The organism is Pseudomonas brassicacearum, assembly GCF_918698105.1.
GTDB lineage: Bacteria > Pseudomonadota > Gammaproteobacteria > Pseudomonadales > Pseudomonadaceae > Aquipseudomonas > Aquipseudomonas brassicacearum_F.
The window spans coordinates 1-57,671 of record NZ_CAKKMI010000038.1 but is presented as its reverse complement, the minus strand read 5'-3'; the positions used below and the strand labels follow the sequence as shown (position 1 = coordinate 57,671).

35 protein-coding genes (1 of these 35 running past the window's edge) are annotated in these 57,671 nt (G+C 59.9%); 18 read left to right on the top strand and 17 right to left on the bottom strand.

What is annotated here, in order from left to right:
• Nucleotides 1-3,265 carry the 3' portion of an NEL-type E3 ubiquitin ligase domain-containing protein gene (locus LQ215_RS16370; protein ID WP_230151435.1) on the top strand. It extends 1,235 nt beyond the left edge of the window, so the window shows 3,265 of its 4,500 coding nt (coding positions 1,236-4,500); its start codon lies off the left edge, out of view; it ends in the stop codon at nucleotides 3,263-3,265.
• A gap of 68 nt (nucleotides 3,266-3,333) precedes the next feature.
• Here LQ215_RS16370 and LQ215_RS16365 read toward each other — a convergent pair whose 3' ends face one another.
• The 3 genes from LQ215_RS16365 to LQ215_RS16355 form a co-directional block, all read right to left on the bottom strand.
• Nucleotides 3,334-6,117, bottom strand: coding sequence for an RHS repeat-associated core domain-containing protein (locus LQ215_RS16365; protein ID WP_230151432.1), 2,784 nt, complete (start codon nucleotides 6,115-6,117; stop codon nucleotides 3,334-3,336).
• Entirely contained in the window at nucleotides 6,114-10,538 is a 4,425-nt protein-coding gene (locus tag LQ215_RS16360) for a SpvB/TcaC N-terminal domain-containing protein (RefSeq protein WP_230151430.1), read from the bottom strand. The genes LQ215_RS16365 and LQ215_RS16360 overlap by 4 nt, the downstream gene beginning before the upstream one ends.
• Before the next feature lie 191 nt (nucleotides 10,539-10,729).
• Nucleotides 10,730-12,253, bottom strand: a complete 1,524-nt coding sequence (locus LQ215_RS16355) for a fumarate hydratase (protein ID WP_039591419.1) — start codon at nucleotides 12,251-12,253, stop codon at nucleotides 10,730-10,732.
• A gap of 451 nt (nucleotides 12,254-12,704) precedes the next feature.
• Between LQ215_RS16355 and LQ215_RS16350 the strand changes: the two genes are divergently transcribed.
• Both LQ215_RS16350 and LQ215_RS16345 read left to right on the top strand, forming a co-directional pair.
• A complete protein-coding gene (locus LQ215_RS16350; RefSeq protein WP_230151428.1) occupies nucleotides 12,705-13,811 on the top strand; it encodes a GGDEF domain-containing protein in 1,107 nt (368 codons plus the stop codon).
• The gene (locus tag LQ215_RS16345; protein ID WP_230151426.1) at nucleotides 13,804-14,739 is read left to right on the top strand and encodes an iron-sulfur-binding ferredoxin reductase; all 936 of its coding nucleotides are present in this window, start codon (nucleotides 13,804-13,806) and stop codon (nucleotides 14,737-14,739) included. The genes LQ215_RS16350 and LQ215_RS16345 overlap by 8 nt, the downstream gene beginning before the upstream one ends.
• 436 nt (nucleotides 14,740-15,175) lie before the next feature.
• Here LQ215_RS16345 and pyk read toward each other — a convergent pair whose 3' ends face one another.
• Together pyk and LQ215_RS29520 are read right to left on the bottom strand one after the other, a co-directional pair.
• On the bottom strand, nucleotides 15,176-16,627 hold the full coding sequence (pyk, locus tag LQ215_RS16340; RefSeq protein WP_058546087.1) for a pyruvate kinase: 1,452 nt from the start codon (nucleotides 16,625-16,627) through the stop codon (nucleotides 15,176-15,178).
• A 55-nt stretch (nucleotides 16,628-16,682) separates the two neighbouring features.
• Nucleotides 16,683-16,814 carry a hypothetical protein gene (locus LQ215_RS29520; RefSeq protein ID WP_290369131.1) on the bottom strand — a complete coding sequence of 44 codons (132 nt, stop codon included), beginning with the start codon at nucleotides 16,812-16,814 and terminating at the stop codon, nucleotides 16,683-16,685.
• Between the two features lie 119 nt (nucleotides 16,815-16,933).
• Between LQ215_RS29520 and LQ215_RS16335 the strand changes: the two genes are divergently transcribed.
• The 3 genes from LQ215_RS16335 to LQ215_RS16320 all read left to right on the top strand — a co-directional run bounded on the left by LQ215_RS16335 (nucleotide 16,934) and on the right by LQ215_RS16320 (nucleotide 18,870).
• Nucleotides 16,934-17,305, top strand: coding sequence for a tetratricopeptide repeat protein (locus tag LQ215_RS16335; RefSeq protein ID WP_060740870.1), 372 nt, complete (start codon nucleotides 16,934-16,936; stop codon nucleotides 17,303-17,305).
• A gap of 284 nt (nucleotides 17,306-17,589) precedes the next feature.
• The gene (locus LQ215_RS16330; RefSeq protein WP_230151444.1) at nucleotides 17,590-17,949 is read left to right on the top strand and encodes a PilZ domain-containing protein; all 360 of its coding nucleotides are present in this window, start codon (nucleotides 17,590-17,592) and stop codon (nucleotides 17,947-17,949) included.
• Nucleotides 17,950-18,438: 489 nt separating this feature from the next.
• On the top strand, nucleotides 18,439-18,870 hold the full coding sequence (locus LQ215_RS16320; RefSeq protein WP_230151423.1) for a hypothetical protein: 432 nt from the start codon (nucleotides 18,439-18,441) through the stop codon (nucleotides 18,868-18,870).
• Between the two features lie 341 nt (nucleotides 18,871-19,211).
• Here the strand turns inward: LQ215_RS16320 and LQ215_RS16315 are convergent, their stop codons facing one another.
• Nucleotides 19,212-19,772: an RICIN domain-containing protein gene (locus LQ215_RS16315; protein WP_230151421.1), complete on the bottom strand. Its 561-nt coding sequence runs from the start codon at nucleotides 19,770-19,772 to the stop codon at nucleotides 19,212-19,214.
• A gap of 338 nt (nucleotides 19,773-20,110) precedes the next feature.
• On the opposite strand from LQ215_RS16315, the gene LQ215_RS16310 reads away from it, so the two are divergent.
• From LQ215_RS16310 to LQ215_RS16295, 4 genes are all read left to right on the top strand, one after another.
• On the top strand, nucleotides 20,111-23,239 hold the full coding sequence (locus LQ215_RS16310; RefSeq protein WP_230151419.1) for a hypothetical protein: 3,129 nt from the start codon (nucleotides 20,111-20,113) through the stop codon (nucleotides 23,237-23,239).
• A 132-nt stretch (nucleotides 23,240-23,371) separates the two neighbouring features.
• Nucleotides 23,372-26,959, top strand: coding sequence for a Tc toxin subunit A (locus tag LQ215_RS16305; RefSeq protein ID WP_230151417.1), 3,588 nt, complete (start codon nucleotides 23,372-23,374; stop codon nucleotides 26,957-26,959).
• A 68-nt stretch (nucleotides 26,960-27,027) separates the two neighbouring features.
• On the top strand, nucleotides 27,028-31,128 hold the full coding sequence (locus LQ215_RS16300; protein WP_230151415.1) for a neuraminidase-like domain-containing protein: 4,101 nt from the start codon (nucleotides 27,028-27,030) through the stop codon (nucleotides 31,126-31,128).
• Nucleotides 31,125-35,174: a hypothetical protein gene (locus tag LQ215_RS16295; RefSeq protein WP_230151412.1), complete on the top strand. Its 4,050-nt coding sequence runs from the start codon at nucleotides 31,125-31,127 to the stop codon at nucleotides 35,172-35,174. Before LQ215_RS16300 ends, LQ215_RS16295 begins: the two co-directional genes overlap by 4 nt.
• A 23-nt stretch (nucleotides 35,175-35,197) precedes the next feature.
• Here the strand turns inward: LQ215_RS16295 and LQ215_RS16290 are convergent, their stop codons facing one another.
• The 6 genes from LQ215_RS16290 to LQ215_RS16265 all read right to left on the bottom strand — a co-directional run bounded on the left by LQ215_RS16290 (nucleotide 35,198) and on the right by LQ215_RS16265 (nucleotide 42,135).
• Nucleotides 35,198-36,529: a DUF58 domain-containing protein gene (locus tag LQ215_RS16290; RefSeq protein ID WP_230151410.1), complete on the bottom strand. Its 1,332-nt coding sequence runs from the start codon at nucleotides 36,527-36,529 to the stop codon at nucleotides 35,198-35,200.
• Between the two features lie 217 nt (nucleotides 36,530-36,746).
• Nucleotides 36,747-37,751 carry an AAA family ATPase gene (locus LQ215_RS16285; RefSeq protein WP_003205102.1) on the bottom strand — a complete coding sequence of 335 codons (1,005 nt, stop codon included), beginning with the start codon at nucleotides 37,749-37,751 and terminating at the stop codon, nucleotides 36,747-36,749.
• Nucleotides 37,748-38,911, bottom strand: coding sequence for a DUF4350 domain-containing protein (locus tag LQ215_RS16280; protein ID WP_230151408.1), 1,164 nt, complete (start codon nucleotides 38,909-38,911; stop codon nucleotides 37,748-37,750). Before LQ215_RS16280 ends, LQ215_RS16285 begins: the two co-directional genes overlap by 4 nt.
• Nucleotides 38,908-40,452, bottom strand: coding sequence for a DUF4129 domain-containing protein (locus tag LQ215_RS16275; RefSeq protein ID WP_230151406.1), 1,545 nt, complete (start codon nucleotides 40,450-40,452; stop codon nucleotides 38,908-38,910). The genes LQ215_RS16280 and LQ215_RS16275 overlap by 4 nt, the downstream gene beginning before the upstream one ends.
• A complete protein-coding gene (locus tag LQ215_RS16270; RefSeq protein WP_230151403.1) occupies nucleotides 40,439-41,413 on the bottom strand; it encodes a stage II sporulation protein M in 975 nt (324 codons plus the stop codon). The genes LQ215_RS16275 and LQ215_RS16270 overlap by 14 nt, the downstream gene beginning before the upstream one ends.
• Complete coding sequence (locus LQ215_RS16265; protein WP_230151402.1) at nucleotides 41,410-42,135, bottom strand: RDD family protein; 726 nt, start codon at nucleotides 42,133-42,135, stop codon at nucleotides 41,410-41,412. Before LQ215_RS16265 ends, LQ215_RS16270 begins: the two co-directional genes overlap by 4 nt.
• 331 nt (nucleotides 42,136-42,466) lie before the next feature.
• Between LQ215_RS16265 and sbcB the strand changes: the two genes are divergently transcribed.
• A complete protein-coding gene (gene sbcB, locus LQ215_RS16260) occupies nucleotides 42,467-43,903 on the top strand; it encodes an exodeoxyribonuclease I (protein WP_230151399.1) in 1,437 nt (478 codons plus the stop codon).
• Nucleotides 43,904-43,985: 82 nt separating this feature from the next.
• Here sbcB and mvaT read toward each other — a convergent pair whose 3' ends face one another.
• Nucleotides 43,986-44,363: a histone-like nucleoid-structuring protein MvaT gene (gene mvaT / locus LQ215_RS16255; RefSeq protein ID WP_003205091.1), complete on the bottom strand. Its 378-nt coding sequence runs from the start codon at nucleotides 44,361-44,363 to the stop codon at nucleotides 43,986-43,988.
• A 306-nt stretch (nucleotides 44,364-44,669) separates the two neighbouring features.
• Between mvaT and purU the strand changes: the two genes are divergently transcribed.
• Both purU and LQ215_RS16245 read left to right on the top strand, forming a co-directional pair.
• Complete coding sequence (gene purU / locus LQ215_RS16250; RefSeq protein WP_230151397.1) at nucleotides 44,670-45,518, top strand: formyltetrahydrofolate deformylase; 849 nt, start codon at nucleotides 44,670-44,672, stop codon at nucleotides 45,516-45,518.
• A gap of 58 nt (nucleotides 45,519-45,576) precedes the next feature.
• On the top strand, nucleotides 45,577-45,750 hold the full coding sequence (locus tag LQ215_RS16245) for a hypothetical protein (RefSeq protein ID WP_230151395.1): 174 nt from the start codon (nucleotides 45,577-45,579) through the stop codon (nucleotides 45,748-45,750).
• A gap of 4 nt (nucleotides 45,751-45,754) precedes the next feature.
• On the opposite strand, the gene LQ215_RS16240 is transcribed toward LQ215_RS16245, so the two are convergent.
• The 3 genes from LQ215_RS16240 to LQ215_RS16230 all read right to left on the bottom strand — a co-directional run bounded on the left by LQ215_RS16240 (nucleotide 45,755) and on the right by LQ215_RS16230 (nucleotide 48,782).
• Nucleotides 45,755-46,750, bottom strand: coding sequence for a lysylphosphatidylglycerol synthase transmembrane domain-containing protein (locus tag LQ215_RS16240; RefSeq protein WP_230151392.1), 996 nt, complete (start codon nucleotides 46,748-46,750; stop codon nucleotides 45,755-45,757).
• Nucleotides 46,747-47,511, bottom strand: coding sequence for a DUF2334 domain-containing protein (locus LQ215_RS16235; RefSeq protein ID WP_230151442.1), 765 nt, complete (start codon nucleotides 47,509-47,511; stop codon nucleotides 46,747-46,749). Before LQ215_RS16235 ends, LQ215_RS16240 begins: the two co-directional genes overlap by 4 nt.
• Nucleotides 47,512-47,690: 179 nt before the next feature.
• A complete protein-coding gene (locus tag LQ215_RS16230; RefSeq protein WP_230151390.1) occupies nucleotides 47,691-48,782 on the bottom strand; it encodes a glycosyltransferase family 4 protein in 1,092 nt (363 codons plus the stop codon).
• A 361-nt stretch (nucleotides 48,783-49,143) separates the two neighbouring features.
• Between LQ215_RS16230 and LQ215_RS16225 the strand changes: the two genes are divergently transcribed.
• Nucleotides 49,144-50,631, top strand: coding sequence for a helicase HerA-like domain-containing protein (locus tag LQ215_RS16225; protein WP_230151388.1), 1,488 nt, complete (start codon nucleotides 49,144-49,146; stop codon nucleotides 50,629-50,631).
• 548 nt (nucleotides 50,632-51,179) lie between these two features.
• Here the strand turns inward: LQ215_RS16225 and LQ215_RS16220 are convergent.
• The gene (locus LQ215_RS16220; RefSeq protein WP_003205074.1) at nucleotides 51,180-51,635 is read right to left on the bottom strand and encodes a DUF721 domain-containing protein; all 456 of its coding nucleotides are present in this window, start codon (nucleotides 51,633-51,635) and stop codon (nucleotides 51,180-51,182) included.
• Nucleotides 51,636-51,943: 308 nt separating this feature from the next.
• On the opposite strand from LQ215_RS16220, the gene secA reads away from it, so the two are divergent.
• From secA to LQ215_RS16200, 4 genes are all read left to right on the top strand, one after another.
• Entirely contained in the window at nucleotides 51,944-54,679 is a 2,736-nt protein-coding gene (gene secA / locus LQ215_RS16215) for a preprotein translocase subunit SecA (RefSeq protein ID WP_230151386.1), read from the top strand.
• Nucleotides 54,680-54,802: 123 nt separating this feature from the next.
• The gene (argJ, locus tag LQ215_RS16210; protein WP_230151384.1) at nucleotides 54,803-56,020 is read left to right on the top strand and encodes a bifunctional glutamate N-acetyltransferase/amino-acid acetyltransferase ArgJ; all 1,218 of its coding nucleotides are present in this window, start codon (nucleotides 54,803-54,805) and stop codon (nucleotides 56,018-56,020) included.
• A 162-nt stretch (nucleotides 56,021-56,182) separates the two neighbouring features.
• Entirely contained in the window at nucleotides 56,183-56,815 is a 633-nt protein-coding gene (locus tag LQ215_RS16205) for a glutathione S-transferase family protein (protein ID WP_230151381.1), read from the top strand.
• Nucleotides 56,812-57,671: Nudix family hydrolase (locus tag LQ215_RS16200; protein ID WP_230151379.1), on the top strand; the 860-nt coding region annotated here is incomplete at its 3' end. The genes LQ215_RS16205 and LQ215_RS16200, both read left to right, overlap by 4 nt.

The window sequence follows — 57,671 nt, the reverse complement described above, 5'->3', positions numbered from 1 at the left end:
GGACAGTTTCATGCAGGTGGCCGAGACGGTGCTGGAAATGGCCGCCTTTACGGCCGCGTCGTTCGTGCCGGTGCTCGGCGAGGCAATGATGGCCTACACGGTCTATCAACTGCTCGATGAAACGTTTGAAGGCGTTGTCGACTGGTCGCAAGGCCGACGTGCTGAAGCTGCCGCACATCTGCTCGGGGTGGCCGAAAACATGGCGCTCATGGGGCTTTTCGCGGCAGGCGGCAAAGTGGTGGGGGCCGTGCGATCCACCCGGCCTTCGCCGTTTGTCGAGCAGATGAAGGTGGTCCGCAGCCGCGATGGACAGTCGCGTCTGTGGCACCCCGATCTTGCACCCTATGAGCAGTCGCTGGACCTGGAGACGAATGCCCGGCCTCAGGCCAATGGCCTTTATCTTCACCGGGGTCGAGAGGTGCTGTTGCTCGACGGCCGGCAGTTCGTGGTCGAGCAGACCCCGGGTTCAGGGCAGTATCGGATTCAACACGCTTCGCGTCCCGATGCGTATGCCCCCAGGCTTGCCCATAACGAGGTCGGCGCCTGGGTGCACGAGGCCGAGCGCCCGTTGAGCTGGCAAGGGGCAAAATTGATGCGACGCCTGGGGCACAGCGTCGAGTCTTTTTCGGACGAAACCCTGGAGCAGATCCGCATCGTCAGCGGTGTCGAAGAAGCAAGCCTGCGTCAACTCCACGTCGAACATGCCCGACCTCCAGTGCTACTCGTCGAAACCATCAAGCGCTTCCGGGCCGCGCAAGGCAGTCCAGTAGCCATCGAGCCGGTGGTCGGCGAGGCGGGCGGGGCTGGCGTCCAGGTCTTGTGCAGTGAATTTCCCCAGATACCCCGCGCCGTGGTGGACGAGCTGCTGATCGACGTCACCGATGCAGAGCGCCAGCAGATGAGCGAGCGAGGGTACTTGCCCTTGCGTCTGCGCCAGTCTGCGCGCCGGGCATTGGATGAATGGCGGATTGTCCAGGCCTACGAAGCGTTGTATTTACCCTCGAAGGGCAACCCTGATACGTGGCGGTTGGCGTTGCGCACCCTGGAGCGACTGCCTGGATGGCCGGCAGACGTGCGTATCGAAATTCGCGACGGGGCGCTTGAGGGACCGCTGCTCGACAGCGTCGGGCCGTCGTCATCGACCGTGCGCAAGGTACTTGTGCCGGTGGAGGAAGCGACGCCTTGGCTGTTTGGCGAGCAAGGTAACTCGGTGCACAGCGCCGACGATTTCTACACTGACATTCTGAGCGCCTTGACCGAGGCTGAACGTCAGGCGTTGGGTTATAGCCTGGGCGACGGGCCCTCGCTGAGGAACGCTGTCCAACAAGCGCCACTGGACCGGGCGACATTTCGCAAAATCCTGCTGGACGCTGCCGGGACGACGCAGGATCCGCCGATTGCCGCACGTTTGCTCGGGGAGCAACCGGGTTATGCGCGGCTTGATGAGCGATTGCTTGGAACCGGTGATGCGTTGAGCCTGGAGGCGCGGTTCAAGGTGTTGTATCCCGAAGCCGCGGAGCAGGCTTTTTCCGACTTCGTGGGCTCGTTTTCATCCGAGGCGCTGGCCATGGAAAATCTCACGACCCGTGAGATTGAATTCGAAGGGTTGAGCAAGGCGCTGGAGGATTGGGTCGCCATCGAGCGGGGCGATACGCTGCCAATCGATCAGCGCTACCACAAGGGGAAACTGGCCTCGACGCTCAAGCGATGCTGGCGAGCTGGCCTGGAGACGTTGCCCGAGGGTTATACGCTGGATTTGGATTACCACTGGTCGAGTGTTTTTCTCGACTATTTCCCAATGCTGGATGTCAGCTTCCCCCATGTGAGCTCACTGCAATGGCGCCACGGAGCGCTTGGTGGCGATATTGAGCGATTGCTCGGTTATTTTCCTAATCTCAAGGCGCTGGACCTGAGCCATAACAACTTGTCAGCGCCTCCGCGATTCAATCATGCCAATCTGCAACGTCTGGACCTCGCCGACAATCGACTGAGCCTCACCGTCCAGAATGTGGCTGAATTGGCTGAGCTGAGTCATCTGGAGGTGTTGCGGTTAGCCAATAACCCGACCTTGACGCTGCTTCCCGACGTCAGTTCCATGCCCGAGCTCAGCGTGCTGGATCTGCAGAACACCGGTATTGCCGACTGGCCGCCAGGCTTGATGTCGACAACGCGGCCGCGTGCCTTCGAGCTGAACCTGATGGATAACCCCATCATTCGCATACCGCAGGTAATACCTGGCTCCGAGCAGGCTCGGTTGATTGCGCGCACCCGTCTGAGCCGGGACCAATTACCAGACGATTGTCTAAAGCAGTTCCAGGACTATATGCGTTCGGTCGGCTATGACCCGGCACGCAGTTATCCGCCCAAGGGCGAATTGACCAGCCAGCATTGGCTCGAAGGTTTTGACGCTGAGCAACGGGCGGCCCGGCAACGGACATGGGATGAGTTGGAGCGCGAAGCCGGTGCCCAGGGTTTTTTCGAAGTGTTGGAGCAACTGACGGAAGCCGCCGATTACGTAGAGGAGGCTTATCGTCCTGCGTTGACGGAGCGAGTCTGGAGAGTGCTCGACGCCGTCCGCGCAGACGCGACATTGCGCGAGGAACTGTTTCGCATGGCGATCGATCCGGATTCATGTGCCGACGCCGGGGCGCAGTTGTTCAATGGAATGGGGATCAAGGTCCTGGTTCATGAAGCCTATCAGGCGGGTGATGCCAGGCAGGTCGAGGCCAAGCTGTTGGCGTTGGCCAAGGGCAGCTCCCGATTGGATCAGGTCAATGAAATTGCTCGCGCCACGATTCAGAGTCGATTGCAGGCGGGAGAGACTTTTATCGCCTTGGATGAGGATGGCGATATCACCGGGACCATTGATGAGGTGGAAGTCTACCTGGCGTTCCAGACCGGTTTGGCCGAGCGGCTTGAGCTGCCTTGGCAATCCAAGGGGATGTTGTTCCAGGCTCTGGCCGGCGTGGACGAAACGGCGCTGAACCAGGCTTACCACGCGGTCCTGGCGTTGGAAGCTGGCGAAGGGTTGGTGAACCAGATGATTGGACAACGGTTCTGGCGAAGCTATTTGAAGGCGCAATATCCACAGGACTTCGCGCTTAACTCGGCTAACTATAATCAGAAAGCCGAGGCGTTGTTGGATCAACTAACGGCTGGTTCGATTTCGCAATTGGATTACGAACGGGGCATGAACGCATTGGGCAGTGAACGTAGAATGTTGTTACGCAGGCTCACCTTAAAAGCGATCGAAGCAGCTAGATAACTGTTGATCCTGCGACGCAATACGCTTGACAAAATCGTCATGAGTTCTCCCCTAAGCCGTCACGCCATTCATCGATGAAACGGTTCACTGTCCCTTCGCCAGATTTCATAGGACATGCTGTCCAATTCTGTCACGACATCGAACGGTGCGTGGCTTCCTTGGGGGGGGGTCAAAATGTTAGTGCAATTGAAACAGGCCGGGAAAGGCCCTGCCTTTGTTTCGTTCTGAAGTTTTTGAGTGACGATAATAATGTTTTCCGGGTTTGTGTAACCGTATAGACTTTTTTGAAACGTAAGCGCAAGGTTTGCCCCAATGGTTTCGGCATGAGTTCCGGGCGCCCCAGCGGCTTGTGGGAGAAGATCGCCGCCTTTGGTTATATGTTCTTTTATTCGCGACTTAAATTCGTCCGTTAATATAGCGGCTTCTCTCTCTAAACCAGTCAGGTCGGTAGGCTCGCTGTTTTGCCCCCTATAGACCCGAACGGGGAAATCAGGATCGTTATAGGCGGTCTTGTGTTCCCCTTCTACGAATCTTATATATTTCTCAGGATCACCAAAATGGAAAATCCCCCCTGACGTCGAGGTCGCCGGTTCTCCCCGGGAGGTATGAGATTCAATTATTTCCATGCCATAGGCGTCGAGGTCTCCCTTTGGGCGTGGACGATTAAATAAATGAGTGATTTGGAGCCGTTGGGCAGGATCCTCGCTTGGGATTTCAACACCTGCGTGGGCAACCAATACTGTATTTACTTTTTTTTTGCTAAACGGGTTAGGGGCCTGGTTTTTATCTTTTTTCTTTTTTTCGACAGAGGGTTGGTCTCTTCTTTGGATAATCTCTTCAGTATCGCTACTGGTGCGTTCGTAGAGTTTTTTGGATTTATTGAGCCCCAGCTCGTCTTTATAGCTCAACGGGTTATTCCCCACCATCGCATACACATTCAACCCATCCACCGGCCCCGCCGGGTCCGGGTTGATCCAGCGCATCATCCACGGTGCGTAATAACGAAACCCGTAATAATAAAGCCCACTGGTATCGCGCTCCTTGCCGGAGTAACGAATGGTCTTGTAATTGGCCTGCACTTGAGAGTCTGCTGCCCACCACGCCGTGCCGCCAAAGGGGTAGTAACCTTCTTGGCTGATGAGCCGGGCGTCCTGGTCCAGTTCCGTGACCAACGAACCCAGATGATCTTCAAGGCTGTAGCGCAACTGGTTTTGTTCGATTTCAGCTGGCCGGCCTTTGGCCCAGTAAAGTCCGCGCACGTTGGCCGCCGGGCCTTGCAGCGTGCAGACGTGCAGTTCTTCGCTGTCATCCAGGGTGCGGATTTCCAGGCCCGGCAAATAACGCACGTCACGCACGTGGCTGATGGAAGCAGCGTGGGTGGTCTGCCGCTTGCGCATGCGAATGCCCTGAGCGTCGTAGCTGTAGTGCTCGGCGTCGTCTTCGCCGTCGTGGCGTTGTACCTGGGTCACCTTCTGCAGTTCATTGCGCCGGTTCCAGGTCAAGTGTCGTCCGGAGGCGGGCAGGCTTAGTTGATTGCCGCCGGCATCGAAGTCCAGATTGTCGCCGGGAGAGGCTTCCCCCTTGTGCCATTGCAGACAGCGATTGCTCGATGCGTCCATGGTCAGGCGCAGCGTATGCGCCTCCCCTGGTACGGCGCTGCCGTGGATCAATTTTTCCAGGTTGCCGCCGCGGTCATATTCGTAGTGTTGGGTGTAAGGGGTTCGCAAGGACAGGTCAGAGGGCGGGACAAGCCCCGGCAACCCTGGTTGCGTGCTCGCCCCGGACATCTCCAGTCCCGTGGCGCTTTCCAGGCGATAGAGACTGTCGTACAGAAAGGTACGAACGCCTTCGCTGCGCTGGTTGGCGTGGTAGCGCACGACATGGGTGTGATCGGTCATGGAGGTGACATTGCCCATGGGGTCGTAGAGGTAGCTCAAATGCTGGTGGACATCGCTGCCTTTCGTGGCTTTGAGCTCCGCCAGACGTCCGTTGACCGGGTCATAAGCAAAAGTCGTCTTAATGCCGTTACCGGCTGTGTACGCCTGGCGCTGGCCCCCGGCGGTGTATTGGAACTCATGAGCGATCAGCTCTGCAGTGGCGCTACCAGCCCATTGCAAGCGCAGGCTCTTGGGTTGTCCGGTCACATCGAGTTCGATGTGTTGCCTATGCCCCTTGGCATTTGTTTGTTCCAGTGCATCACCCACGGCGTCGTAGCGCCACCGTGTGTCGTAGCGGACAGGCTCCAACAAACGCTCGCGTCCGGTTTCATCGTCCGGCCAGTCGGGCAGCTCCAGTGTGTTCAGAAAGCGTTGCCCTTGCTCCAGGGGCAGGCCCGCCATCGAATAATCGTCGACGCAGACAAGCCCGGCCGTGTCGAAATGTTCTACCAGGCGCCCGCATCGATTGTGCAGGACGTCATCGGTTGAACGAGTGCCGTAGCGTAGGCGATCCACCGTGGCCCAGGCTTCGCCCTGGCCACGTTCCCGGATCTGCGTAGGTCGCAACTGCGAGTTGTATTCGGTTTGCTGTTCGCTGCCGCGCGAATCCCAGGCATGCAGGCGTTGGCCGGCCAGGCCGGGCAATTCGCAACGCTGCCCGGCATCGACGTTTTCAGTACGCAGCGGTGTGCCGGACAGACTGTAGATGCTGTGCAGGTTGACGGTTCCCGTGCCGTAGAAGCGCGGGTCCCATTGGTCGACGATGCGTCCGGCAACGTCATACGCCTGGGCCGTGACCAACGTTTGGGTTTCGTCGCGGGTCGACCCGCGCAGGTAATCCACCCGACGGACCGGCCCTGCTCGTCCGTCGAACACCGCCACGATCGGCGTTTTTGCATGAACCTGAGTGTTCATTGGACAGGTCCCGGATCCGTGTCGTTGTAATCGTGATCGCACTGGTACCACGGATGGTAGACATGCCAGGCTTCGTGTCCCTTGGCATTGATGACCTTGACCAACCGTCCAGGCGGATCGTAGAACTGCCGGTCGTGATAACCGTGTTCGCGCAACGAGGCGTCGTTGATGTAGCGCCAGGCATCGGCGAAATAAGGACGGTAGACCCGCGTCACCAAACCTTTGTTGTTGTACTCGACCCGTTCGCTGACGCGCCAGCGTGGGTTGGCCTCGTGCTGGATGGGGCGCCCCTGGTCGTCCAGTAACAGCGAGCCGTCTTCGGCCACGGCGTAGGCTTTTCCTGCCTCGACCCGTTGCTTGATTTGCAAGGCACGGCCAAAACCGTCGACGGCGCTGAGGGCGGTGCGGATCTGGCGCAATGGATCATTCGGATAACGATCGGCGCTCAGCACGACGCTGTGAGCCGGCTCCCGAGGCATCGCCTGGATCAAGATCCAGAGCAGTTCCTCGCCAGCGGTACGGGTTTTGAGGCGGGCCAGGCGAACCCGCGCCGACGCACGGATGTGGCCGCTGGGCAGCACGTAACGGGCGCTGATCCACTCGTCGCGCTGCGTCGCCAGCACCAGCGCCAGATCAAGCGAGCCCATCCAACTCAAGTCTTCTACCCGCACGGCGCTGGCCATGTTGCCCAGGGTGGCCTCGGGGTTGGCAATGGCATGGGCTGGAGACAGATCGTCGGGTGGCTCATAGGTGTCGATGGCATCGAAGCCTGCCGGAGCACCATTCTCGGTGCCGTGGAAGGTGAAGCCCAAAGGCACCGCGGCCGGGCCATAAAGCGCTTCCTGGACGTTGTCGTTGGCGTCGACGATTTTGCGCGGCAACAGCCAGTGATAGTCATAGTCGATGCGGGTCGCACACCCGTCCGGTAGCGTGACGGCGGTGGGCATCAAGTGATAGGTGTCGTATTCGGTCGTGGTAACGCCATGGCTCAGGGTTTCCTGCAAGGCGCTCATATGGAAAAAGCCATTGAGCGGCAGGTAGGTGGCGAAGCCGACTTTCTTGGACCACAGGTCCTGTGCGTCGTCTTTGCCCGGGTCTTCGGGCAGGAACAGCTTCATGGGTTCAAAGCCAATCGTCTCCAATTGCTGGCGGATGTCGAAGGGGGGTGGCACGGCGTCGTAGGCGTCCAACGCCTGCTTGTCGAACTCGGCCACTTCCAACGGACCGCGCAAGGCTTGGAACAGGACATTGTCCGAGTCGTCACGCAGGTAGCTTTGTTCTTCCAGGGCGATCAGCACCCGGGCGTCTGTCCAGGGATCCGAGTCTTGGTGCTCCAGGAAACGTTCGTAACTGATGTGTTGTGGGTTCAACCCCAGGGGGAGCTCGCCTTGAGGAAGTCTCAGGCCGTTGGTCCGAGCGCGCCAGGGCAGGCCGAGCTGTATGCGTTGTCCTGCTTCGTCATGCAAGTCCACTGGCTCGGCCCGGCTTTCGATGAGTTGGAATATTTGCTGCTGATCGTCATGGGCATCGCGCCACCAAGTGTTCTCGTCTTCGTCTTCGAAGGGGGGATCATCATCCGCGCTCAGGCGCCGGGCGTAATGAACCACGAAGCTGTGCACCGGCTGGCCGTAGCGGTTCCAGCCTAGCGTGATGGCGTGCTGGGCCTGCGGATCGTTGATGAAGCCGTCGTATTGATGACTCACTGTTTCCAGCGCCAGGACCAGCAGGCTCTTGTGATGATCATGGGGATGGCGCAGCAGATAACGTTGGCGGGTCACCGTGTACGGCCTGTTCGGGGTGTTCGAGTCGACGGGATGGGTCTCGCTGCGCAGTACATGGCCGCCCAAGGCGTAGGCCATCTCCCGTGCGGTATCAGGGTCCGGTGTGATGATGTCGTCGGCCTTGTCCTGTCGATGGAACCGGGCCAGCAGCGTGGGGCCGAGCGGTGGCGCATCGGTGTCGTCTTCGAAACAGTCCATGAGGGGTTGGTCGACACTGCTGCCGGTGTGAAACCAGGTCTTGAACAGCACCGGCGCGGTGAGTCCATCCTCCACCTCGTCCAAGGGCCTTTCACTGTCGAGCTGATACAACCGACCGAAGCCTCTGAACTCACGGTGATAGCTGTCGTAGTGCCCTTCGAAATAGGTGAAACGCTGGGTCAGGCAGTTACCGGTGATCTCGTCCAATTGTTGTTGATGCGCCACCAGCGGCAAGGCCATGGGCAGGTAGCAGGCCAGCGATGCTCCCGTTGCCTGGCGTTGTTTTTTTTCATCCAGCCAGAATTGTGCGCTGCTGCGATAGGCCAAGGTGCTGCTGCAACCCATGTTGTTGTTCGTGGCATTGAGGACGTAGGGGCGTATGGCGACGAAGTTGTAGCGCCAATGCCGAGGTTTCATATCGGGCCCGTGGTGGGGCACGCTCAGGATCAGGCTGCTGCAACCCAGCCCTTGCAGATCGGCCAGGGTGACCTGGCAAAGACGGTCGTAGCGTACGCCTTCGGGCCATGGCACTTGGACGGGGGTCTGCACCAGACCGTTGCCGCCGCGATTGAAGTAGATCTCGAAACAGTCGCTCTTGAGGTAAATCAACGCCGGCGCGCCGGCCCCGTCCAGATCCGCGACCCTGACCTGATCGGCATTGAACTCGGCGTACGTGAAGGGAAGATCGCTCATGACCAAGCCTTCGCCGAAACGTCCGTGGCCCAGGTTCGGCCAGCATTTGATTTCATTGAAGCGGACACGGCACAGCTCGCTGCTGTCGCTGCCCAGCATATTGCCGAAGAACACCAGTTCACTGCGCACATCGCTGAACAACGGCAGGTCGCTGTCCGGCTCATGGGGTACGTCCACGCCCGGGGCGAACCCTTCCTCGCGAAGGTTGGCGTACAGCCGAACGCTTTTGGGGCCGATCATGGCCAGCGAGTGCAGGCCATCGCCGGCCAGGTCGGCCAGTTGCGCGGCGGGGTGCAGGAACTCCATGGGGAAGCGCTTGAAGTCGATGAAAGTCGACCAACTGCGATCTGGGGTAAGCGTATAAAAGCCATTCATGCCGGGCTGGGCGATGATCCAATTGAGGCGACCGCTGCCGGTCAGGTCGGTCAGTACCTGCGCTACCGCTTGGTTGTCGGCGGCAATCGGGATGCTCGGCAGCAGTGTCCAAGGGCCGTAACCGATTTCGTCATTGTCATCGGCCGCGGTGCGTTCGGGCTCGCGGTAATACCAGCCATTGGTATAGCGACATAAAAAACCCGGAACGCCTTCGCCGTACAGATCTACGCATTGGTAGTACCGGCCGTCCTCCAGGGCGGGCATGGTCTCCAGGGCGAAAAAAGCCTCGGGTTCGAGATTGGGCTCAAAATCGGTGTACTGAAGTTCCACCGGGGGGGCGTCTTTGACCCGACCCGCGGCATCCCAGTCCTGGTAGTGGGCCGCCGTCAACAGGCTGTAGCCCAATGTCGTGGGGGTGTACTCCAGCAACAGTCGCCGCACCAGCGCCGGTTCGGCATTGGCGGGGAAACGGTGGAACATCAAGACCTGATGGCACAGGCGCCGCGTGCCGATCTCGAAGCCGTATCGGTAGAGGTGGATCGGGTCGCTGCGCAGTAACCAGGCGTTCTCGTCGAGGGGCGTCCAGGCGGGTTGTTCCTCAAGATCGAGGGAGCGCTGTCCGTAATCCAGGAGCAGATGAAAATGCCAGGCCAGGTTCGCCGGGTCTTGTTCCTCGAAGCAATACAAGGTGTCGCTTGCCGTGGCGTTGCCGTAGCAGACCCGGCGCAGGTAACGTTGGGCGCGGTAGTCGTGGGGGCCTTCGGACTCTGCGGGGTCGACCGTGTATTGATAGTAGATGTGCTCGCCCAGCGGGCTGACTTCTTCCAATAGCAGCCATTCGCCGATGCGCGACGGAACCTGCGGGTCCGCAATGCGCGACGCTTCGCTTTTGCCGTAGCAATACACGTGGCCATTGCTGCCTTGTACGCGCCAGAACGGATGGCTATCGATGGACGTCCAGAGTTCGTAGATATCAAAGGCGCTCTCGATCCTGGGGTAATAGCGCACCACCGCGAAAGTGCGCCCGCCCATTTTTCGGCTGGTTTGCCCCTCGAGGTCGGGCCAGCGGTCCACCCCGTCGGGGCCTACCATCACGTCGTCTCTGTCGTAGCGCGGTACGCCTTTGCTGGTTTTACGAGTGATGCTGGGGATCGGCAAATGCATGCCGATGCCGAAGATGTCATTGGTGCTCTGGCTGTTGTAGTGCAAGGCCAGGGCAGGGGTCAGGTGACGGGCGCCCGACACGGGCAGCGGTAATTCAAAGGAGGCCGCGCCTCGCGTGCCTACCGTACCGAAGCTGTTGCCGAAGGTGGCAATGGTGGCCCCGCCGGCGATGGTTGGCGTGACGATCTGGAGGGGCGATTGCTCTGCCATGGACGGTTCATCCCTTTGATCAGCGCCAGGGGCAATCCCCAGCCAGGCTGAGCATGCCAAGAGACATCAAGGGTGTAACCTGTCAGATCTGACAGGTCATCAGGTGTGCCGATAAATGGCGTCATCTGCGCAAAAAAAAAAGCCGGTAGGCTTGATGCCCACCGGCTTTTTCCAGAACGCTTGCGTGCGTGTTACTGCACTTCCACCGCCAGGCTTTCGCTGATCTTCTGCTGCCAGATCGCTGGGCCGGTGATGTGCACCGACTCGCCCTTGCTGTCGACCGCAACGGTCACCGGCATGTCCTTCACCTCGAACTCGTAGATCGCTTCCATGCCCAGTTCGGCGAAGGCCAGGACCTTGGATTTCTTGATCGCCTGGGCCACCAGGTAAGCGGCGCCGCCGACGGCCATGAGGTAGACAGCCTTGTTGTCCTTGATCGCTTCGATGGCGGTCGGGCCGCGCTCGGATTTGCCGATCATGCCCAACAGGCCGGTCTGCTCGAGGATCTGGCGGGTGAACTTGTCCATCCGCGTGGCCGTGGTCGGGCCGGCCGGGCCGACGACTTCATCGCCTACCGGGTCGACCGGGCCGACGTAATAGATGAAGCGGCCCTTGAGGTCTACCGGCAAGGTTTCACCCTTGTTCAGCATCTCGACCATGCGCTTGTGCGCGGCATCGCGGCCGGTGAGCATCTTGCCGTTGAGCAGCACGGTCTCGCCCGGTTTCCAGCTCTGCACGTCTTCCGGGGTCAGGGTGTCGAGGTTGACGCGACGGGCCGACGGGCCGGCTTCCCAGACGATTTCCGGGTAGGCGTCCAACGGTGGCGCTTCCAGCGACGCCGGGCCAGTGCCGTCGAGCACGAAGTGGGCGTGGCGGGTGGCGGCGCAGTTGGGGATCATGCACACCGGCAGGGAGGCGGCATGGGTCGGGTAGTCCATGATCTTCACGTCGAGCACGGTGGTCAGGCCACCCAGGCCCTGGGCGCCGATGCCCAGTTGGTTGACCTTCTCGAACAGCTCCAGGCGCATCTCTTCGATACGGTTCTGCGGGCCGCGGGCCTTGAGCTCGTGGATGTCGATGGATTCCATCAACACTTCCTTGGCCATCACCGCGGCTTTCTCGGCGGTGCCGCCGATGCCGATACCGAGCATGCCCGGTGGGCACCAGCCGGCGCCCATGGTCGGAACGGTTTTCAGCACCCAGTCAACAATGGAGTCGGACGGGTTGAGCATGGCCATCTTCGACTTGTTCTCGGAACCGCCGCCCTTGGCCGCCACGTCCACTTCCACGGTGTTGCCCGGGACGATGGAGTAATGGATGACCGCCGGGGTGTTGTCCTTGGTGTTTTTGCGTGCGCCTGCCGGGTCGGCGAGGATGGAGGCACGCAGGACGTTTTCCGGCAGGTTGTAGGCGCGACGCACGCCCTCGTTGATCATGTCGTCCAGGCTCATGGTCGCGCCATCCCAACGCACGTCCATGCCTACGCGCACGAACACGGTCACGATGCCGGTGTCCTGGCAGATCGGCCGGTGGCCGGTGGCGCACATGCGCGAGTTGATCAGGATCTGCGCCATGGAGTCACGGGCCGCCGGCGATTCTTCGCGCAGGTAGGCCTCGTGCATCGCCTGGATGAAATCCACGGGGTGGTAGTAGGAAATGAACTGCAAAGCGTCGGCAACGCTCTGAATCAGGTCATCTTGCTTGATCACGGTCATGAGTCGCGCTCCTCTCTAAAGACGGGAACATTCAATAAGGTGCCGGCCGCTTGGGTGCATCGGTCGACGGGCGGCACCTCTATAAGGCACGCCGGGCATGCTGGCGCGACGCTAAAAAGGCGCGGCAGTATATCGCAGGCCGGCCCCCTGTGGGAGCGAGCTGTGAGAGCAAGGCTGTGGGAGCAAAGCTTGCTCGCGATGCAGGCGCCTCGATTCCCCGGGAGACCGCGTCATTTTCATCGCGGGCAAGCCTTGCTCCCACAGCCCAACAGAGCGGTGCACAGGTGACGTGTCAGGCACCCGACCACTGCGTCAATCTGGGCCATTGCTTTGACGCCATTTTTCTGCTCCAGAATTGAATGGTCATTTGTCCTACACGCCACTAAAGTGGCGTCTGGCCTGTAGCGTAGGACGCCTCCTGTCAGTTTCCTTTCCCATGGTGAGTCAACGATTGACCCATAACGCCATTCAACGTCTTTTGCTGAAACGCTTCGCTTTAGCGGCCGCGACGTACGCGCTGGCACTGGTTTTGTTGTGGCTGGCATTTTTCAGTGGTCATTACCTCGATTCGTTGCGCGGTGCCATCATCGGCAGCGTGTTGGTCGTGCTGTGCCAGGCCGGGCTGTTCGCGCTGTTTATCACCGACCGCAACCTGCGCTTCGCCGACCCCAGCCTCACCGAAGTGCAGGTGTTGATCGGCCTGGGCTGGCAGACCTGGATGATGGCGCACCTGGACCAGGCTCGGGGCGTGTTCCTGGTGTTTTATGTATTGATCCTGCTGTTCGGGCTGTTCCACTTGTCACGCCGGGCCTTCGTGCGCTGCGCGGCCCTGGTGTTCCTCAGTTTCACCGCGATTACCCTGTGGGACGGCTACTTCTTCAGGCTTCCCGACCCCACCTTGGCCGGGTTGCAGGTGGCCGTGCTGTTTCTCGTGCTGGTGTGGCTGGTGTTTTACGCCCGCTACGTCCAGATCTCACGCCAGCGCATGCGCCAGCGCCGGTTTGCCCTGCAGGCGCACCAGGACACCTTGCGCGGGATGATGCGTCAGCTCGAAGACCTGGTGGCCACCGATGAGCTGACCGGGCTGTTCAATCGCCGGCACTTCCTGCGCCTTGCTTCGCGCGAACTCAACACCCTCAGGCCCGGCATCGCCCATGGCCTGGCCCTGATCGACCTCGACCATTTCAAGCGCATCAACGACCTGCACGGCCACGCGGCTGGCGACCAGGTGCTGCAGGCATTTGCCGGGGTCGCCACGGCGTGCCTGCGCGAGGGCGATGTATTGGCCCGTTATGGCGGCGAGGAATTCGTCATGCTGCTGCCCGCCTGCGACCCCCAGCGCCTGACGGCTTGCTGCGAGCGTCTGCGGCTGGCGTTCACCGAAGTCGAGCTGATCGGCCTGCAGGTCGGCGCCCTGAGCTTGTCGGCGGGCCTGACGATGCTGGAAATGGGCGATGACCTGGACAACGCGTTGCAGCGTGCCGACCAGGCCCTGTACCGTGCCAAGCGAGACGGCCGCAATCGGTGCGCTGCCGCCTGGGAGAACACCGATGCCTGAACTGACAGTCGCCGGTCGGCAATGGACGGTGGCGGCAGGCAGTAACCTGCTGGACGCCTTGAACAGCGCTGGCGTGGCGGTGCCCTACAGTTGTCGCGCCGGCAGCTGCCACGCTTGCCTGGTGCAGTGCGTGGGCGGCGATGTGCGCGACAGTCGTCCCGACGCCCTGAACCCGGTGCAACGCGACCAGGGCTGGCGGCTGGCCTGCCAATGCCAGGTGGTCGAGGATGTGCAGATCCATACCTTCGACCCGCAACGCGACGGCCAGGCCGCCCGTGTGGCTGCGGTGGATTGGCTCGGTGGCGAAGTACTGCGCCTGCGCGTCACCCCCGAGCGGTCGCTGCGTTATCAGGCCGGACAGCACCTGGTGCTGTGGGCCGGCGACGTGGCCCGGCCGTATTCCCTGGCGAGCCTGCCCGAGGAAGACCGTTTCCTGGAGTTCCACCTCGATTGCCGCGAGCCCGGTCAATTCATCGAGGCGGCCCGGCAGATGAAGGCCGGTGATCCGATCCGCCTGGGCGAGTTGCGCGGCGGTGCCCTGCATTACGACCCCGACTGGCACGACAGGCCGCTGTGGCTGCTCGCTGCCGGCACTGGCCTGGCGCCGTTGTTTGGCTTGCTGCGCGAAGCGTTGCGCCAGCATCACCAAGGCACGATTCGCCTTATTCACGTGGCCCATGACGCGGCCGGGCATTACCTGGCCAAACCCCTGGCGGCGCTGGCGGCCAAGCATCAAAACCTCAGCGTGGAGCTGTTGACCGCAGCCGAGGCACCGTCCGCCCTGGCGCAACTGCGGCTTGTTTCGCGGCAAACCCAGGCCTTGCTCTGCGGCCATCCCGACCGGGTCGAGGCCTTCGCCAAGCGCTTGTACCTGGCCGGTTTGCCGCGCAATCAATTGCTGGCTGACGCCTTTCTGCCCCGTGGTTGAGCGTTTCCAGACTGGCAACAGTTTCGCAAGGTGATTGAGGAAGAGGGCAGGCAGGTAGCCGCGTTGTCGGGGTTTATCAACAGGCATTGGGTTTTGCGGCGTCTGGACTGACCCTATCGCGAGCTCGCTCCCACAGGGGATTTTGGGGCTGATCGGAAAACTCGGAACACCACAAATCCCAATGTGGGAGCGAGCCTGCTCGCGATGACGGCGGCACATTCAACACCAATGCAATCTGACCCACCGCTATCGCGAGCAGGCTCGCTCCCACAGGGAGGGTGTGTTGAACACATTATTCATGAACACCACAAACCTACTGTGGGAGCGAGCCTGCTCGCGATAGGGTCAGTCCAAACGCCACATTTCTTGCAGGCAAAAACCAGAAAAAGCCCCGCCATTCACATGGCAGGGCTTTTGTTTTTCAGCGCTCGATCACTCAGACCATCGGGTCGCCAACGTGCAGGATTTTCATCCCGTTGGTGCCGCCAATGGTGTGGTAGCTGTCGCCCTTGGTCAGGATGACCCAGTCGCCGGTCTGCACCACGCCGCGCTTGACCAGCTCGTCCACCGCCGCCTGGCTGACTTCGCCCGGTTGCAGGGCGGCCGGGTCGAACGGCACAGTGTAGACGCCACGGAACATGGCGGCACGGGCCTGGGTTTCGCGGTGCGGGGAGAACGCGTAGATCGGCACCGAGGAGCGGATGCGCGACATGATCAGCGGCGTGTAGCCACTTTCGGTCAGGGCGATGATCGCCTTCACGCCCGGGAAGTGGTTGGCGGTGTACATCGTCGCCAGGGCGATGCTCTCGTCGCAACGCTCGAAGGTCTTGCCGATGCGGTGGCTGGAGGTCTTGCTGGTCGGGTGCTTTTCAGCGCCGATGCAGATACGCGCCATGGCCTGCACCGCTTCGAGCGGGTAGAGGCCGGCGGCGCTTTCGGCCGAGAGCATCACGGCGTCGGTGTAGTCGAGCACGGCGTTGGCTACGTCGGACACTTCGGCGCGGGTCGGCATCGGGTTCTGGATCATCGACTCCATCATCTGGGTCGCGACGATCACCGCTTTGTTATGGCGGCGTGCGTGCAGAATGATCTTCTTCTGGATGCCCACCAACTCGGCGTCGCCGATTTCCACGCCCAGGTCGCCACGGGCCACCATCACGGCGTCGGACGCCTTGATCAGGCCATCGAGGGTTTCGTCGTCGGCCACGGCTTCGGCGCGTTCGATCTTGGCCACCAGCCAGGCAGTGCCGCCAGCTTCGTCGCGCAGTTGACGGGCGTATTCCATGTCGGCGGCGTCACGCGGGAAGGACACGGCCAGGTAGTCGACCTCCATTTCCGCAGCCAGCTTGATGTCGGCCTTGTCTTTTTCAGTCAGGGCCGGAGCGGTCAGGCCACCACCGCGACGGTTGATGCCTTTGTGGTCCGACAGCGGGCCGCCGATGGTCACGACGCAGTTCAGTTCAGTCGCGGTGGCGGTCTCGACACGCATCACCACGCGACCGTCGTCGAGCAGCAGCTCGTCGCCCACGCCGCAGTCCTTGACCAGGTCCGGGTAATCGATGCCGACCACCTGCTGGTTGCCTTCGGTCAACGGATGGCTGGTGGAGAAGGTGAATTTGTCACCAATCTTCAGCTCGATGCGCTTGTTGGCGAATTTGGCGATACGGATCTTCGGGCCTTGCAGGTCACCCAAAAGGGCAACGAAGCGGCCGTGCTTGGCGGCGAGATCGCGCACCAGCTTGGCACGAGCCTTGTGCTCGTCGGGGGTACCGTGGGAGAAATTCAGGCGGGCAACGTCCAGGCCAGCCAGAATCAGCTGTTCGAGAACTTCCGGCGAATTACTGGCCGGGCCAAGGGTAGCGACGATTTTGGTGCGACGGACGGACATGCAAGACTCCTCAAGTTCAAGCGCCAGCGAAGGCTACTATGCTCTTTGGGTGTAGTCATTGTTCATATGCACTACTTTTTCGTTTGTTTTTCGAAATGAACATTCCTGAAAATTTTTGCGCCTTGGATGAGCTTTCAACAGCTGGGTGGTGAGCTGGAATGATCTGTGGGAGCAAGGCTTCATTCATATCACTGTGCCTTCATCACTGATCGTCCTCCTTATCAGAAGGACAAAACCCAGTTCCATTTTTCAGCTGAAGATTTTTCCAGCCAGGTCGATACAGAGCTCAAGACAGGAGAACCTCCCATGCGATTCGTGCTTTTCGTTGCCCTGGCCCTGAGCGTCACGGGCTGCACCCGTTGGTCGATGAACCACCACATGAACCTGGCCTACAAGGCCTATGACCGCGGCAATTGTGAACAGGTCATGCTCGAACTGTCCCAGGTCGACCGCGCCAGCCGTGCCCGCCGCTATATGCAGCCGGAAGTCTCGATGCTGCGCGGCCAGTGCCTGGAGCGGCAGAAGCTGTTTATCGACGCGGCGCAGACCTACCAGTTCATCATTACCCAATACCCCAACAGCGAATACGCCTTCCGCGCCCGCGCCCGGCTCGAGACCCTGCAGAGCCTGGGCCATTACCCGACCCGCAGCGCGTCGGCGATCCGTCCAGCTTCTTGACCTTCCTCCCGCGGCCGGGCGCAATCCTGGCCACCCTCCCTCTGCCCGTCGTGTTTATGAAAATTGATGCACGAGACTGGTTGTCATCCGACCTTGGGCTATATTTGTACAAGTCGTAGTTAGCGCTAGATCTCTACTTAATAGAAGCACCTGAGACCGGCAGAAGTAGGCTCAAGGCGATTGATAGCGTCTGGCACCGGGATTGGGGAGAGCGGGCTCGCTTGGGTTCGTTCCGAAGTAATCGGTAGGCCCTGCACGTGGCCGCTAAGAAAGCGATACAAGACATGTACAAAGCGCGTCGGATCGAACGGCATCAGTTGCCGTATTTCCTCAAAGTCTTTAACGGTGTCAACGGCAGGCCCATCGGTTTTTTGGGCAATGTTTCTGAAAATGGGCTGATGCTGATCAGCCATTTACCGTTGATGGTCGGTGCGGATTTTGACCTGCACCTCAAAATCCCTTCCGATGAGGGACCGCAGCAGAACATTGTGCTCAGAGCCAATTGCCTGTGGTGCCGCGAAGACGTGACGCCGCAGCATTTTGACGCCGGTTTCAGCCTGCAATGGGCTCCACCGGAGTACGGTCAGCTGATCAGCGCGTTGCAGCAATATTTCAGTTTTTATCCGATGCCGGAATCGGCCTGAAATCAAGCCACGGAATAACCCGCTTGGTTGATACCCCTGTGCTCCCACAGATTACTCGGCAATCGTGCGAAGGTTCAGCGCTGAACCTTCGCCTCGTTATCCGGCAACTTCCCCAACAACACCCCCATCTCGCCCATCTGGTGAATCACCATGGCCAGGTTGCGCTTCCAGGTCTTCCGATAAATCCAGAATCAACGTGCTCACCGAGCAGAAGGTTTCGTAGGGGAGCGCCGGTAAGCCTTCGGGGGAACGCTTGTGCACGTCACTTTTGCCTCCGGGCGGCTAAACCCGATGGGTTCTGCGGGATCTGTAATCCGTTGCGCAAGACGTTGTAGTCAGTTGGAGGATCCTTACAAATTGGGTTGCCGTTGATCGTGACTGTCAGGTTCGACAGGTGTCCCCTAGGCCGGATAGGTATTCACTACTCAAACGGTTGGAAAGAGTGGTTGGCGACGCAAATTGTGGATTTACATTCAAGCAGGATTTGAAATGAAAACTGAAAATGTTAAGAATAAGTCTAAACAGGAACCTGCCTCCAGCACCGTCGAAGTAACCGCGTTGGGGGGCGATAACAATAGGCTATGGGCAAAGCTTGAAGTGAGATATTGGTGGTCGGCGGACGGTAGAACATTCACCGCTGAAACGCTTCAGTACCAAGTGGATTACAATAACCGCAATAGTGGTGATGTGTACTTTAGGGTAGAGGCGGAGGGTGATTCGGGATGGAGCACGTTAACTACCACTGCCAAGCAAGATGGGCAATGGCACTCGCTGACATCTCAAACGTCAGTCGCAGGCAGCTCCAGCTTTGCAGATATCTCATTTCATTATGACTATGACGTAGCCAATGCCCCCGATCCGCGCCTCAGGGGCAGTGTGCGTGTGAAAAGAGATACTCCCTATATTGAGAATGAGCACTGATTTTCCTTTGAACACTCAGGCGATCGCCTTCGGGGGAGTTGACGTTGTACTCAGTGCTGCCGCTTGCCGGCGTTGTCAGTATTGACAGGCGCCCAAGTATTGAACGTCATTTATTTTACTCGACGCTCCAGGTTTCGGCCGAGTTTAATCAAAAGCTAAGGGCATTAGAGGTAAATTAAAAATACGTCTTTCTTCGGGGAATCGGCGTCGGGGCGACGATGCAGCGGTCCAGTTGCCGTTGAGTGTTATCAAAAAGTGCAAAGCCGAATAAGGCCGAAGTATACCTTCAATTTTTTGGGTGGTGGAATAAGTCTTCATGTGATCGGTGTTCGCGATGAAGGTCATAGCCGACTAAATTTGAATTTCTGGTTGTTCGAGTTTTGTTTTGGGTAAGCCACAATATTGGTACCGTTTGTTGTGTTGCTACCCGTCACATCCAATGCGTCTTCTTGAGTCTGTGCGTTTATCAGAAAAAAATAACCATCGCCGGCGTCCTGCAACACCCAGAACTGACTGCTTCGCCAGTCCACAGGTGACGCGACAACATTTTTAGTGTCTCCAGATTTATCTTCCCAGTAGGGCGACATTCCAAGCGCATTGTTGTTCAATACGTTGGTAATAAGAAGTAACGGACCTCGTTGGCTAAATCTTATATTGTAAATATTCCAAGTGGATTCGGGGGCGGGGTTGTCGGTATGCAGCTTAACGTTGTGAGCATTGCGGGCGCCTGCAGTCTTGCTCATGTCAACAAGCATCGAATCTTTTAAGTAGGTAAAAATTTTATACCGGCCGTTAGTGATGGCGGCGACGTTTGTTCTCTCCTCGAATGAAGTATTAGTGTTGGGTTCAAGAGGCTCAGTGCCAGTGATATTTGTAGCTTTTGGCTCGTTTTCGTTATTCATGATGATTTCTCCAGGCCATGAGAGCGCATATGTTTAAGTTTTCAGGCGGATACGTCGCAGTGCTCTACCGGAATGGGGCCTCATGACTATGTTAAGCAGACGCTGTGGGCGGTCTACTGTAAGATATTACAGTTATTTATACCTGTTTGGTAAGTTCGTTAAATTGAATCGAAATAACGAGCCGGGTGCGCTTCCGCCTCGAATCGTGAGGCGTAAGGGCCGTTGTTTGATGTTTTTCCGCCCGTCGGGACTGTAAAGTTTGACAGGTGCGCGGAACGGTCGCGTTGGGTTTCACTTGCTCACCGGGCAGTATCCAATCGAAACCGAGAGGAAGAATCATGGACACTGATGATGGCCTCAATGCAAACTTGCCCAAAAGTGAAGTGGAAAGCAATAGCGGGACCGCTATTATAAGGGCGGAGGGCCTTTTTTGGGCAGAGCTTGAGGTGGAATATAGCTGGAGCGGAGATGGTACTTCGTTCTCTGTAACCGCCCGCCGATATAGAGCATCAGCCAATGGTAATAGTAAAGGGAGTGTTAGGCTGGGGCTCACTTCCAAAAATTTTGTAGACTATAAAGAAATTACTGATCGTGCCAATCAGGACGGAAAATGGCATAATCTTTCGTACCCTCTCATGGTAGCCGGGAACGTAAAAGTGGCCCATGTACATTTCCTCTTTATATATGGTGGTGGTGTTAATGTTAAGTTGTGGGGTGATGCAAGTTTTTTGTTTCGTCCGCCGGTGCCGGTAATAACAAGTCCGCCTGTTAGCTCTTCGTCGGTCATCATGACGGGGACGGGTGGAGTTGTCTTCACCGACAGCGTCATAGATATTCTCGATAGCGTAAATTTTTCAACTTTAGCTAATGCCAGAGTAGAGCTCAACGGCAATTGGACGGCCGAATTCGCTGCGCCCAGTGGGGCGCGCACTATCAAGTGCTTCGCGCTGCAAATGATTGGTTTGTCCGGTAAACGCTCACCTGACGTCACAATCACGGTGACTGACATAACGTTAACCAGGCCCGCATCTGAAGAAGTCGTGAGGGCTGACCAACTTGTCTTTGAGGGGACCGGTTTTTTAGGTGTTAAAGTTTGGGCCGTCAGGCCTGACAGCGGCGTGGAGCTCTCCCGTCCCACTACAGTAGGCTCGGACAATAAATGGCGAGCCGCGCCTACCAATACTTTAGCCAGTGGACGCTGGACGGCTCAGGCAGCTTATCAATTGAACAACGGTCCTATTAAATACACTGAGGAACGGCGTGCTTTTATAGTTTTAGGCGAACTGATATTTGGCACGTTGGAGCCCTATCAGGAAATGAATTTTACATTAACTGGAGGAGGCGGATTCAAGGGAGCCTTTGTCGAGATAAGAATTGATTTCGGCGGTCCAAAAGTCGGTGAAGGCACCGTAGAAGACCTCAGCGGAGTTTTTACAATACCCGTGCAAATGCCTGAGGCGGGCCCTACCTCCCTGGTGGCCGTACAGACCTATCTAAACGTCTCCTCGAAAACCAGTGCACCCCGATCCTATAAAATCAAACCCCCGAAACTCGTGGGTATCCAAGTGTCTTACCCCAGCCTTGGCACGATCAGGTTCTCGGGGGCCGGTTATGACGCCGCCACGGTGGAGGTTTATATCAAAAACAACATGACCCCCCAAGTCTGCACCGTTGTCAGCAGCGGCCGATGGTCTGTCGACTGGCCCGATCAGGTTCCTGGGCCCTACGTATTCAACCTGCGGCAAAAAGTTGCCGATGGGCAGGGCGGCTGGATTCACTCCGCATGGTCTGACAACGTGTCGGCCACGATCCCGGTTCCGGTGCCGACCCTTACGGCGCGGTCAGGCACAGACCGCAAACCCGAGCTTTCCGGTACCGGCCATAGTTGGTCGGGTCAGCCCGCTACGAAAGTTGAGGTCAACGTCAGCGGTCCATCGACGCCTTCTATTCCTCAAGTAAATGTCAACGGCAGCAACTGGAGTTACACGGCGACCGTTGCGTGGGCCCCGGGAGCGTATCAACTTAAAGTCCGGCAGATTTTCAAGTATATCCGCTCTGAATGGACCTCTCCGATTACATTGACCATCCCCACGCCCTTGCCCACGGTGAGCATCAAGGATAACGGCTTGACACCGGAATTTTCCGGCACCTGTCTGGAGGATGCCCAGGTGAAATTGGGTTTTGATGGGGATCAAGGCACGCCTCATGCCGCCACGGTGACCGGAGCGACCTGGAAGTTCACCCGACCCACCCCTTTCACGCCGGGCACTTACACCGCTCGAGTCATCCAGACCGTCAACAATCTCCCCTCCAGCGTGCTCTCTCGGACATTCACGGTGGTCGTGCTGAAGCCGGTCATCACAGCGCCCATCGACGAGGACGTCGATCACAATCCCATCATCCGGGGAACCGCCGGCATAGCGGGCGCGGTGATGCGTGTATTCGATTATGTCTCGGACTTGCAGCTTGGGGAGGACACCCCGGTAGCGGGAAACGAATGGTCCGTCCCGCTCAAGGACCTTTCGTTTGGTTCAAACTCAGTGTACGTCGTTCAGGCATATGGCAGTTTTTCTTCCGAAAAAAGCGAACGGGTTTCCTTCAGGGTCATTCTGTTCCCACCTGTCATCGATCATCCGCAACCCGGCGATGACAAGGCACGAAGCTTTTTGATCGATGGATATGCCCGCAAAGTATCGGGGCTCGATACGGCACGGGTCGAGTTGTGGCTTGAAGGCCAGGACACACCGTTGGCTTCTGTCGGAGCAAGAGGCGTGGATGGTTATTGGTCTTACCAAGCCCAACTGCCGGTAGGGGAGTATGTACTGCGCGCCAAGCAGTTCTTCGCCGGCGAGCCATCCGACTTCAGCCCTGATCATGATTTCACCGCCGTTCCGGCGATCCCGCTCATCGAATCGCCGACGCTGCAACAGCATGTCGGCGCGACAGTGACGATTTCCGGGTTCGGGTATGTCGGCGATTGGGTCGAGGTGGCATGGCGCGATACAACCGATACGTTGCTGGGGCGTGCACGGGTGCAAGCGAACCGGACCTGGTCGCTCCAGCTACAGACCGACAGGCCGGCCGGCGAACAGCACTGGGTCGTACAGCAAGAGTGCGAGGGGTATCGCTCCGGCTGGAGCGACGCGCATCCGGTGCGGCTGCTCTCCCAAGCGCCGACGTTTACGGCGCCGGAGGTTGGACATTGGTTTGCGGCTGCACCGCTGTTTGAAGGTACGGGCGGGACCGGCAAGACCATTGAGTTGTCGTACTGGTTCGACGCCCGCCAGCTTATTGCACAGGACTGCCCGGTAACCGGGGGGCAGTGGAGTGCTTCCCCCGCCGCGTCCTTGAAGGCTGGCCCTTACTGGGTGAAAGCCCGGCAGGTGGGGGCGGACGATTCGGATTGGAGCGACGGCCCCCGTATCGAGGTGGCAGGACCCAGGGACGTACCGGACGTCGGTCGATAGTGAAAGAGGAGCATCTACTGTCAGGTCTGACAGTAGATGCTCCTCTCGTTATGCCTTCAAATAACGTTCGTATGATTGCCTGGCCATTTGGCGCGGGCGAGCGCAGCCCTCATTGGAAGCGGGAGCAATGAGATGAAAGAGTCACCGGTTCAGATTGCCAGACGCTTTTGCCAACAGCTTGCAGATGAGCAAAAAGCTGAGTCGTTCGCTGCGCTTGATCAATATTTCGAAGAGGGCGGGTCGGTGTGTGTACTGGCTCGCAAAGGCGTTGCGGTGCTGGTGGATGAGTATGGCTTGGATATTGACGACGCCAAGGCGCTCGCAACGCGCTTCAATGGGTTGGCAACGTGGGTGCTCCGTCGTTTTATCGAGAGCAAATTGATCCATTCAGAACCGCTGCCTGCGCACCTGCGCCAGGGCTTGTTGGCACTGGTGGATGGGCCGAGTTTCCAGAAGCTCTTCCAGTTCAATTTCGCCAATAAATGTCCGGTCGATGCGATCGAGGCCATTCATTCGCCTGTGGCTTATGCGGTATGGCTGAAACACTGGTCCGAACAACGCTTGCGCCCTTCCAATCCCAACGAAGCCTATGCATTGAAGACGCGGCGGGTGGACCTGGATCAGTTGCGTGTTGATTCGGTAACGGCCAATGGTGTGGTGTCGTCGGTCGAGGTGGTCAGCGCGGTGCTGGAAAAATCAATCCGCGATTCCTTGCCTGAAGTCGACAATCTGAACGAGACGTTAAACGCGCGCCGATACCCCAATGGTCTGCCTTATCACCACCCCTGGGTCACGCTGAATGAGTTTGCTCGGGATCTGGGTATGACCGTTGGGTCAGTGGTGGAAATATGCGATCCCTGTTCGCCCTGTTTCTTGCGTGATGTGCCTTGGGGAGACACAGCCGGTCATGTGCTGACTCAAGCCGCCCGGCTCAGTCCGAGTCTCCGGCAAGTCATGACGGAAGATCCTTATTTCAAAAACGAGGAGCAAGAAAACCTTGCGTATTTCAAAAGCAACTTTGGCATGCTCAATGGAATAGAACCGCAAGATTTGAATCAGGCTTTTTACTTCAACCATCGAACCCGCCTGACTCAGGCTGAATTGGAAGCCTTGTTGTCGGTGGAGAGGTTCGCGCCCACTGTCTCCGACAACGCGCCGTACTTTAATGAAGTTGTTACGCCTGGATATTCGGGGTCGGTGTTTATCAACAATGGGTATGCCAACGCCTCCATGTACATTTCATATGGCGGCACGGATATACGCAATGTCATTATGGAAATCGCTCATTGCGCTACGTATCACTTCGACAAGGTTGACCGCCTCAACCGCAAGATCCGCTTGGACAAAGCGATGCAGTTGCCCAGCCATGAAACCGATGCGTTATTAAGTGCAATCTTGACAGCCGAATCGGAGCAGCCAACTGCCGGCATCCAGGAGCTCGATTATTGGATGACGGCCAATACGCTTCGGGCGCTGGGCTTGTTCCAAATGTTGAGGGAACACTATCAGTGTTCGGCTGAAGAGTTTGCAGCCTTCGTTGGCAGCCTTTCCATTTTCGGACGCGGTACCGAGCGCTCGCAATTCGACCGGGTGTTCAACAGGGATACGCTGTTGATGCCTCCTTTGCTTCTGGATGATCTGCCGTTTGCATTGAATCCAGAAACTGAAGAGGACGCACTGACGGTCATGCATATTTGCAGCGGTCTGAATATCGACTTGACGACGTATTTCAACCTGGCGCCGTTGATCGCCAGCGCTCACTCCAGTGGGCTCAGACGCAGCCTCCCGGTGCTGTCCAGCTTCTACCGCATGGCCAGGCTGCCGCAGATATTGGGCATCGCACCGAATCTGGCAGTGGAGATACTCAATCTGTTAAGCGCCGACTCCTGGCTATCTACGCTGGCCTACTGGCCCTACATCAATGCCGACACCCAGGCACAGGTACCGGACGTGCTGACCGAAATACGGCGCTTGGAGGGATGGGCACGTTGGTGCAAGGACAGCAACCTGGACGTGGGCTGGGCTATCACCCACGTCAAACCCGTGCCCGTTCCTTCCGAACCTTCAGAGGCACAGACACGGCTCTTTGAGCAGATACGCATGCAAATGGCGCCCTCTCTGTTTACCGAGGAGGCTCTGCGCATGGCGGGCGTGCCGCAACTCTCCAACGGTCGGCTGTGGACCAACCAACTGCTTGAGTTGGCCGACGCCCACGGGTTAGTGATTCACTGGGTCGAAACCGGTGGACGGTCTTACGAATCCTATGCTCGTGAAAGGGTCACGCGGGTGGTGTCCCAAGTCATCGGCCGAGACGACTTGCAAACGGTCGAACAGATTGTCGGGGTATTGCTGAGCAGCCGCTCCGGCCAGCGTGGCGTGATTCAGGAAAGCCTGGCCGTATACGGCAACCTGGCGTCCCTTCTGGCGTTACCGGTCCTGAGCTGGTCGGGCGGTACGGTATATGACGTACTGTCAAACGTGTCGGGGCGTCCATTGGCGCAGGACTCATCGACAGGGCGCCAGCGGGAAGAAGAACCCGGTGACCCGTTCCTGGGCATGCTGGACGGTTTCACTAACCTCAGCGAGGTGACGAAGGAGCTCAAGCTCAGCGTGGAGTTCCTGAACCTTTACTTGACCATCGGGGATGGCGTGGGGGGGGGTCCAACAGAAGAGCTTTTTACTCCGTCCGCCCTGTACTACCTGACGGTCTACAACCGGGCTGTTGCCCTGAGCCAGCGCCCCGAGGCTAGGCTGCTCGGTTATTTGCAAATCGTGAACGGGCTTCCTGACGGTCTGTCTGGCGACGGGTTGACACTCGTGCAGGAGCACACCGCCGAACTGCTTTCCGAAATTTTTGAATGGAGTGTCCAAGAGGTACGGGCTTGCGCCGATAAGGTAAACCCCGGGGCGGGCTACATCCGCAGCCTCGAGCACCTGGATCTGTTCACTCGCCTGCGTGCCTTCGCGCTTCGAAGCAAACTGGACGCGATTCATACGCTGAAAATTGGCGCGTTGAATCCCGATGACTCGTTCGAGGCTTACCAAACACTGGCCGATCAAGTCGCCGTTCTTCTGGCAGAGCCAGACCAGACATTGCCGCTGTATGGCCTCCATGCCAAGACCGATCAGGTCATGGTCGAGTGCAGTATCGATACGGATCGACTGATCGCCAACAGCGATGGCACGGCGCAACTGAACATCACGGTTACCCGTGGGCAAGCGCTGCAGAAGAACGTCAACATCTACTGGGCATCGACGCTGTGCACGATCGAACCGGCCGTTTCCACAACAGATGAAAACGGTGCCGCGACGGCCACGGTGCATGTCGGCGCCGCTGTAGGGCGTGATGTGATCAGTTATCGGTTGGATGCCCGCGAACCACAGCCCGGGGTAGCCGTCGTCGTGGGTGTTGATTTCGAGTCTCTTGAGTTTCACCGGCTGGACACGGAAATCTACGTCACTGAAGAAAAAGTCGGCAACGACGTCACCTTGCGAGTGGGGTTATACGATCGATACGGCAACCCGATTGCCGACGAGCCAGTGAGCTGGATGCTAGAGCCGCTGTTCAGTCTTACTTATGACACCACAACCAATGCCGAAGGGGTGACGGAGGTGACGTTCACCAGTCCTGAAGGTTTGACGATCGAGGAGCCTAAAGTTTCGCGCAGAGCCGATCAGACCATTGCATTGAGGTTGCGCTCTATCACATTCACCGAGTGAAAGCGGCACTTGATAGGACGCCTCGGTAGATGCCGTATCGCGAATACCCCAGCAGCGAGGAGACGCACATGGCTACCCAAAACATCACCCGCGTTACAGCCATGCGACGCGACGCTTTGGTCGAATACGCGCTGGGCATCAAGGAAATCGAAGATCGGGAAAACAGCCGGGGTTTTCCAGAGATAAAAACAGCAGATGACCTGCTGGAGTGGCTGCGTACCGACCCGATGGACAACCATGAAGTCAAGACGTCCTGGGTCGCCGAGGCGGTCAGTTGTTTTCAACAATACATCCATGCGGTTTATCAGAAGCTCGAGCCGGGGTATACCGATCGGGAATTCGACAGTAAGGACCTCAAGGACTGGGACATTGCCAGCCAATACCCACTGTGGGCCGCCAGCCAATTGCTCAAGTGCATGCCAGAGGATTACATCACGCCTTATGCACGTATTCGCAAGTCCAGCCTGTTCAAAACCCTTGAAAACAACCTCAACCAGACCCGGCTGACCGCCGACTCAGTGCAACTGGGTGTCCAGCAATACCTGCGAGCTTTCGAAGAGATATGCAACCTGGATGTGCTCAGTGGTTATGTCGATGGTGCTGATGCCCGTAGCGCGGACTATTACCTGGTTGGCCAGGAGCGGATCGCCCCCTATCGTTATTTCTGGCGCAAGGTCGATGTCCAACTGGACGACGACACCGAAACCATCAACCCCGCGGCCTGGAGCGAGTGGAAGCCCGTCGGCATCCCGACCGATGTGCAGGTCCTCGACACCCGGCTTGTGTTTTGGGGAGGGCGCTTGTGCCTGGTCTGGGCGGAGTGGCGCCAGGCGCTGTTCGACGCCGGCGGCGGACTGCAAAAGCCCTACGAACTCGAGTTGAAGGTGGCTTTCATTGCGTTGAACGGACAGTGGTCGCCACCGATGCGTTTGAATTTGTCGTTGTTCCATAAGGACGTGAGCCCCAACTGTCGGTTGATAGCGGTGATGCTGCGAGATGATGTGGATCCGTTGTATCCCAAGGGCAGGCTGGCGGTACACCTGACCAATGCAACAGGGCCGTTGTTCGGAGCCCGCCTTGACCCGGTTGAAATCTACGAAACGCGCGACGCGCTGTTTCGCAAGGTGGAAGACCAAAAACCGATCATGGACTATTTGGCGATGGTCCGGTTCTTGAAGCCCACGACCCTACAGCAACGGATTGCACCGGAGAACTTTTCCCGCATGACAGAAACGATCTCCTCGGGGGCGAAGCCTCTGGTGGAGAAATTCACGCTCAAAGCCTTTGTAATAAAAAGTGGAGAAAAGCAGGTACTGCATGTCCAAGCGCATTGCGCTCTGTTGGTGCCCGGGGAGGATGGAACGAATAAATCCTTCACATTGGCGTTGAACGATCCGGCTGCTGGGGATCCTGCACCGGAGGAGCGTCCGCAATCCGACAATGGGGGTTGGTCATTACCGTGGATGAAAGTTGTCCGTGAGAGTTTCGCCAATCTGAGCGTGACCTTCACATTTGAAGGTGAGGGGCTGGGCTACAAAACCTTTACGATAGAGACGAATGGTGTTCCGCCTGTGCCTCGCCTTCCTGCCTTGCACAAAACCAATCCTCAAGGCGCTCAATTCCTGCATCTCAACGACCCTGCCCTGAAACTTCAATACACCCGCCTGAACACCTTGATCGGTGCTGAACTGGTCACGCGCTCGAACGTATCGATCGATGCGGTGCTCGACTGGGATACCCAGTTTCCCAACGAGCCAGCCATGCCAGACAGCACAACTGAGCCCAACGGGCCGTTTGATGGAGCCAATGGCCTGTTTTTCTGGGAGCTGTTTTTTCATCTGCCTCATCTGGTGGCGACGCGTCTCAAGGACGAAGATCGGTTTGTCGAGGCCCAGCAATGGCTGCACTTCATTTTCGATCCCCAGGCCCCCGCCGACACAAACGACCGGCGGGCAGCCCCCAAACCGCGTTATTGGCGCTGCCGGCCATTGAATGTGAGTAGCGCCGAGGGTGGCGTGGGGTGTGAGGCCAGCGACCCGACCGACCCGGATGCGATTGCCTATTCGACGCCCCGGCATTACCAGATGCTGATTTTTCTCGACTATGTCGCCAACCTCGTGGAGTGGGGCGACTGGCTGTATCGACAGTTGACGCGAGATAGTCTGGTGGCGGCGAAGATGCAGTACCTGCGCGCGAAAAACCTGATGGGGGCGGCACCAGACACCCGAACTCTCAGCCGATGGGAGCCCGCTACGTTGGCGGAGTTGGCCGAGGAGCTTGAGGACAATGCTGCATTCAAGGCGTTCGAAAACAGCCTCGAATTGGAGCAGGGATGGCTACCGGTCAAGACTCGCTTCTTCGAAGATCCCGGTGTCTTGGGTTCGGAGCGCTTCAGGTTGCCTGTGAGCCAGCGGGTCATGCAGCTGTTCGAATTGCCGGCACAACGGCTGTTCAACCTGCGCAATAACTTGACCATTGATGGCAAGCCGTTGTCCATCGCGTTGTTCAGTACAATCAATCCTTCCGATCTGCTCAGCAACCTCGCGGCAGGTGGCGCCGGCCCCGTTCGTCCAATCGGCGGGCCTTTGCGAGTGGCGGCGTTTCGCTGGCGGGTATTGTTCGATGCGGCACTTCGTGCGACTCAGTATCTGCAGGAGTGCGGTAATCAGGTGATGCGGTTGTTGGAACAGCAGGACCGGGGCGAGCAAGAATTGTTGGAACAGCGTCATCTCACCGAGCTGAGTGCCTTTACCAAGGACATGCAAGAGGAGAATCTCGCTCAGTTGAAAGCAAACCTAGCCGCGTTGCACAGCAGCCGTGCGATGACGGAACAGCGTCGCTCACACTACGCGAAGCTGCACTCGGAGAACGTCTCGAGTACCGAATACAAGGTCATGGCGGACCTCGATGACGCCAAAGTCCTGTCGGCGCTCAGCACTGCGTTTCAGCTCGCCGGTGCTGTCGTTGATGCCTTTCCCAATATATTTGGTGTAGCAAACGGCGGGCACCAGCCAGGTAGTCTTCCAAGGGCGATGGGTTATGGATTCCAGATTGGGGCCGATGTCATACGCAGCGGCGCCGAGAAAGACGCAACGTCCGAAAGCTATCGGCGCAGGCGTGAGGATTGGGGCTTGGCGCGGGATCAGGCAGCCGCCGAACTTGCCCTGATCGATGACAACATCCGCGCGCAGGAACATGCCGTTGCCGCGGCCGAGGTCAGTCTTGAACAGATCATCAAGTCGAACGCCCAGATCCAGGCGCTTTATGACTTCCTGCTTACCCGCACTACACGTGTCGAGTTGTATCGTTGGTATCTGAGCCAATGTAAGACTTTGCACTATCAAGCCTACGATCAGGTCGTCAGTTTGTGTCTGAGCGCTCAAAGCGCGTTGCGGGTAGATACAGCCGAGTTCGATCTGGGACACATCCGCACCGACGCCTGGCTGGACAGCTATTACGGCTTGACTGCTGGGGATGCATTACGACTCGACCTTTTGCGCATGGAGGCGGACTATCTGTTGCGTTATGAACGACGTCTTGAATTGGTTAAAACCGTTTCTCTGCGCCAGTTGTTCGACGGGTATGAGCAGGATGACGCCGATAGTTGGACCGACGCAGTGGCAATGCTGCGGCAAACCGGCGCATTGAATTTCAACCTGCCCCAATTGTTGTTCGACCGCGATTATCACAACCACTATTGCCGTCAGATCAGCGCTGTGGACGTCACCCTGCCGACCCTGATCGGTGCTCACGAGAATATCTGTGCAACGCTGACGCAAGTCGGCAGCAAGACGGCGATCAAGCCTTCACTTCAGTCATTGGAATACCTCTACGGGAACGGCGACGGGATCGCACCGCAGGACGTATTGCTGAATGTCAGCAGCGGTGAGCAGATGGCCATTTCAACCGGGATGGATGATTTCGGCGTGGCGGCGTTGAAAACCGAAGAGGGCTTGCGCAATACATTCGAAAACACAGGTGCTGTATCCCGTTGGACGCTGACCTTTCCCTGGCCGAATGAGCCGCGTCAGGAACGGCAACTGCTGGCTCTGAATGACATCATTGTGAAGATTCGCTACACCGCCAAGACGGGAGGGCCTGCTTTTTCCAGAGAGGTCCAGAGCTTCGTGGTCGCTTCCGACAGAGCGCGCGTCAGAGGTGAAAAATGAACAGAGAACCTGTCAACACCCGTACCAACGTTGTCCTGAATGGACATTTCGAGTCGTATCGATACTGGGAGATCGTCAATGGAGGTAACAGCGATCTGAAAGAGGATACGTGGGAAGGGCAGCCCATCACGTTCATGTCTCTTTGGAAAGGCTCCGGGATCGGCCAGACGGTGCCTGCCCCGGCACGCAGATCGGCGGGCGCGCTGTACCGCCTCAGCTTCCTGTATGACAATCGGCATGCAGAGCCCGGTATCTTCATCCTGCGCCGGCGTGCGACCGAGGATAAGCTGGAAATCTTACTTGCGCCTCGTGGCAATGAGGTCTCGGATAATCAGACCCGGGCACTGAGCCTGACGCCCGTGACAGCGCTGATCGATTTTGATGTCGATCACGATGATCTGTTTGAGTTTGAGATCAGGAGCTCGACTCAATCCAGTACGTTTAACAGCCTCATCATTGCCCGAATCGATTTCCACCTTGAACTGGATCCGCTGGTCCTGGCTGGCATTGTCAACGATGGACAAAACCATGCTCCGACCGAGGAGCCCAGGCTTTACCTCTGCCACGGTGCCACCGGCGACAAGCGCCACCAGATCTCCTTCCAGCCTGTGCCTCAAAGCCCTTGGGCGGGGACCGAGGCGTTGCTCTGGAGCCAGGATAATCCGCAAGAGATGATCGTTGTTTCCCCTGAATGGGGAGAAAACCAGCCGATCGAAGGCGTGTGGGCAGCCGATTGCCCCGTGCCTACCAACGATGAAACACTGTCGTTCAACCTCTCGATCTACAGCAAGTACCACGCCGAAACGTACCCGATCGCTGTGTCGCTGGGACACCATCGACTGTTGGTCGAGACGCGTCTGGATCCCGCTTATGAGCCTGTTGTCGAGTACGGTCAGTCCGTCAAGCTGGGCGTTCAGGTCAAGTCCTATTACCTCGACCTGGCGATGCGAGATTATCCCGTGACCTGGATGCTGGGCGATGAGGTGCTGTCTGTCGGTGCGACCGATGACGGCGGTTATGCGCAATTCGAATTCATGCCGCTCACCGAAGGCTCGCTGCGGGTGGAGGCCCGGGTTGACAGTCCCTTTTACGCACCGGGCAACATTGGCCACACATTTACCGTGAAGGCCCACGCCACCGACCCGCTGAAAACGGTGCAAGTCAAGTTCCCCGGCATGGAGCCCGCATTGTGGGGGGAAAAAACCGGCTATCCCGATCGTGGTGCATCGTATCGCCTGGAGGTGTCATTCGCCGCTGACAGCCCCTTACTCAACACTGAGGTATGGCTGGCATGGGAAGGCAAGGACCCCGATGAGCTCGGGGTAACCGTTGCGCCGGCTTTTTTGCAGCCGGTGCGGGTCGACGGTACGCAGTTGTCCTGGACGCTGCGGTGCGAAGATCTTGTCGACGGTCATTTCAACTTGCGCCTAGCCAGTGCCAATCTGCTGGCGCCTACAGTGGTCAACCTCATGTCACTGGCCCGGCACAGCCTCAAGATCGGCGGTGTGCGTGAAGCCAACCGGCGTCCGGTGGTGGATGAAGGGGATTATGTCTGGTGCATGCTGCAGGTGATGACTCTCAGCAGCCTGCCGGTTGCAGGCGTGCCGGTGGAGTGGGATACATCTGGCGGGGTTCAACGCACTTTTACCGGGGTGAATGGCTGGGCCAGCGTGATCGATCGACCTACCGCGCAGGGTGACTACACACTCATCGCACGGGTCAATCCCCGGGAAGGCGGGCAGCAATTGGGGCACGACTTTGCCATCCGGACGCTGCCGACCAGTGCATGGAAAACGGCACGCTTCACATTGGGTGACGTAGCGATCGATCGGGTCGGGGCGGGTGCGGTGTGTCGCATGGGGCAACAGTCTGTGTTTCGTCTTCTGGTCGAGCCTGGCAGCCCATTGATCGGCAAGGAGGTGTCCCTGAGGTGGCAGGATCCTGCCAGCGCCGATTCCGTTGTCATCGCCGACATGGAAACCCCGACCCCTCTCACCGCCGACGGTGCGCAATGGAGCGTCGAGGCATTGGTGGCCGAAACCAGCGGTGTGTTTGATCTGCAGGTGATATCGACAGGGATGGAAGCGCTCGACCTGGCGTTTCGTGTGCTTCCCGAAGACTTGAGCGCCGAGGTCGAGTTGATCTTCGACCAGGCGCAGAAAAACTGGGACACCGATACCCGGTTGTACCCTTGCATTGGCGCAGTCCACGATCTCACCGTCCAACCCCTGCACGAGCTGAGTGGGTTGCACGGGCTATTGCTCCAAACCTCCGTGGGGCCGGACCTGCCGTCGGGCTGGATGATCACTCCGCCCTTATCCGAAACGCCCGGCATGACGGCTGGTGGCGTTCGTTACAGTTGCGACTTCACCGGCGCGAACACTGCCGCCCAACGCAACTGGACCGTCAGTATCCAAGGAGCTGGGACGTTGACCCAGCCACAGCCTTTCGAGTTGAACCTGGGCCACAACAAAGTGGTGCTCGGTACTCCCTATGAAGTTGCCACCGATCCGGTAGTGAGCAACGGCGAAAGCGCACGGCTGGCCTTGCAGTACCTGTCGGCGTTCACTGGTGAACCGGCGAACGATGTCAGCGTGACGTGGGACGATGGAGACGACTCTCTGAGCGGGGCGGATGGTATCGCGCAGCGCGATTACCGGCCCTTGACGGCGGGCAGCCATACGATGGAGGCCGTGGTCCGCAATCCTTATGATGCCACTCAGGTCGAGCACCGCTTTGAGGTATTCGCCTATCAGGAAGATCCCTGGCTAGAGCTCAAGGTCAAAACTGCTTCGGGAGTGGAGCAGCCTTGGGGCGAACAAACATTCTTTCCCCGTCGAAGCGATAGGTTTGATCTGGAGCTGTGCGCGCCGCAGGGGAGCCCGTTGCTCGATCAGTCCCTTGCGTTGGGGCTTGGCGGGGTCCATGAGCTTGATATGGCAATGCAGTTCGGGCCGGTGGGCTTGGGGATACCACGACCATTAAGCAACGATGGGCTACCTGTCAGCCTTTCGGCGGGGGATCGAACCGACGCGGCGTTCTACTTACAGTTGTCAGCCTCGCGCCTGTTGGAGCGCTCACCGTTGAATGCCTTTTCCCTGGGCAGCCACGTGCCGGTAGATGTCACGGCCAGTACGCACCAGGACACCGTCGTCGACTGGGGGGAAACCTTGTTCTATGAAGTCGCCTTGACCAACGCATTGTCCGGTCAACCGGCGAGGAATGTGGAGGTGTCATGGGAGAGCACGGATGAGGCCATCGAGCCGCAAGTCACCGTCACCAATTTTTATGGCATTGCTCGTTTCAGTTTCGTTGCGACGGTTTCCGGGTCGGGCACGGTGACTGCTCGCGCCATGGGCAGAACCGAAACCGAAGTTGTTGAGTTCGATTACCTCGTGCACGAGGCTTGTGAAATTCAAAGCCTTACCAGCGACAAACTCGAAGGGTACCCGGGCGAAGAGGTCATTGCCGAGGTCATGGTCGTCAGTGCTGCATCCGGTGAACCGGTCGCTGGGGTGCGGGTGCATTGGTTTATCAGAGGTGTCGGGCTGGAAGCGGCTGTGACCGATACGCAGGGCAAGGCGCAGATCGCCTTTGAATTACCGGCGAGGATCGGCAGCTATGCGTTGAGTGCGTCCGTGCGTGGGGAGTCTGGGTTGGATTCGGCTTGGCTGGCGATTAAGGTGCTGGGAACCCAAAATAGCTGGAAGCAGGAGTTTACGCTTTGGTTGAATGATGCCCCCGTCATTGGGGAAGATGGGGTTAACAGGGGAGTGAGCTTAGTGCACGACACTACGAGTATTCTTGAACTGAGAGTCAAGAAAGATAGCAGTCTGATTAACGCAACTAACGTTAAGCTCCAGGGCGAGTCAGGACCCTTGGTGACATATGATCCCGGTTTTTATGTGGCACGGCCTGTGACTACGGTTCCCATGTCTTGGACTATCGTGACTCAAAATGGCGCTTACGGTACTTTTCTTTTGGAGTTGCATAGCCCGGATCTGCCGGCACTAGAGTTACGGTCCAGCGTGGTAGATAAACTCTGAGGGAATCCTGAGAGGGGAATCACCTACAAATCCCCCGCCTTCTTCCACCCCAGATACAACGTCACAAGCTCGGCCCCCAACTCCCCGGGCCGGGCTTGCAGCACCGCCATCCCATGGGCGCCCAGCCGTTCATGCAGCGTCGCACGGGCATTCAAATACTCCACCGTCCCGCAATAGGCCAGCGCCTCGGGCAAGGTCTGCACCGGCGCCTGGCGCAGCCGGTCGAGCGCCTCTTCCCGCAGGCTCGCCACCAGCACCCGATGCCGCTGGCCCAGGCGTTTGACGGCGGTCAGCAGTTCTTCATCGTCCTCATCCCGCAGATTGGTCACCAATACCACCAGGGCCCGTCGTTTTTGCCGGGCGAGCAGTTGCGTGACGGCGCCTTGGTAGTCGGCGGGGTGTTGGCTGCTGTCGAGGTCGTACACGGTGTTGAGCAATACGTTGAGTTGGCCGGTGCCCTTGACCGGGGCGAGGTAGCGCGGCTGTTCGCTGGCGAAGGTACTCAGGCCGACGGCATCGCCCTGGCGCAGCGCGGTGTAGCTGAGCAGCAGGCAGGCATTGAGGGCATGGTCGAAGTGCGACAGTTCGCCGTCCTGGCTGCGCATGCGCCGGCCGCAATCGAGCATGAAGATGATCTGCTGGTCGCGTTCGTCTTCGTATTCCCGTGCAATGGGCGTGCGATGCCGGGCCGTGGCCTTCCAGTCGATCTGGCGCAGGCTGTCGCCCTCGCGGAATTCGCGCAGTTGATGGAATTCCTGGCCCTGGCCGCGTCGTTGCCGCTGGCGGATGCCGAGCTGGCTGAGCCAATTGTCCACCGCCAGCAGTTGGCCGTCGTAGAGCCTGGCGAAATCCGGGTAGACCCGAGTCTCATCGATCGCCTCCAGCAGACGCTTGTCGGTCCACAGGCCCAACGGGCTTGGCAGGTTGATTTCGCAATGTTCGAAGGCGAAGTGGCCGCGCTTGAGCGGGCGCAGGCGGTAGCCGACCTGGCTGCGCTGGTCGGGCTGCAGCTCGACGGACAGCGGCAGGTTTTCGAAGTCCAGGCCGTCGGGTACATGATCGAAAAGCTGCACGTGCAGCGGCTGGGCAAAGTCATGGCTGATCTCCAGGCGGACTTCACCCCAGCGACCCAAGGCCAGGCTGCCGGGCATCTGCCGTTGCACCCGGGGCGAGGGCAGGCGCCTGACGCGTACCGCGTCGAGCAGCGCCAGGGCCAGCAAGGCCAACAGCAGCCCCCAGTTGATCGACAGCAGCGTTGATGGAACCGCCATGCCCAAGGCCCGTAGCGCGCCGAGCACGATACTCACGGCCAGCAGCACGGCAAGCCAGGTCAGCAGCAGGCGGGAGGGTTTCATGGGGGCGTTCCCGTGGAGAGGGCGTTTGCCTTGGCAAAAGAGTCGGCTGCGGTGAGGTCTCCTGTGGCGAGGGAGCTTGCTCCCGCTGGACGCGCAGCGTCCCCTTGCGGTGTGTCAGGCCGCATCAGAGGGCTGCTGCGCAGCCCAGCGGGAGCAAGCTCCCTCGCCACAAAAAGCGCTCCAGACACAAAAAGCGCGCTTGTCACAGGAGGCCTCATCACAACCGCGGCGCCGGCACTTGATCAAGCAGTTGCCCCAGCACCTGGTCCACCGACAGCCCTTCGATGTCCAGTTCTGGCGCCAACCGTACGCGATGGCGCAGCACGGCCAGGGCGCAGCCCTTGATGTCATCCGGCACGACGAACTCGCCGCCACGCAACAACGCCCGGGCCCGGGCGCAACGTACCAGCGCAATCGAGGCGCGCGGGCCGGCGCCGAGGGTCAAGCCCGGCCAACTGCGGGTAGTACGGGCCAGGCGCACGGCGTAGTCGAGTACCTGGTCGTCCATCGGCAGGTCGCTGGCAATGCGTTGCAGCGCTTGCACGTCCTTGGCCTGCAAGACTATGCGCAGCGGTTGCACGTCGAGCATGTCGGCGCGGGTCGAGCGGCTGACCTGGCGCACCATGTCCAGCTCCTGGTCGGCGTCCGGGTAGTCCATGCGCACCTTGAGCATAAAGCGGTCGAGCTCGGCTTCCGGCAGCGGGTAGGTGCCTTCCTGTTCGATGGGGTTCTGGGTGGCGAGGACCATGAACGGCTGGCTGATGGGCAGGGCGCGGCCTTCGAGGGTGACCTGGCGTTCCTGCATGGCTTCGAGCAATGCAGCCTGGGTCTTGGCCGGTGCGCGGTTGATCTCGTCGGCCAGCAGCAGGTTGGTGAACACCGGGCCCTTGCGCAGCTTGAACTGCTCGGTCTGCAAGTCGTACACCGCGTGCCCGGTGACGTCGCTGGGCATCAGGTCGGGGGTGAACTGGATACGCGCGAACTCGCCGTTGAAACACCGGGCCAAGGCCCGCACCAGCAAAGTCTTGCCGAGCCCGGGAACGCCTTCGAGCAGCACATGCCCGCCGGCGATCAGTGCGGTGAGCACATCGTCGATCACCGCGCTCTGTCCGACCACCGCCTTGCGCAGTTCGGTGCGGATGGCCTGGGCCAACTGACTGGCGCGTTGGCGCTGTTGGGCGGCGTGGGCCTGGCCGTCGACAGGTTCGTTCTGTTCAGTCATAAGGCATTCCTGAGGGTTTGCAAATGGGCGACCTGGCGGCAGAAGTCAGCGCGAGACAGGCGCTGTTTCGGCCGTGGGCTCAAGGCCTGGCTGATGGCCCGCGTCGGTTGCCGGGTCAGGCGGGCGAGTACCTGCCATTGTTCGGCGACGGCCAGTTGTTCGAAACCAGGGTGAAGATGACGGGCCCGGCGCAGCACGTCTTGTTGCAAGGCATGCAGCAGGTACTCCTGGCCGTTGTGGCGCAGGTGGAAACCGGCGCTGGCCTGCACATGCTCCTCCAATTGACGCCGCGCCTTGGAAGCCGGTTGTTGCAGCGGGCCATGGCGCACCGCTGAACGCCAGAACCACAGGGCAATCAAGGCCAGCAGCGCCACCAGTGCCTGAGGGAAATAACGCAGCAACAGGGTCAGCAAGTTGTCGTGGTCGGTGTTGAACAGCAGCGTCACGTCCGTGTCGGCGCTCAAATACCAGAGCAGCCAGGCGTTGTCGTACTGGTCGATGGACTCGTTCTTCCACAGCTCGGCGTCGGTGATCACGGTGATCGAGCCCAGGCCCAGGTTCAACTGCATCATGTGGGTCGACAGCGCGCTGTTGGCCCAGGCCTGGGCCAGGTTATGCGGGTCTTCGAGGTGGAAGTCGGTGTCGAAGCCGACATACGCCGGTGCCTCTTCGTCTTCCAGGTAGAGCTTGGTCAATTCCGGGTAACGGTCCTTGATCAATTCGGGGGTCGGCTCCTTGAGATCCTTGCTCAAAAGTTGCCGCAGGCGCACGCGGTCGAGCAACAGGTCGCCGCTGCTGCCGGTGCTGTCGTCCCACAAGGCTTCGGCAACGAAGAGCAAGCGCCCGCCGGCCCGGGTCCAGTTCATCAGTTGCTCGACTTCCCGTGGCGTCATGTGGGTTCGCTCGCCCAGCAACAGCAGGCTGTGTTGGCGAGGTTCCAAGGTGGGCAGCACGTCCAGGCTGTTGGCGTGCTCGACGTTGATGCCTTGCTGGCGCAGGAAATGCTCGGCGGCCAGGTAGGGATTGGCCTGGACTTCAGGGGAGGGGCCGTGTTCGACGACCTCTTCATAGGGCTCGGCCTTGATGTAGAGGTAGAGGCCGAATGCGCACACCAGCGTGGCCAGCACGGCGCCGATCAGCCACCCTGCGTGCCGGCTCATCGAGAGGCCCCCGGACCGAACAGCTCGCGCCAGCCATCACACAGTTGCTGTTGCAGGTGGGGTGGCGGGAGGCGATGGCCATAGGCAATGTTCTGCCAATGCAGGGTCAGGCTTTTGCTGAAACCCAGCAGGTTGTCTTGCTTGAGCTGTTCGACGCGCTCCAACACCTGGCCTTCGGTGTCGGCCGGTTTCAAGGGGATCTTGAACTCATGATGCAACCGACTGAGCAGCGCCCGGTACAGCAGGCCCAGCGCTTCACGGGGTTGCGTGGCCCACAGTTGTTCGACGCTGGCGGCCACGTCGGTGGGCAAGCTCTCTTCGCGAATATCCAGGCCAAACAGGCGCGCAGGTGCGGCGCGTTCCACCGGCAGGCGCTGCGTCGGTCGGCGATTGACCAGGGCCTTGAGCCGTTCCCGATAACGCCAGGCCAGCCAGGCGATCGCCGCCACCAGACAGGCCCACAGCACCACCTGGATCAGCGCGGCGGCGATGTCGAAGCGTTGGCTGCCGAGCCATTTGAACAATGCCTTGAGCCAGCTCGGTTTGGCCTTGGTCTCGGTCTTTGGGGATTCGGCGGTTTCTTCGCCGAAACGATACCGGATGACGGTCTCGGGGTTCTTGAACGGCGGGGCGTCGAGGATGGCCTTGATACCGTCCCGGGAGACCTCGCTGGTGAGGGGCTGGTTGAGCAGCCGCGGGCTGTCGGGGCCGTCGCTGCCCTCGGCGGCAAACGCCGGGGGCGCCAGCGGCAGCAGCATGAGCGCCAGTAGCATCAATGCCGGGGCCACGCCGCTCAGGCGCTGGCGCAGGCGCCGGAACACCAGTTCGATGTCCCACGCCTCGAGGATCGTGCGCCGGTTCAGGTAGAGGCTGAAGCCGCAGGCGACATACACAGGCTCCCACAAGATCAGCAGCAGCGGGTAGAGGAAGTTGACCAGGTGTTCGAACCACAACCAGTCGTGCTCGGCCGCAGACACCAGTGTCTCCCAATCCCATTGCAGTTCGACTTGTTGCGGCACGAACAGATAGAACAGGGCCATCAGGCCGAACCACAAGGCGGTTTCCAGGTGCATGCCGATGATGGTCAACCATTGCGCCGCGCCACGGTTACGTTGCTGCAATACCCGCAAGCGCTGCGCCCGCGCCTCACCGCTAAGCCCCTCGAGTTGCACCACCGGCATCAGGAAGCTGCGGCTCAGGCTCAGCCGGCGCCAGGTCAGGCTGGCCAGCAACTGCGGCTTGAGCAGCGCAGGCCACTGGCGCAGGGCCTGGCGCAAGGTGGGGGTTTCGCCAAACAGCGCCTTGGACAGAATGTACAGCGGCAACCGGTCGAAGGCCGGCTTCAACCACCAGAACAGCATCACCACCAGCGAAGGTGAATCCCATAGCAGCAGGGTCAGCAACAGGTACACCGGCAGCGTGATGATCGCCCAACTGGTCATCAGCAGGCGTCGATGCTGCTGGCTCATCAACACCCCAAGGTCCATGGCTTCCCAGGTGGTGCGTGGGCGGATGACGACGGTGGCGTCACTCAGGCGCATGGCGGACCCGTCCGGCAAGCGACAGATAGCTGATCACCAACAGCCACAACAAGGCGCCCACCGTGTATTTGGTGACGGGTGTCACGGCGCTGGAAGACCAGTAGGCCTCGATGAACGCGGCCATGAGCAAAAACAGCATCACACCGCCGATCATCAGTACGCTTTTGCCCGCCGCGAGCCGCAGGGCCTCGCCTCGGGTCAGGCGTCCCGGCGCGATCAAGGCCCAGCCCAGTTGCAGGCCCGCGGCCCCGGCCAGGGCGATGGCGGTGAGTTCGAAGGCGCCGTGGCCGATCACGAACGACCAGAACGTTGCGCCGGAGCCGATCTGGGTCAGGTGCCCGGCCACCGCGCCAATGGTCAGGCCATTGAAAAACAGGAAGAACGCGCTCCCCAGCCCAAACATCAAGCCACTGGCAAAGGTCTGAAAGGCAATGCCGATGTTGTGCATGATGTAATAACCGAACATGACCCAGTCTTCGCTGGCGGCCCGCTCGATGGAGCGCCCCAGGTGCCCGGACGCCGGGTCATACATGCTGCGGATCTGGCTGATTTCGTCGGCGCCGAGCACGCTGTAGACCAGTTCCGGGAACAGATAGACCAGCACCCCGATGCCCACCAGGCTGCCCAGGAACATCAGGCTGGCGGCCAGCACGAATCGCCATTGTTCACGCACCAGGCGAGGGAAGCCGACCAGGATAAACGCCGAGAGGCTGGCCGAGGGTCGGCTGCGGTCCCGGTAGAGTTGCTGGTGACCGCGTAGCGCCAATTGTTGCAGCGTGTCGACCAGCAAGCTGCTGTAGCCCCGGGCCTGGGCCAGTGCCAGGTGATGGCAGAGCCGTCGGTAGGTGGCTGGGAAGTCGCTGCTCTGGGGCACGCTGCGGCTGCGCTCCAGTTGGTCGAGTTGCCGGGTCAGGTGCTCCCATTCCCCTTGGTGACGGCTTTCGAACAGGCTTTGCTTCATGTTGGCCCCAGCAGGCCGCGGGCGACGCCATTGAGTTCGGCCGCGGCGTTTGGCACCTGGACGTTCAGTGGCGCGGCCAGGATGGCAGCCAGTTCGTTGACCCGCGCTGGGGACAGTTCTGCCTGGCGTTCGGCGAAGCCCAGCACGGCGCGTTGCTCATTCAGGCTCAGGGTGAAAGGTGTTCGTATCGGCGTTGCCATTGGCAATGTAGGGCGTTTGACCGGCTGTTCGCGATACACCACCAGTGTGCCGGCCGCGAGATCGCCCAGGCGTTTGAACGCCGGATGTTGCAGGCAACTGATGGCCCCGAAGGTATAGCCGAAGGGCAGCATGTCGACGAAGCGCAGCAGGTTGCGGATCAACGACGCCGACCAGCCAATGGGCCGGCCATCGTCCTGCACCACGCGCAGCCCCATGATCTGCTTGCCGGGAGAGCGGCCCTGGTTGAGCACCTCGAACAGCACCATGTACCACCAACTGACGACAAACAGCAGGATGGACCCCAGGCCGATCCCCAGTTCGCCGAAAAACGCCAGGACCAGGAAGAAAAGCCCCAGGACCAGCCCGCGTATGCCCAGGTCGATGGCGAAAGCGATCGCACGCGGCATCAATCCCGCCGGGCGCAGCGGCAGGTCGATGCCTTCGGGCGTTTCAACCTGATAGCGCGTGTCCAGGGGCGCAGGCAGCGTCGCGTTCCTTTGCAGTGCTGGTGTCTCGAGCATGGGCAACCTGTGATGGGCCAGACCGAATGTTCAATCTCGGCCCAGATGCTAGCAGTCTTCGTGCGGGCAAACGATAGAACTGTGCAGGTCATTTCATGGTTTGCATCAAGATTCGTGGCTACCGCAGTTCAACTGTGGGAGCGAGCTTGCTCGCGATGACGGCAGTCCATTCAACATGGATGCAAGCTGAGGCACCGCTATCGCGAGCGAGCTCGCTCCCACATGGGATGGATGATGGAACGCTGTATTGGTCTTCAAAAGTTACAGCACTGCTGGTCGCAGGCGGGTTCGAGCGCCTAGACTTCGCCAGTCTTCAGTTCAGGAACAGCCCGTGACTTCCATTTTCTGGTACGACTACGAAACCACCGGCATCAACCCGCGTTGCGACCGGCCCTTGCAGGTGGCGGGTATCCGTACCGATTTCGAGCTCAATGAAATCGACGAACCGGTGAACCTGTATTGCCGGCCCAGCGATGACATCCTGCCGCATCCGGCGGCCTGTGCGATTACCGGTATCACCCCGACGCGCCTGGCCGAAAAAGGCTTGAGCGAAGCCGACTTCATGACCCGTGTCCACAGCCAACTGGCCGCGCCCGGTACCTGTGGCGCCGGCTACAACACCCTGCGCTTCGACGATGAAATGACCCGCTACAGCCTCTATCGAAATTTCTTCGACCCGTACGCGCGGGAATGGCAGGGCGGCAATAGTCGCTGGGATTTGATCGACCTGGTGCGCGCGGCCTATGCGCTGCGCCCGCAAGGCATTGTCTGGCCGCAAGAGGACGGTCGCGTGACCCTCAAGCTCGAGCGCCTGACCGCCGCCAATGGCATCGACCATGGCCAGGCCCACGATGCGTTGTCGGACGTGCGCGCGACCATCGCCCTGGCCCGCCTCATCCGCCGGCAGCAGCCCCGGCTCTACGACTGGCTGTTCCAGTTGCGCAGCAAACAGAAGGTGATGGACCAGATCCGCCTGTTGCAGCCCATGGTGCATATTTCCGGTCGTTTCTCGGCGGCGCGCAACTACATCGGCGTGGTCCTGCCGCTGGCCTGGCACCCGAAAAACCGCAACGCCCTGATCGTCTGCGACCTGCACCTGGACCCCCAGGGTCTGCTGGACCACGATGCCGAAAGCCTGCGCCAGCGTTTGTATACCCGCCGTGAAGAATTGCTTGAAGGTGAGTTGCCGGTGCCGCTCAAGCTTATCCATATCAACAAATGCCCGGTGATCGCGCCCTTGTCGGTGCTGCGTGCCGAGGACCAGCAGCGACTGGAACTGGACATGGAGGGCTATCAGCAACGGGCATTGCGGCTAACTGACGCACAGAAAGTTTGGCAGGATAAACTTCAGGCTATTTATGGTCGGGAGGATTTCAGCGCCAGCGAGGATCCCGAGCAACAGTTGTACGCAGGTTTTTTGGGGGATCGCGATCGGCGTTTATGTGAACAAGTCCGTATGGCGGACCCGGTGCAATTGACCCAGGAACGCTGGCCTTTTGATGATGAGCGTTTGCCGGAACTATTGTTCCGATATCGTGCGCGCAACTTTCCAGACACGTTGAATCCTGAAGAGCACGAGCGTTGGAGACTTTTCTGTCAACAACGGCTGTCATCCCCGGAGTGGGGCGCGCCTAATACGTTGGAAAGTTTTGAAGCGGCGATGGGGGAGTGGATGGCCCTGTCTACGCCAGTGCAGCAAGAAGTACTCAAGGAGTGGCAGGGTTACAGCCAGCAATTGCGCAAACGTTTAAGCCTTGAGCCGCGATGAAGTGAAAAAGTGACAGGCAAAAAAAACGCCAGCAATCGCTGGCGTTTTTGTGTTCGCAAAGAACGGTGCGAACCGCTGAAGCTTAGCCCAGCAGGGTTGCCCAGCCTTCAACCACGTCACCGCCCCACTTGGCTTTCCACTCTTTCAGAGTCTTGTGGTTGCCACCTTTGGTTTCGATGACTTCGCCGTTGTGCGGGTTCTTGTATTGCTTAACTTTGCGAGCGCGTTTGGTGCCGGTAGTTTTGACGGCGCCACGTGGGGCTTTGCTCGACTTGGCTTCTGGATCCAGCAGGGCAATGATGTCGCGCAGCGACTTGGAGTATTCGCCCATCAGCGTGCGCAGTTTGCCTTCGAATTCAAGCTCGGTTTGCAGTTTGTCGTCTTGGGACAGGTTTTTCAGGCGAGCTTGCAGTTCTTTGATGGCTTCTTCTGTAGCGCGGTATTCATTGATCAAGGACATGTGGACTACCTTATGTAGGACGCGGGTGACAAGGACACAGTGTGGCAATAGTAATCAGACAGTTTCATCAAGTAAACATTTAACCGGTGTTTTATTTAATTAATTAGTGCTGCACCACAAAAATGGGTGTTGCAGTTAAATAGCCTGACAGTCTCTTCACATCTGTTCACACATATAGCCTGCTCGCCCGGGCCAGGTTCGTCGCGACCTGGGGCCGCCGTCGAGGATGTGGCGTGTCATCGATACTGCAGTTTTGCCGCGCAATGGCTAGAATGGCCGCCTTTGCGAAGTTCTGGAGTTTCCCTAATGCGCACTTTTCGTCTGGTGATTGCTTGCCCGGACCGCGTCGGCATCGTTGCTAAAGTCAGTAACTTTCTGGCGTCCCATAACGGCTGGATCACCGAAGCAAGCCATCACTCGGACAATCAAAGTGGTTGGTTTTTCATGCGCCACGAGATTCGTGCCGACTCGCTGCCCTTCGGTATCGAAGCCTTCCGTGAAGCGTTTGCCCCCATTGCCGAAGAGTTCTCGATGGACTGGCGTATCACCGACACCGCGCAGAAAAAACGCGTGGTGCTGATGGCCAGTCGTGAGTCTCACTGCCTGGCCGACCTGTTGCACCGCTGGCACAGCGATGAGCTCGACTGCGACATCGCCTGTGTGATTTCCAACCATGACGACTTGCGCAGCATGGTGGAATGGCACGGCATCCCTTACCACCACGTGCCGGTCGACCCGCAGGACAAGCAGCCGGCGTTCGCCGAAGTCTCGCGGCTGGTCAAGCAGCACGATGCCGAGGTGGTGGTGCTGGCCCGCTACATGCAGATCCTGCCGCCGGCCTTGTGCCGCGAATACGCTCACAAGGTCATCAACATCCACCACAGTTTCCTGCCGTCGTTCGTCGGTGCCAAGCCGTACCACCAGGCGTCGATGCGCGGTGTGAAGCTGATTGGCGCCACCTGTCACTACGTGACCGAAGAGCTCGATGCCGGCCCGATCATCGAGCAGGACGTGGTGCGCGTCAGCCACAGCGACAGCATCGAAGACATGGTGCGTTTCGGCCGTGACGTAGAGAAGATGGTGTTGGCCCGGGGCCTGCGTTATCACTTGGAAGACCGGGTGCTGGTGCACGGCAACAAGACCGTGGTGTTCTGACTACACTGCAAAGGGCCTGGACGAGCGATCGCCAGGCCCTTTTTTCATGAGGTTCGCCATGACCGATCCATTGGACAAAGCCACCGCCAAGGCGCCAGCGACCCTGGGCGAAGGTTGCCTGAGCCGCTATGACCCGGATGCGTTGGGCCCGGAGGACGGCACTGAGTTTCCCGATGCCGCGCAATTGTGGGAGCAGTTGCATCCCCAGGACGAGGCCGAACAGAAGCCGTGATGCGTCAGGCCTGCCTGAGCCTCACCAGTTTCTTGAGTAACGGTCGCCCGACCATCAGCAAGAACACCGGCCCGCCGGCCACCAGATAGAAGTAATAGGTCACCGCCCGCCAGATCAGAATCGCCGCCGCTGCGGTGGATTTGCCCACCATGGGGGCCAGCAGCGCCGCGGAGGTCAATTCGGCCGCCCCGGCGCCGCCCGGCAGCAGGCTGAACTGTCCTGCACTCAGGGACAGCATCTGGATCAGGAAACTCCAGGCCCACTGCAAATCTGCCCCCAGCCCCTTCAACGCCAGGTACAACACGCTGTAGCGCAGCGCCCAATGCAGGCAGGTCAGGCCGAAGACCTGGAACAGCGTCTGTTTTGGCAATTTCAATGTGTCGGCGAACGCCGCCAGGAAGCTCAAGATCTTGCGCCCCCAGCGTCGACGGGTGACGGCTTTTACGCGCAGGTGGCGCAGCAGTCGAGCGCCCAGCAGAATCAATCTGCGGTGATAGCGGGCCACCAGCACGCAGCCGAACAGCCCGCCAAACAATGAAATCGCGCTTAACGCCAGCATCCATTCCATGCGCTGGCTGAGGTTCTGGAACAGCGCGTAAAACAGAATGCCCACCAAGGCGCAGAGGAAGAACAGCAAGTCGCTCAACTGATCCATGGCAAACACCGCGCTGCCATGGGCCGGGCGCACGCCGTTGCGCGCCAGCAGGGCCATCAGCGTCAGCGGGCCGCCACTGCCACCGGGCGTCGCGCACATGGCGAACTCGGTGGACATCACCACGCCGATGCTTTTCAGCCCGCCGATGCGCCCACGGTGTTCCCCTAGCAGCAGGCGCAAGCGCACGGAGTTCAAACCCCAGCACAGCACGATCATGCCGAGCATGGCCAGCAGTAGCGACAAGGGAAAGCGCTGCACCCGCGACCACATTTCCCCGCCACCGACCAGCAGCGGCACCAGTAGCGCCGTGAGTAGGGCGGCACCCAACCAGATCAGCCGTTTCATGCGGCGCTGCTGACCCGCAGCCCCTGGGTCGCCAGCCAGCCGACTTTGGTCATGGGCACACGACCGTCGTTGAGCAGGCGTTCGAGGGTGCGCAGCCAATAGTCCCGGGAAAAGGCATGGCGCATGTCCACCGGGTGCAGGCCCAGGCGAATCACCGGGGCCTGGCGCCAGCGCTGTTCGCGTTGGTCGCAGATGACTTTCGACAGGCCACGGCGCCAGGCGCTGCGGGCGCTCCAGACCAGCCCTGGTGCGTCGATGGCGGTGAAGTCGGGCAATCGATAAAGGTGTTGGGTATCGCTGGTGTAGCTCAGGGGCAACTGGCGCAAGGCCCGGCGCGTGCCTTCGCTCATCAGCCACGCCGGAGCGACGAAACCCTCCAGCGGCCAGTGGTAGCGTTCAAAGGTTTCGATCCCGGTGCGCAGGCGGGCGAGGGCGGCGGCTTCGGACAGGTTGTAGAACTCACCTTCATGGGTATAGACCCGGCGCATGAACCAGTCCTTGGGGTGGCGGGCGACAGGGCCGTCGTCGCAATGGTAGTAGCCATGCAACACCAGTTCGTCGCCGCGCTCGACCCGGCTGTCGAGCAGGCGCCGAAATCCGGGGTGAGCCTCCAAGGCATTGTTGCGATGAAAGTCCGGCACCACCAACCAGGTCATCGGCACCTGGCCAAGAGCGTCAACCGCTTCGACGAAGGGCTGGTAGTCGGGCCAGGTTTGCGGTGCCACGTCGTGCAACACCAAGAGGACGCTAGTGTCCTGTATCACAAATACTGTTCCTTTTTGACGGTGTCTGTTGTCGTCATGCTGCGTTGCCGCTCCTCGCCATAGCGGGCTATGACTCGTCGCGGCGCCTTGCCTGACGACAACAGCCACTCGCCAAGAAAGAAACGTATCTGCGAAACAGGACACTGGGCGAGTGATTCATCGGCACGGACCTCGCCTCAACCATTGGCCAGCAACGGCATCTGTTCGCCGAGCACGGCGTAGTAATGCCCCAGCAGGCTGTTGACCACGGTATCCCAGGCGTAATGACGCTCCACATGCCGGCGCGCCAGCAGGCCTCGGCGCTGGCAGCCTTCGGCAAACAGTTGGCGCACGGCATTGGCCATGGCCTGCGGATTGTTGGGCGTGCACAACAGGCCACAGTCCTCATGGACGATTTCGGTGAAAGCTCCGGCTGCCACCGCCACCACGGGAATACCGCTGGCCATGGCTTCGAGGATCACCAGGCCGAAGGTTTCCTGGTCACCGGCGTGCAGCAGGGCATCGGCGCTGGCCATGAGCCGGGCGACTTGCGGCGCCGGGCAGAATTCATCGACCACCGTGACGTTGTCCGGCACCACGGCGGGCATCGACGAGCCCACCAACAGCAGGTGGTAGCGCTCGCCCAGGCGTTTCATGCACTTGAGCAATACCGGCAGGTTTTTTTCCTTGGAGCCGCGGCCGGCGAAAATCAGCAGGCGCGCGTCTTCGGCGATGCCCAGCTCGGCGCGCAGCTCCGGGTCACGGGCGGCCGGGTTGAAGGTTTGCAGGTCGACGCCCAACGGTTGCACGTAGACGTTCTTGACCCCCAACCCGGTCAGTTTGTCGGCCATGACCTGGCTCGGCGCCAGGACCCGGTCGAAATTACCGTACAACTTGCTGACATAAGCTTCGATGTTGGGGGTGAACCAGTTGCCCATGCGGTTACTGACCAGCAGGGGCAGGTCGGAGTGATAGAAACCGATGACGGGCACGTCGAGTTGGCGACGGGCATCCAGCGCGGCCCACGCCGTGAGGTAGGGATCGCCGACTTCGATCAGGTCGGGCTGTAGATCGCGCAGGACATTGCGCCAGGGGGCCAGGCGAAGGGGGAAGCGATAGCCCTTGCCGAACGGCAATGCAGGGGCCGGAACCTTGTAGATCCCATCGTGCTCGCTCAAATGCGCGCCGGGGATCAACAGACTGTGGCGAATACCGGGCCGATTGCCCAGGCGCCGGTGCTTGGCATCCAGATAAGTACGCACGCCTCCGCTGGCGGGAGCGTAGAACATGGTTATGTCCGCTATATGCACGATGAACGTCCCTCCGGTCAGTGTTCTCCAGTGTTGACCTTCCGTAAGAATAGATGTTCGGTTGGGGTTGTGGTGACGTAGTGGCTATGCAGATTTCTTTGGCGAGGGGATTTATCCCCGCTGGGCTGCGAAGCGGCCCCAAAACCATGCAACTCGGTGCGCCAGGATGATGGAGTGCGCTGCTTTAGGACTGCTGCGCAGCCCAGCGGGGATAAATCCCCTCGCCACATAGGTCCGGCCAAATACAGTATTGACTGTGCATTCAAGCCTTAATGCGCCAGGCATGCTTTCATATAAGCGTGCAAAATGGCGTCATATCGCAAACACCACGGGTGACCACATGCCTGACTCATCGCAACTCGTTATCGGCGCCGACCTCAGCGGCCAGCCCATCGCCCAGGCCATGCGCCTGGCGAACCGTCATGGTCTGGTGGCGGGCGCTACCGGTACCGGCAAGACCGTCACCTTGCAACGCCTGGCCGAGATGTTCAGCGACGCCGGCGTGGCGGTGTTCGCGGCGGACATCAAGGGTGACCTGTGCGGCCTTGGCGCGGCGGGCAACCCCCAGGGCAAGATCGCCGAGCGCATCGCCGGCATGCCTTGGCTCAATCACAAGCCCCAGGCTTATCCGGTGACCTTGTGGGATATCCACGGCCAGTCCGGTCATCCACTGCGCACCACCTTGAGTGAAATGGGCCCGTTGTTGATCGGCAGTCTGCTGGAACTGACCGACAGCCAGCAGTCGGCGCTCTACGCCGCGTTCAAGGTGGCCGACCGCGAAGGCCTGTTGCTGCTGGACCTCAAGGACCTGAAGGCGCTGCTCAACCATCTCAAGGACAACCCCGAGTTGCTGGGGGACGACGCGGCCCTGATGACCACCGGCTCCAGCCAGGCGTTGTTGCGACGTTTGTCCACCTTGGAACAGCAGGGCGCCGACGCGTTGTTCGGCGAGCCGGCGTTGCAGCTCGAAGACATCCTGCAACCGGCCAGTGATGGCCGTGGCCGCATTCACTTGCTCGACGCCAGCCGTCTGGTCCATGAAGCGCCGAAGGTCTACGCGACGTTCTTGTTGTGGTTGCTGGCCGAGCTGTTCGAGCAGTTGCCCGAGCGCGGCGACGCAGACAAGCCGCTGCTGGCGCTGTTCTTCGACGAGGCGCACCTGCTCTTCGCCGGGACGCCCAAGGCCTTGCAGGAACGCCTGGAACAAGTGGTACGGCTGATCCGTTCCAAGGGCGTGGGGGTGTATTTCGTGACCCAGTCCCCGGGCGACTTGCCGGACGACGTGCTGGCGCAGTTGGGCTTGCGCATCCAGCACGGGCTGCGGGCCTTCACTGCCAAGGAGCAGAAGTCCCTGCGGGCAGTGGCCGACGGTTTCCGGCCCAACCCGCAGTTCGATGCCCTGGCGGTGCTGACCGAACTGGGCATCGGCGAAGCCTTGGTGGGCACCTTGCAGGAAAAAGGCACGCCGGAAGTGGTCCAGCGGGTGCTGGTGGCGCCACCGCAATCGCGCATCGGGCCGCTGAGCGAGGCCGAGCGCGCCGGGTTGATCGCCAGTTCGCCGTTGCAAGGGCGCTATGACAAACCCATTGATCGCGAATCGGCCTACGAAGTGCTGATGGGCCGCAAAGGGCTGGAGCCGCAGGCCGAAGCGGCGCCGGGCAAGCCGACGGCGGAAGAACCGAGCTTCACCGAAAAAGCCGGCGAATTGCTCGGCACCGCGGCCGGCCAGGCATTGAAATCGGCCATGCGCCAGGCGGCCAATCAGTTGGGCCGGCAATTGGTGCGCGGGTTGATGGGGTCGTTGCTGGGGGGCAGCAAGCGCCGGTAGTTAGTTAGGACCGAGTCGCGGCCATCGCGAGCAAGCTCGCTCCCACAAGGGCTTGGCGTCATACACGAATAGGTGTGCGCCGCAGATCCCCTGTGGGAGCGAGCTTGCTCGCGAAACCGGTCTAGCAGGCGATAAATAGGCTGGCTGATCTGCCGCCATCGCGAGCAGGCTCGCTCCCACAAGGTATCGGCGTCGTACACGAAATAGGTGCCCGCCGCAGATCCCCCTGTGGGAGCGGGCTTGCTCGCGAAGACGGTTTAGCAGGCGAAAAATATATTGGCTGACTCGCCGCCATCGCGAGCAGGCTCGCTCCCACAAGGGCTTGGTGTTGTACACAAAATAGGTGCCCGCCGCAGATCCCCCTGTGAGAGCGAGCTTGCTCGCGAAGATGGTTTAGCAGGCGAAAAATAGGCTGGCTGATCTGCCGCCATCGCGAGAAGGCTCGCTCCCACAAGGGCTTGGCGTCGTACACGAAATAAGTGCCCGCCGCAGATCCCCCTGTGGGAGCGAGCCTGCTCGCGATAGCGATTCAACAGGCGCCGAAAATCTCAATCCTTGGGCCGCGCATGCGCCGCCAACCGCTCCAGCGCCGCCCGCAGGTTGGGATCGGTGATGCCATCGGCGGTGGCCTGGATGGTCGCGGCGGCGTCGGTGGACAGATCCAGCGTGTGCCCCTTGGCGCCGACCTGGACGGTGGGCGGTTGTACCTTGAACAGGATTCGCGTCAGATTGGCGAATTCTTCGAACGCCTGGAGTTGGCGCAGCAGGCGTTTTTGCTGGTAGCGCAGGCGCGTGGCCCAGTGGCCGTCGGTGACGATCAGCAGCAAGCTGCCTTCGCGCCAGGAGGCCACATGGCAATGTTCGCGCGCGGCCGGCTGCAACTGGCTGTCGAGCAGGCGTTGCAGGTGGCCCAGGCGTTTGGCGTGGCCAAAGATGGCTTTCAGCGGCTTGGCTTCGCGCAGCAGAACGGCGGGTGCCTTGGCTGGAAGAGGGCGAAAGGCCATGAATGAATACCGCAAGTGACAGAGGCGCCATGGTAGCAGAAAGCGCCGGATGCGCCTCGACCCTCTCGCCCAGCGGCTTTCTGGCTGCACAATCAATGAGTAACTTCTGCGCTGGGTGGGTTGAAGTTCACGCAAAAGCCCTTATTTTATGCAAGCCCCGTCACAGCGCTGTGCCAGCATCGTGGAATAACGCCACTTTCCTCTCCATCGTTTCCGGGTAGAATGCTCGTTCGCATGCGGCCATGAGGGCTGCACGGGCGACTCACGGGGCCGCCCTCCATCCCTTTAGTGTGGAAGATCCTGCCGATATGTTTGCGCCTTTGTTAAAGAAACTTTTTGGAAGCAAGAACGAGCGTGAAGTCAAACGCATGCTCAAGACGGTACAGACTGTCAATGCCTTCGAAGAGCAAATGGTGGCCCTTTCGGACGATCAGTTACGCGCCAAGACTGCCGAATTCAAGGACCGCATCGCCAAGGGGGAAACCCTTGACCAGCTCCTGCCTGAAGCCTTTGCGGTCGCCCGTGAAGCCGGCAAGCGGATCATGGGCATGCGCCACTTCGACGTTCAGTTGATCGGCGGCATGACCTTGCACGAAGGCAAGATCGCCGAAATGCGTACCGGTGAGGGCAAGACCCTCGTGGCGACCCTGGGCGTGTACCTCAACGCGCTGTCCGGCAAGGGCGTGCACGTCGTGACAGTCAACGACTACCTGGCCCGTCGCGACGCCAACTGGATGCGCCCGCTCTACGAATTCCTCGGCCTGACCGTTGGCGTTGTCACGCCGTTCCAGCCGCCGGAAGAGAAGCGCGCCGCCTACGCCGCCGACATCACCTACGGCACCAACAACGAATTCGGGTTCGACTACCTGCGCGACAACATGGCGTTCAGCATGGAAGAAAAATTCCAGCGTGAACTCAATTTTGCCGTGATCGACGAAGTCGACTCCATCCTCATCGACGAAGCCCGTACCCCGCTGATCATTTCCGGTCAGGCCGAGGACAGCTCCAAGCTGTACATCGAGATCAACAAGCTGATCCCGCAGCTCAATTTGCACGTCGAGGAAGTCGAAGGCGAAGTGACCCAAGCCGGGCACTACACCGTTGACGAGAAGACCCGCCAGGTCGAACTCAACGAAGCCGGGCACCAGTTCGTCGAGGAAATGCTCACCCGCGTTGGCTTGCTGGCCGAAGGCGAGAGCCTGTACTCGGCCCACAACCTGGGCCTGCTGACCCACGTTTATGCTGGCCTGCGCGCGCACAAGCTGTTCCATCGCAACGTCGAATACATCGTGCAGGACGGCCAGGTCGTACTGGTGGACGAACACACCGGCCGTACCATGCCGGGCCGTCGCCTGTCCGAAGGCCTGCACCAGGCCATCGAAGCGAAGGAAGGCCTGAACATCCAGGCCGAGAGCCAGACACTGGCCTCGACCACCTTCCAGAACTACTTCCGCCTGTACAACAAGCTGTCCGGCATGACCGGTACCGCTGACACCGAAGCGTTCGAATTCCACCAGATCTACGGCCTGCAAGTGGTGGTGATTCCGCCGAACAAGCCGCTGGCCCGTAAAGACTACAACGACCTGGTGTTCCTGACCGCCGAAGAGAAGTACGCGGCGATCATCAACGACATCAAGGATGGCATGGCCCAGGGCCGTCCGATCCTGGTGGGTACCGCCACCATCGAGACTTCCGAGCACATGTCCGCCCTGCTCAACAAGGAAGGTATCGAGCACAAGGTCCTCAACGCCAAGTTCCACGAGAAGGAAGCCGAGATCATCGCCCAGGCCGGTCGCCCGGGTGCGCTGACCATCGCCACCAACATGGCCGGTCGTGGTACCGACATCCTGCTGGGCGGCAACTGGGAAGTGGAAGTCGCCAGCCTGGAAAACCCGACCCCCGAGCAGATCGCGCAGATCAAGGCCGACTGGCAGAAACGTCACCAGCAGGTGCTGGAGTCCGGCGGTTTGCAGGTGATCGCTTCCGAGCGTCACGAGTCGCGCCGTATCGACAACCAGCTGCGTGGCCGTGCCGGGCGCCAAGGCGACGCCGGTTCCAGCCGTTTCTACCTGTCCCTGGAAGACAGCCTGATGCGCATCTTCGCCTCTGACCGGGTGAAGAACTTCATGAAGGCCCTGGGCATGCAACCGGGCGAGGCGATCGAGCACCGCATGGTGACCAACGCCATCGAGAAGGCCCAGCGCAAGGTCGAAGGCCGCAACTTCGATATCCGTAAGCAATTGCTCGAGTTCGATGACGTCAACAACGAACAGCGTAAAGTGATTTATCACATGCGTAACAGTTTGTTGGCCGCCGACAACATTGGCGAAACCATCGCCGATTTCCGCCAGGACGTGCTCAACGCCACCGTCAGCGCCCATATCCCGCCGCAATCGCTGCCGGAACAGTGGGACGTTGCCGGCCTGGAAGCTGCCTTGCAGAGCGACTTCGGCGTGGCATTGCCGATCCAGCAATGGCTCGACGAAGACGATCACCTGTACGAAGAAACCCTGCGCGAGAAACTGCTCGCCGAACTGATCGCCGCCTACAACGAGAAGGAAGACCAGGCGGGCGCCGAGGCGCTGCGTTCTTTCGAGAAGCAGATTGTGCTGCGGGTACTGGACGACTTGTGGAAAGACCACCTGTCGACCATGGACCACCTGCGTCACGGTATCCATTTGCGTGGTTACGCCCAGAAGAACCCGAAGCAGGAGTACAAGCGCGAGTCCTACACGCTGTTCTCCGAGTTGCTCGACTCGATCAAGCGCGACTCGATCCGTGTGCTGTCCCACGTTCAGGTTCGCCGCGAAGACCCGGCCGAAGAAGAAGCCCGCCTGCGCCAGGAAGCCGAAGCCCTGGCCGCGCGCATGCAGTTCGAACACGCCGAAGCCCCGGGCCTGGAAGTGGTCGCCGAAGAGGGCGTCGATGTGGATGTCGCCTTGGCGACCGCACCGGTGCGCAACGAGCAGAAGCTGGGCCGTAACGAGCTGTGCTATTGCGGTTCGGGCAAGAAGTACAAGCATTGCCACGGACAGATCCAATAATCCCGTTTCAACGCTGAACGACCCGCGCCGCGACCGGCTTCCAGCCGTCGCGGCGTTTTGCCATTTGATCTACCGTCCCGATGGAGACGGTGCCGATATACATCTCATTTAAGGAGCGCATTCATGGCTGTTGGTCTTGGTCCGTTGCCAACGTTGCACCCGGTTGCCGGTTTTGAACTCGGTATTGCCTCGGCGGGCATCAAGCGCCCCGGGCGCAAGGACGTCGTGGTCATGCGTTGCGCCGAAGGCTCGACGGTCGCTGGCGTGTTCACCCTCAACGCCTTTTGCGCAGCGCCGGTGATCCTGGCCAAGCAGCGCGTGCAGGGGCCGGTGCGTTACCTGCTGACCAACACCGGTAACGCCAACGCCGGCACCGGCGCGCCAGGCCTGGCCGCTGCCGAACGCACCTGCGCCAAGCTGGCGGAACTGGCCGGTGTCGATGCCAGCCAGGTGCTGCCGTATTCCACCGGCGTGATCGGCGAGCCACTGCCGGTCGAAAAGATCGAAGGCGCACTGCAAGCCGCTCTCGATGACCTGTCGGAAAACAACTGGGCCGCAGCCGCCACCGGCATCATGACCACCGACACCCTGCCCAAGGGCGCGAGCCGCCAGTTCCAGCACGACGGCGTGACCATCACCGTCACCGGCATCAGCAAAGGCGCCGGCATGATCCGCCCGAACATGGCGACCATGCTCGGCTACATCGCTACCGACGCCAAAGTCTCGCGCCAGGTGCTGCAAGACCTGATGCTTGACGGTGCCAACAAGTCGTTCAACCGCATCACCATCGACGGCGACACGTCCACCAACGACTGCTGCATGCTGATCGCCACCGGCAAGGCCAACCTCCCGGAAATCACCGAAGCCAGCGGCCCTCTGTTCGCCGCCCTGAAGCAGGCGGTGTTCGAAGTGTGCATGGAAGTGGCCCAGGCCATCGTCCGTGATGGCGAAGGCGCGACCAAGTTCGTGACCGTGCAGGTCAACGGCGGAGGCAATCACCAGGAATGCCTGGATGTCGGCTACACCGTGGCCCACTCGCCGCTGATCAAGACCGCGCTGTTCGCCTCCGACCCGAACTGGGGCCGGATCCTCGCCGCCGTTGGCCGTGCCGGCGTGCCTGAGCTGGACGTGAGCAAGATCGACGTGTTCCTCGGTGAAGTCTGCATCGCCAGCCAAGGCGCTCGCGCTGCGACCTACACCGAAGCCCAGGGCGCAGCGGTGATGCAGCAGGAAGAGATCACCATCCGTATCGAGCTGGGGCGTGGGGATTGCAGCGAAACGATCTGGACCACCGACCTGTCCCACGAGTACGTCAAGATCAACGCTGAGTACCGGACTTAACAGGCTCGGGACCGAGCTGCTCCAATCGCGAGCAAGCTCGCTCCCACAGGGATTTGTTGAGTGGCATCGATAGTGGTCTCAACACAAATCCACTGTGGGAGCGAGCTTGCTCGCGATGGCGTCAGAACAGACACCTCAGAACCATAAGAAAGGGATCCAGACATGAGCCTGCACCTGATCATCGGCGACAAAGATCTATCTTCCTGGTCCCTGCGCGGCGCGTTGGCCCTGGCGCTGACCGGCGCGAAGTACACCGAAGAGCTGGTCAGGCTCGACCAGCCCGACACCCGCCAGAAGCTGCTCAAGTATTCGGCCACGGCCAAGGTCCCTTTGCTCAAGACCGAATTCGGCGTGATCGCCGATTCCCTGGCGATTGCCGAATACCTGGCCGAACAGTTTCCAGAGGCCAATCTCTGGCCCAAGGATGTGGCCGCCCGGGCCCAGGCACGCTCGGCCTGTGCGCAAATGCACAGCGGTTTTTTCGCCTTGCGCAGCCACATGCCCATGGACCTGCTGCACGATGCGCCGTTGTCGCCGATGCCATCTGAAGTGCAGACGGAAATCCAGCGGATGCTGGCGCTATGGGCGGAGTGCCGTGCGACGGCCACCGAAACCGGTCCTTATCTGTTTGGTACCCTGAGCCTGGCCGATGCGTTTTTTGCTCCGGTTGCCGTGCGCTTGCGCACCTATCAGATAGAGCTGCCGGAAGTCGACGCGGCCTACGTCGAAACCCTATATCAATGGCCAGCGTTCAAGGCGTGGCAACAAGCTGGCCTGGAGGACACTGCGCGGTGAAACGAGTCCATGTGGCGGCAGCGGTCATTCGCGATGCCGCCGGCAAAATCCTGATCGCCCGACGGGCCGACACCCAGCACCAGGGTGGCTTGTGGGAATTCCCCGGTGGCAAGGTCGAGGCCGATGAATCCGTCGAAACCGCCCTGGCCCGCGAACTTCACGAAGAGCTGGGCATTGTCGTCGACGCCGCCCGGCCGTTGATCAAGGTACGTCACGATTACCCGGACAAACAGGTATTGCTGGATGTCTGGGAAGTCTCGGCGTTCACTGGCGAACCCCACGGCGCCGAAGGGCAGCCGTTGGCCTGGGTGACGGCCCGCGACCTGACGAACCATGAGTTTCCGGCGGCCAATCAGCCGATCGTCGCGGCGGCCCGTTTGCCGGGCGAGTACCTGATCACGCCTGACGGCCTTGAGACGCCAGCCTTGCTGCGCGGCATGCAGCAGGCGATTGCCGGCGGAATCAAGTTGCTCCAGCTACGGGCGCCCGGCGGCTACGACCCGAAATACCGCGATCTGGCGGTGGATGCGGCGGGGCTGTGTGCCGGCAAGGCCCAGCTGATGCTCAAGGGGCCGTTCGAATGGCTGGGGGATTTTCCTTCCGCTGGCTGGCACATTACTGCCGCGCAACTGCGCAAGCATGCCGCGGCCGGTCGACCGTTTGGCAAGGACCGCTGGCTGGCGGCCTCCTGCCATAACGCAGAGGAACTGTCCTTGGCGCAGCAGATGGACGTGGACTTCGTGACACTCTCACCGGTGCAACCGACCCAGACCCATCCCGACGCACAGCCGTTGGGGTGGGCCGAGGCGGCGCGGTTGATCGAGGGCTTCAACAGGCCGGTCTATCTGTTGGGTGG

Excerpts from the sequence above, each read along its gene's own strand:
- LQ215_RS16365 (WP_230151432.1), bottom strand. The coding sequence starts at position 6,117 with ATGAACACTCAGGTTCATGCAAAAACGCCGATCGTGGCGGTGTTCGAC.
- LQ215_RS16360 (WP_230151430.1), bottom strand. The coding sequence starts at position 10,538 with ATGGCAGAGCAATCGCCCCTCCAGATCGTCACGCCAACCATCGCCGGC.
- LQ215_RS16355 (WP_039591419.1), bottom strand. The coding sequence starts at position 12,253 with ATGACCGTGATCAAGCAAGATGACCTGATTCAGAGCGTTGCCGACGCT.
- LQ215_RS16345 (WP_230151426.1), top strand. The coding sequence starts at position 13,804 with ATGCCTGAACTGACAGTCGCCGGTCGGCAATGGACGGTGGCGGCAGGC.
- pyk (WP_058546087.1), bottom strand. The coding sequence starts at position 16,627 with ATGTCCGTCCGTCGCACCAAAATCGTCGCTACCCTTGGCCCGGCCAGT.
- LQ215_RS29520 (WP_290369131.1), bottom strand. The coding sequence starts at position 16,814 with ATGAATGAAGCCTTGCTCCCACAGATCATTCCAGCTCACCACCCAGCT.
- LQ215_RS16335 (WP_060740870.1), top strand. The coding sequence starts at position 16,934 with ATGCGATTCGTGCTTTTCGTTGCCCTGGCCCTGAGCGTCACGGGCTGC.
- LQ215_RS16330 (WP_230151444.1), top strand. The coding sequence starts at position 17,590 with ATGTACAAAGCGCGTCGGATCGAACGGCATCAGTTGCCGTATTTCCTC.
- LQ215_RS16320 (WP_230151423.1), top strand. The coding sequence starts at position 18,439 with ATGAAAACTGAAAATGTTAAGAATAAGTCTAAACAGGAACCTGCCTCC.
- LQ215_RS16315 (WP_230151421.1), bottom strand. The coding sequence starts at position 19,772 with ATGAATAACGAAAACGAGCCAAAAGCTACAAATATCACTGGCACTGAG.
- LQ215_RS16310 (WP_230151419.1), top strand. The coding sequence starts at position 20,111 with ATGGACACTGATGATGGCCTCAATGCAAACTTGCCCAAAAGTGAAGTG.
- LQ215_RS16305 (WP_230151417.1), top strand. The coding sequence starts at position 23,372 with ATGAAAGAGTCACCGGTTCAGATTGCCAGACGCTTTTGCCAACAGCTT.
- LQ215_RS16300 (WP_230151415.1), top strand. The coding sequence starts at position 27,028 with ATGGCTACCCAAAACATCACCCGCGTTACAGCCATGCGACGCGACGCT.
- LQ215_RS16295 (WP_230151412.1), top strand. The coding sequence starts at position 31,125 with ATGAACAGAGAACCTGTCAACACCCGTACCAACGTTGTCCTGAATGGA.
- LQ215_RS16290 (WP_230151410.1), bottom strand. The coding sequence starts at position 36,529 with ATGAAACCCTCCCGCCTGCTGCTGACCTGGCTTGCCGTGCTGCTGGCC.
- LQ215_RS16285 (WP_003205102.1), bottom strand. The coding sequence starts at position 37,751 with ATGACTGAACAGAACGAACCTGTCGACGGCCAGGCCCACGCCGCCCAA.
- LQ215_RS16280 (WP_230151408.1), bottom strand. The coding sequence starts at position 38,911 with ATGAGCCGGCACGCAGGGTGGCTGATCGGCGCCGTGCTGGCCACGCTG.
- LQ215_RS16275 (WP_230151406.1), bottom strand. The coding sequence starts at position 40,452 with ATGCGCCTGAGTGACGCCACCGTCGTCATCCGCCCACGCACCACCTGG.
- LQ215_RS16270 (WP_230151403.1), bottom strand. The coding sequence starts at position 41,413 with ATGAAGCAAAGCCTGTTCGAAAGCCGTCACCAAGGGGAATGGGAGCAC.
- LQ215_RS16265 (WP_230151402.1), bottom strand. The coding sequence starts at position 42,135 with ATGCTCGAGACACCAGCACTGCAAAGGAACGCGACGCTGCCTGCGCCC.
- mvaT (WP_003205091.1), bottom strand. The coding sequence starts at position 44,363 with ATGTCCTTGATCAATGAATACCGCGCTACAGAAGAAGCCATCAAAGAA.
- purU (WP_230151397.1), top strand. The coding sequence starts at position 44,670 with ATGCGCACTTTTCGTCTGGTGATTGCTTGCCCGGACCGCGTCGGCATC.
- LQ215_RS16245 (WP_230151395.1), top strand. The coding sequence starts at position 45,577 with ATGACCGATCCATTGGACAAAGCCACCGCCAAGGCGCCAGCGACCCTG.
- LQ215_RS16240 (WP_230151392.1), bottom strand. The coding sequence starts at position 46,750 with ATGAAACGGCTGATCTGGTTGGGTGCCGCCCTACTCACGGCGCTACTG.
- LQ215_RS16230 (WP_230151390.1), bottom strand. The coding sequence starts at position 48,782 with ATGTTCTACGCTCCCGCCAGCGGAGGCGTGCGTACTTATCTGGATGCC.
- LQ215_RS16225 (WP_230151388.1), top strand. The coding sequence starts at position 49,144 with ATGCCTGACTCATCGCAACTCGTTATCGGCGCCGACCTCAGCGGCCAG.
- LQ215_RS16220 (WP_003205074.1), bottom strand. The coding sequence starts at position 51,635 with ATGGCCTTTCGCCCTCTTCCAGCCAAGGCACCCGCCGTTCTGCTGCGC.
- secA (WP_230151386.1), top strand. The coding sequence starts at position 51,944 with ATGTTTGCGCCTTTGTTAAAGAAACTTTTTGGAAGCAAGAACGAGCGT.
- argJ (WP_230151384.1), top strand. The coding sequence starts at position 54,803 with ATGGCTGTTGGTCTTGGTCCGTTGCCAACGTTGCACCCGGTTGCCGGT.
- LQ215_RS16205 (WP_230151381.1), top strand. The coding sequence starts at position 56,183 with ATGAGCCTGCACCTGATCATCGGCGACAAAGATCTATCTTCCTGGTCC.